General features: G+C 70.6%; 63 protein-coding genes and 2 pseudogenes (1 of these 65 running past the window's edge). 28 read left to right on the top strand and 37 right to left on the bottom strand.

Annotated features, from left to right (window positions below; all coding sequences use genetic code 11):
- The 8 genes and pseudogenes from BR85_RS13165 to BR85_RS15730 form a co-directional block, all read left to right on the top strand.
- Positions 1-8 carry the end of a cold-shock protein gene (locus BR85_RS13165; RefSeq protein WP_036273086.1) on the top strand. The gene continues 196 nt to the left of window position 1, outside the view, so only the last 8 of its 204 coding nucleotides appear in the window; the start codon falls outside the window, past its left edge; it ends in the stop codon at positions 6-8.
- Between the two features lie 209 nt (positions 9-217).
- Entirely contained in the window at positions 218-1,324 is a 1,107-nt protein-coding gene (locus tag BR85_RS13160; RefSeq protein WP_028497083.1) for a fatty acid desaturase family protein, read from the top strand.
- 61 nt (positions 1,325-1,385) lie between these two features.
- Positions 1,386-2,090 (top strand): GTP pyrophosphokinase, encoded by a 705-nt coding sequence (locus tag BR85_RS13155; protein ID WP_036273084.1) that lies wholly within the window; start codon positions 1,386-1,388, stop codon positions 2,088-2,090.
- A 165-nt stretch (positions 2,091-2,255) separates the two neighbouring features.
- The gene (locus BR85_RS13150; RefSeq protein WP_036273082.1) at positions 2,256-3,851 is read left to right on the top strand and encodes a radical SAM protein; all 1,596 of its coding nucleotides are present in this window, start codon (positions 2,256-2,258) and stop codon (positions 3,849-3,851) included.
- Positions 3,848-4,165, top strand: a complete 318-nt coding sequence (locus tag BR85_RS14985) for a hypothetical protein (RefSeq protein WP_028497080.1) — start codon at positions 3,848-3,850, stop codon at positions 4,163-4,165. The genes BR85_RS13150 and BR85_RS14985 overlap by 4 nt, the downstream gene beginning before the upstream one ends.
- A gap of 3 nt (positions 4,166-4,168) precedes the next feature.
- Entirely contained in the window at positions 4,169-4,990 is an 822-nt protein-coding gene (locus BR85_RS13140) for a prolipoprotein diacylglyceryl transferase (RefSeq protein ID WP_028497079.1), read from the top strand.
- Complete coding sequence (locus tag BR85_RS15475) at positions 4,971-5,549, top strand: hypothetical protein (protein WP_092897046.1); 579 nt, start codon at positions 4,971-4,973, stop codon at positions 5,547-5,549. Before BR85_RS13140 ends, BR85_RS15475 begins: the two co-directional genes overlap by 20 nt.
- A 96-nt stretch (positions 5,550-5,645) precedes the next feature.
- Positions 5,646-5,813, top strand: a pseudogene (locus tag BR85_RS15730) (GNAT family N-acetyltransferase); the annotation flags it as partial.
- A gap of 502 nt (positions 5,814-6,315) precedes the next feature.
- Here BR85_RS15730 and BR85_RS13125 read toward each other — a convergent pair.
- A complete protein-coding gene (locus BR85_RS13125) occupies positions 6,316-6,639 on the bottom strand; it encodes a DUF7882 family protein (protein WP_028497077.1) in 324 nt (107 codons plus the stop codon).
- A gap of 74 nt (positions 6,640-6,713) precedes the next feature.
- Here BR85_RS13125 and BR85_RS13120 point away from each other — a divergent pair, with 74 nt between their 5' ends.
- Positions 6,714-7,040 (top strand): DUF7882 family protein, encoded by a 327-nt coding sequence (locus BR85_RS13120; RefSeq protein ID WP_028497076.1) that lies wholly within the window; start codon positions 6,714-6,716, stop codon positions 7,038-7,040.
- Positions 7,041-7,042: 2 nt separating this feature from the next.
- Here the strand turns inward: BR85_RS13120 and BR85_RS13115 are convergent, their stop codons facing one another.
- From BR85_RS13115 to BR85_RS13105, 3 genes are read right to left on the bottom strand one after another with little or no spacing between them, the layout of a single operon-like run.
- Positions 7,043-7,306, bottom strand: coding sequence for a hypothetical protein (locus tag BR85_RS13115; protein ID WP_036273080.1), 264 nt, complete (start codon positions 7,304-7,306; stop codon positions 7,043-7,045).
- Positions 7,303-7,629, bottom strand: coding sequence for a DUF7882 family protein (locus BR85_RS13110; RefSeq protein WP_028497075.1), 327 nt, complete (start codon positions 7,627-7,629; stop codon positions 7,303-7,305). Before BR85_RS13110 ends, BR85_RS13115 begins: the two co-directional genes overlap by 4 nt.
- 2 nt (positions 7,630-7,631) lie before the next feature.
- Positions 7,632-8,216 (bottom strand): Dps family protein, encoded by a 585-nt coding sequence (locus BR85_RS13105; protein WP_028497074.1) that lies wholly within the window; start codon positions 8,214-8,216, stop codon positions 7,632-7,634.
- 184 nt (positions 8,217-8,400) lie between these two features.
- On the opposite strand from BR85_RS13105, the gene BR85_RS13100 reads away from it, so the two are divergent.
- The 4 genes from BR85_RS13100 (at position 8,401) to BR85_RS15555 (ending at position 11,713) form a co-directional block, all read left to right on the top strand.
- The gene (locus tag BR85_RS13100) at positions 8,401-9,447 is read left to right on the top strand and encodes an acyl-CoA dehydrogenase (protein ID WP_231478728.1); all 1,047 of its coding nucleotides are present in this window, start codon (positions 8,401-8,403) and stop codon (positions 9,445-9,447) included.
- Positions 9,444-10,751, top strand: coding sequence for a bifunctional PIG-L family deacetylase/class I SAM-dependent methyltransferase (locus tag BR85_RS13095; RefSeq protein WP_028497073.1), 1,308 nt, complete (start codon positions 9,444-9,446; stop codon positions 10,749-10,751). The genes BR85_RS13100 and BR85_RS13095 overlap by 4 nt, the downstream gene beginning before the upstream one ends.
- Positions 10,748-11,491: a glycosyltransferase family 2 protein gene (locus tag BR85_RS13090; protein WP_051526385.1), complete on the top strand. Its 744-nt coding sequence runs from the start codon at positions 10,748-10,750 to the stop codon at positions 11,489-11,491. Before BR85_RS13095 ends, BR85_RS13090 begins: the two co-directional genes overlap by 4 nt.
- Positions 11,492-11,554: 63 nt before the next feature.
- Positions 11,555-11,713 (top strand): hypothetical protein, encoded by a 159-nt coding sequence (locus tag BR85_RS15555; protein WP_166657818.1) that lies wholly within the window; start codon positions 11,555-11,557, stop codon positions 11,711-11,713.
- Positions 11,714-11,772: 59 nt separating this feature from the next.
- Here BR85_RS15555 and BR85_RS13085 read toward each other — a convergent pair whose 3' ends face one another.
- The 3 genes from BR85_RS13085 to BR85_RS15470 are packed head-to-tail and all read right to left on the bottom strand — an operon-like array spanning position 11,773 to position 12,702.
- On the bottom strand, positions 11,773-12,132 hold the full coding sequence (locus tag BR85_RS13085) for a hypothetical protein (RefSeq protein ID WP_036273078.1): 360 nt from the start codon (positions 12,130-12,132) through the stop codon (positions 11,773-11,775).
- 19 nt (positions 12,133-12,151) lie between these two features.
- Positions 12,152-12,529: a DUF7882 family protein gene (locus BR85_RS13080; RefSeq protein WP_331280855.1), complete on the bottom strand. Its 378-nt coding sequence runs from the start codon at positions 12,527-12,529 to the stop codon at positions 12,152-12,154.
- Positions 12,526-12,702, bottom strand: coding sequence for a hypothetical protein (locus BR85_RS15470; RefSeq protein WP_155947983.1), 177 nt, complete (start codon positions 12,700-12,702; stop codon positions 12,526-12,528). Before BR85_RS15470 ends, BR85_RS13080 begins: the two co-directional genes overlap by 4 nt.
- Positions 12,703-12,885: 183 nt before the next feature.
- Between BR85_RS15470 and BR85_RS13075 the strand changes: the two genes are divergently transcribed.
- Positions 12,886-13,404: a MarR family winged helix-turn-helix transcriptional regulator gene (locus tag BR85_RS13075; protein WP_028497071.1), complete on the top strand. Its 519-nt coding sequence runs from the start codon at positions 12,886-12,888 to the stop codon at positions 13,402-13,404.
- Positions 13,405-13,408: 4 nt separating this feature from the next.
- Here the strand turns inward: BR85_RS13075 and BR85_RS13070 are convergent, their stop codons facing one another.
- Together BR85_RS13070 and BR85_RS13065 are read right to left on the bottom strand one after the other, a co-directional pair.
- Entirely contained in the window at positions 13,409-14,143 is a 735-nt protein-coding gene (locus BR85_RS13070; RefSeq protein ID WP_028497070.1) for a VIT1/CCC1 transporter family protein, read from the bottom strand.
- Positions 14,144-14,250: 107 nt separating this feature from the next.
- Positions 14,251-15,345, bottom strand: coding sequence for a fatty acid desaturase family protein (locus tag BR85_RS13065; protein WP_028497069.1), 1,095 nt, complete (start codon positions 15,343-15,345; stop codon positions 14,251-14,253).
- A gap of 166 nt (positions 15,346-15,511) precedes the next feature.
- On the opposite strand from BR85_RS13065, the gene BR85_RS13060 reads away from it, so the two are divergent.
- Positions 15,512-16,303 (top strand): alpha/beta fold hydrolase, encoded by a 792-nt coding sequence (locus tag BR85_RS13060; protein WP_231478725.1) that lies wholly within the window; start codon positions 15,512-15,514, stop codon positions 16,301-16,303.
- A complete protein-coding gene (locus BR85_RS13055) occupies positions 16,300-16,965 on the top strand; it encodes an esterase/lipase family protein (protein WP_028497067.1) in 666 nt (221 codons plus the stop codon). The genes BR85_RS13060 and BR85_RS13055 overlap by 4 nt, the downstream gene beginning before the upstream one ends.
- Positions 16,966-16,975: 10 nt before the next feature.
- Here the strand turns inward: BR85_RS13055 and BR85_RS13050 are convergent, their stop codons facing one another.
- Positions 16,976-18,352 (bottom strand): MFS transporter, encoded by a 1,377-nt coding sequence (locus tag BR85_RS13050; RefSeq protein WP_028497066.1) that lies wholly within the window; start codon positions 18,350-18,352, stop codon positions 16,976-16,978.
- A gap of 62 nt (positions 18,353-18,414) precedes the next feature.
- Between BR85_RS13050 and BR85_RS13045 the strand changes: the two genes are divergently transcribed.
- Positions 18,415-19,077: a ThuA domain-containing protein gene (locus BR85_RS13045; protein ID WP_081782812.1), complete on the top strand. Its 663-nt coding sequence runs from the start codon at positions 18,415-18,417 to the stop codon at positions 19,075-19,077.
- A gap of 34 nt (positions 19,078-19,111) precedes the next feature.
- Here BR85_RS13045 and BR85_RS14980 read toward each other — a convergent pair whose 3' ends face one another.
- The 5 genes from BR85_RS14980 to BR85_RS13020 all read right to left on the bottom strand — a co-directional run bounded on the left by BR85_RS14980 (position 19,112) and on the right by BR85_RS13020 (position 24,260).
- Complete coding sequence (locus BR85_RS14980) at positions 19,112-19,450, bottom strand: hypothetical protein (RefSeq protein ID WP_051526384.1); 339 nt, start codon at positions 19,448-19,450, stop codon at positions 19,112-19,114.
- Between the two features lie 84 nt (positions 19,451-19,534).
- On the bottom strand, positions 19,535-20,452 hold the full coding sequence (locus BR85_RS13035; RefSeq protein ID WP_081782811.1) for a carbohydrate ABC transporter permease: 918 nt from the start codon (positions 20,450-20,452) through the stop codon (positions 19,535-19,537).
- Positions 20,449-21,399 carry a carbohydrate ABC transporter permease gene (locus BR85_RS13030; protein ID WP_028497063.1) on the bottom strand — a complete coding sequence of 317 codons (951 nt, stop codon included), beginning with the start codon at positions 21,397-21,399 and terminating at the stop codon, positions 20,449-20,451. Before BR85_RS13030 ends, BR85_RS13035 begins: the two co-directional genes overlap by 4 nt.
- A 2-nt stretch (positions 21,400-21,401) precedes the next feature.
- A complete protein-coding gene (locus tag BR85_RS13025) occupies positions 21,402-22,787 on the bottom strand; it encodes an ABC transporter substrate-binding protein (RefSeq protein ID WP_231478724.1) in 1,386 nt (461 codons plus the stop codon).
- A 123-nt stretch (positions 22,788-22,910) separates the two neighbouring features.
- Positions 22,911-24,260: an APC family permease gene (locus tag BR85_RS13020; protein WP_028497062.1), complete on the bottom strand. Its 1,350-nt coding sequence runs from the start codon at positions 24,258-24,260 to the stop codon at positions 22,911-22,913.
- 193 nt (positions 24,261-24,453) lie between these two features.
- Here BR85_RS13020 and BR85_RS13015 point away from each other — a divergent pair, with 193 nt between their 5' ends.
- The 4 genes from BR85_RS13015 to BR85_RS13000 are packed head-to-tail and all read left to right on the top strand — an operon-like array spanning position 24,454 to position 27,277.
- Positions 24,454-25,599 carry a zinc-dependent alcohol dehydrogenase gene (locus tag BR85_RS13015; protein ID WP_028497061.1) on the top strand — a complete coding sequence of 382 codons (1,146 nt, stop codon included), beginning with the start codon at positions 24,454-24,456 and terminating at the stop codon, positions 25,597-25,599.
- Between the two features lie 16 nt (positions 25,600-25,615).
- On the top strand, positions 25,616-26,191 hold the full coding sequence (locus BR85_RS13010; protein ID WP_028497060.1) for a hypothetical protein: 576 nt from the start codon (positions 25,616-25,618) through the stop codon (positions 26,189-26,191).
- Positions 26,191-26,538: a hypothetical protein gene (locus tag BR85_RS13005; protein WP_028497059.1), complete on the top strand. Its 348-nt coding sequence runs from the start codon at positions 26,191-26,193 to the stop codon at positions 26,536-26,538. Before BR85_RS13010 ends, BR85_RS13005 begins: the two co-directional genes overlap by 1 nt.
- 13 nt (positions 26,539-26,551) lie before the next feature.
- Positions 26,552-27,277, top strand: coding sequence for a DUF72 domain-containing protein (locus tag BR85_RS13000; RefSeq protein ID WP_028497058.1), 726 nt, complete (start codon positions 26,552-26,554; stop codon positions 27,275-27,277).
- A gap of 3 nt (positions 27,278-27,280) precedes the next feature.
- Here the strand turns inward: BR85_RS13000 and BR85_RS12995 are convergent, their stop codons facing one another.
- The 14 genes from BR85_RS12995 to BR85_RS12930 all read right to left on the bottom strand — a co-directional run bounded on the left by BR85_RS12995 (position 27,281) and on the right by BR85_RS12930 (position 43,057).
- Entirely contained in the window at positions 27,281-29,281 is a 2,001-nt protein-coding gene (locus tag BR85_RS12995) for an ABC transporter ATP-binding protein (protein ID WP_197018635.1), read from the bottom strand.
- A 14-nt stretch (positions 29,282-29,295) separates the two neighbouring features.
- Positions 29,296-31,023 carry an ABC transporter ATP-binding protein gene (locus BR85_RS12990; RefSeq protein WP_028497056.1) on the bottom strand — a complete coding sequence of 576 codons (1,728 nt, stop codon included), beginning with the start codon at positions 31,021-31,023 and terminating at the stop codon, positions 29,296-29,298.
- A gap of 110 nt (positions 31,024-31,133) precedes the next feature.
- Entirely contained in the window at positions 31,134-32,012 is an 879-nt protein-coding gene (locus tag BR85_RS12985) for an aldo/keto reductase (protein ID WP_036273072.1), read from the bottom strand.
- Positions 32,009-32,197, bottom strand: a complete 189-nt coding sequence (locus BR85_RS12980; RefSeq protein ID WP_028497055.1) for a hypothetical protein — start codon at positions 32,195-32,197, stop codon at positions 32,009-32,011. Before BR85_RS12980 ends, BR85_RS12985 begins: the two co-directional genes overlap by 4 nt.
- Before the next feature lie 99 nt (positions 32,198-32,296).
- On the bottom strand, positions 32,297-33,211 hold the full coding sequence (locus BR85_RS12975; RefSeq protein WP_051526383.1) for an alpha/beta hydrolase: 915 nt from the start codon (positions 33,209-33,211) through the stop codon (positions 32,297-32,299).
- Complete coding sequence (locus BR85_RS12970) at positions 33,204-34,154, bottom strand: DUF4862 family protein (protein WP_051526382.1); 951 nt, start codon at positions 34,152-34,154, stop codon at positions 33,204-33,206. Before BR85_RS12970 ends, BR85_RS12975 begins: the two co-directional genes overlap by 8 nt.
- On the bottom strand, positions 34,154-34,939 hold the full coding sequence (gene nagB, locus BR85_RS12965; protein ID WP_028497054.1) for a glucosamine-6-phosphate deaminase: 786 nt from the start codon (positions 34,937-34,939) through the stop codon (positions 34,154-34,156). Before nagB ends, BR85_RS12970 begins: the two co-directional genes overlap by 1 nt.
- Positions 34,939-35,628, bottom strand: coding sequence for an N-acetylmannosamine-6-phosphate 2-epimerase (locus BR85_RS12960; protein ID WP_028497053.1), 690 nt, complete (start codon positions 35,626-35,628; stop codon positions 34,939-34,941). Before BR85_RS12960 ends, nagB begins: the two co-directional genes overlap by 1 nt.
- Complete coding sequence (locus tag BR85_RS12955) at positions 35,625-36,575, bottom strand: ROK family protein (RefSeq protein WP_036273070.1); 951 nt, start codon at positions 36,573-36,575, stop codon at positions 35,625-35,627. Before BR85_RS12955 ends, BR85_RS12960 begins: the two co-directional genes overlap by 4 nt.
- Positions 36,575-37,519 (bottom strand): dihydrodipicolinate synthase family protein, encoded by a 945-nt coding sequence (locus tag BR85_RS12950; RefSeq protein ID WP_036273068.1) that lies wholly within the window; start codon positions 37,517-37,519, stop codon positions 36,575-36,577. Before BR85_RS12950 ends, BR85_RS12955 begins: the two co-directional genes overlap by 1 nt.
- A 27-nt stretch (positions 37,520-37,546) precedes the next feature.
- Positions 37,547-38,350: an ABC transporter ATP-binding protein gene (locus BR85_RS12945; RefSeq protein ID WP_028497051.1), complete on the bottom strand. Its 804-nt coding sequence runs from the start codon at positions 38,348-38,350 to the stop codon at positions 37,547-37,549.
- Positions 38,347-40,416 carry a dipeptide/oligopeptide/nickel ABC transporter permease/ATP-binding protein gene (locus BR85_RS12940; RefSeq protein ID WP_036273066.1) on the bottom strand — a complete coding sequence of 690 codons (2,070 nt, stop codon included), beginning with the start codon at positions 40,414-40,416 and terminating at the stop codon, positions 38,347-38,349. The genes BR85_RS12945 and BR85_RS12940 overlap by 4 nt, the downstream gene beginning before the upstream one ends.
- Before the next feature lie 4 nt (positions 40,417-40,420).
- Positions 40,421-41,377: an ABC transporter permease gene (locus BR85_RS12935; RefSeq protein WP_028497050.1), complete on the bottom strand. Its 957-nt coding sequence runs from the start codon at positions 41,375-41,377 to the stop codon at positions 40,421-40,423.
- An 81-nt stretch (positions 41,378-41,458) separates the two neighbouring features.
- A complete protein-coding gene (locus BR85_RS12930; protein ID WP_028497049.1) occupies positions 41,459-43,057 on the bottom strand; it encodes an ABC transporter substrate-binding protein in 1,599 nt (532 codons plus the stop codon).
- A gap of 133 nt (positions 43,058-43,190) precedes the next feature.
- On the opposite strand from BR85_RS12930, the gene BR85_RS12925 reads away from it, so the two are divergent.
- Positions 43,191-43,904, top strand: coding sequence for a FadR/GntR family transcriptional regulator (locus BR85_RS12925; RefSeq protein ID WP_231478723.1), 714 nt, complete (start codon positions 43,191-43,193; stop codon positions 43,902-43,904).
- Positions 43,905-44,082: 178 nt separating this feature from the next.
- The gene (locus tag BR85_RS12920; RefSeq protein WP_028497047.1) at positions 44,083-44,679 is read left to right on the top strand and encodes a fasciclin domain-containing protein; all 597 of its coding nucleotides are present in this window, start codon (positions 44,083-44,085) and stop codon (positions 44,677-44,679) included.
- Between the two features lie 104 nt (positions 44,680-44,783).
- On the opposite strand, the pseudogene BR85_RS15810 reads toward BR85_RS12920, so the two are convergent.
- Together BR85_RS15810 and BR85_RS12915 are read right to left on the bottom strand one after the other, a co-directional pair.
- Positions 44,784-44,921, bottom strand: a pseudogene (locus BR85_RS15810) (SDR family NAD(P)-dependent oxidoreductase); the annotation flags it as partial.
- 10 nt (positions 44,922-44,931) lie between these two features.
- Positions 44,932-45,288, bottom strand: coding sequence for a VOC family protein (locus BR85_RS12915; protein ID WP_028497046.1), 357 nt, complete (start codon positions 45,286-45,288; stop codon positions 44,932-44,934).
- A 97-nt stretch (positions 45,289-45,385) separates the two neighbouring features.
- Between BR85_RS12915 and BR85_RS12910 the strand changes: the two genes are divergently transcribed.
- A complete protein-coding gene (locus tag BR85_RS12910) occupies positions 45,386-45,667 on the top strand; it encodes an ArsR/SmtB family transcription factor (RefSeq protein ID WP_028497045.1) in 282 nt (93 codons plus the stop codon).
- Positions 45,664-46,065 carry a VOC family protein gene (locus tag BR85_RS12905; protein WP_028497044.1) on the top strand — a complete coding sequence of 134 codons (402 nt, stop codon included), beginning with the start codon at positions 45,664-45,666 and terminating at the stop codon, positions 46,063-46,065. Before BR85_RS12910 ends, BR85_RS12905 begins: the two co-directional genes overlap by 4 nt.
- Before the next feature lie 141 nt (positions 46,066-46,206).
- On the opposite strand, the gene BR85_RS12900 is transcribed toward BR85_RS12905, so the two are convergent.
- Positions 46,207-47,193 (bottom strand): aldo/keto reductase, encoded by a 987-nt coding sequence (locus BR85_RS12900; protein WP_028497043.1) that lies wholly within the window; start codon positions 47,191-47,193, stop codon positions 46,207-46,209.
- 156 nt (positions 47,194-47,349) lie between these two features.
- Here BR85_RS12900 and BR85_RS12895 point away from each other — a divergent pair, with 156 nt between their 5' ends.
- Complete coding sequence (locus BR85_RS12895) at positions 47,350-48,078, top strand: histidine phosphatase family protein (protein ID WP_028497042.1); 729 nt, start codon at positions 47,350-47,352, stop codon at positions 48,076-48,078.
- Positions 48,062-48,892 (top strand): ADP-dependent NAD(P)H-hydrate dehydratase, encoded by an 831-nt coding sequence (locus tag BR85_RS12890; RefSeq protein WP_028497041.1) that lies wholly within the window; start codon positions 48,062-48,064, stop codon positions 48,890-48,892. The genes BR85_RS12895 and BR85_RS12890 overlap by 17 nt, the downstream gene beginning before the upstream one ends.
- Before the next feature lie 10 nt (positions 48,893-48,902).
- Here the strand turns inward: BR85_RS12890 and BR85_RS12885 are convergent, their stop codons facing one another.
- The 5 genes from BR85_RS12885 to BR85_RS12865 form a co-directional block, all read right to left on the bottom strand.
- The gene (locus BR85_RS12885; protein WP_028497040.1) at positions 48,903-49,595 is read right to left on the bottom strand and encodes an ABC transporter ATP-binding protein; all 693 of its coding nucleotides are present in this window, start codon (positions 49,593-49,595) and stop codon (positions 48,903-48,905) included.
- Complete coding sequence (locus BR85_RS12880) at positions 49,592-50,734, bottom strand: ABC transporter permease (RefSeq protein ID WP_028497039.1); 1,143 nt, start codon at positions 50,732-50,734, stop codon at positions 49,592-49,594. Before BR85_RS12880 ends, BR85_RS12885 begins: the two co-directional genes overlap by 4 nt.
- Before the next feature lie 128 nt (positions 50,735-50,862).
- The gene (locus BR85_RS12875) at positions 50,863-51,438 is read right to left on the bottom strand and encodes a TetR/AcrR family transcriptional regulator (protein ID WP_028497038.1); all 576 of its coding nucleotides are present in this window, start codon (positions 51,436-51,438) and stop codon (positions 50,863-50,865) included.
- An 18-nt stretch (positions 51,439-51,456) separates the two neighbouring features.
- Positions 51,457-52,128: a Type 1 glutamine amidotransferase-like domain-containing protein gene (locus tag BR85_RS12870; protein ID WP_028497037.1), complete on the bottom strand. Its 672-nt coding sequence runs from the start codon at positions 52,126-52,128 to the stop codon at positions 51,457-51,459.
- A gap of 97 nt (positions 52,129-52,225) precedes the next feature.
- Entirely contained in the window at positions 52,226-52,990 is a 765-nt protein-coding gene (locus tag BR85_RS12865; protein ID WP_028497036.1) for an SDR family NAD(P)-dependent oxidoreductase, read from the bottom strand.
- Positions 52,991-53,090: 100 nt separating this feature from the next.
- Here BR85_RS12865 and BR85_RS12860 point away from each other — a divergent pair.
- The coding region (locus BR85_RS12860; RefSeq protein ID WP_028497035.1) for a helix-turn-helix domain-containing protein at positions 53,091-53,600 on the top strand (510 nt) is incomplete at its 3' end.

Below are 53,600 nucleotides of genomic sequence, written 5' to 3'. Positions count from 1 at the left end.
TCCTGTGATCGCGAGCGGCGGCGGGGCGGGCTTCACGCCTGTCCCGCCGTCTGCATGCGCGGGCAACCTGACAGTCAGGCACCACATGCCTGTGCAAGTCCCGCACATGCCGCTTCGGGAATCCATACGCGCGTAGAGTCACGCTGAAGGGCGGTCACACGACTTCCCCTCCGCACAGTCTGGCTCTCGGGTCTTTCTGCCGATCCGAGGAGCAGACTTGACCACTGCCACCGCCGCTGCCACGATGGGGCCCATTCGTCAGACGTATGCCGGTTCCGATGCGTTCCCGCCCATCGGCCGCGCGTACTCCGAAGTCTCCAACGTCGTCAAGGAGACGGGCCTGCTCCGCCGGGCGCCGTGGTTCTACTCCCTCGTCGGCACCGCGGTCGCACTCGGCATCGGCGGATGCATCACGGGTTTCATCCTGCTCGGCGACAGCTGGTTCCAGCTGCTCATCGCCGGCGCGCTGGGCCTCCTGCTCACGCAGGCCGCGTTCCTCGCACACGAGGCCGCGCACCGCCAGATCCTCTCGAGCGGCCCCGCCAACGACCGCCTCGCCCGCTTCATCGCCTCCGGCGTCGTCGGCATGAGCTACGCCTGGTGGGATGCCAAGCACTCCCGCCACCACGCGAACCCCAACCGCGTCGGCAAGGACCCGGACATCGAGATCGACACGATCTCCTTCCTCGACGAGGACGCCGCGAAGGCCCGCGGCATCCAGCGCTTCATCACGCAGCGTCAGGGCTGGCTCTTCTTCCCCCTTCTGACCCTCGAGGGCCTGAACCTCCACTACCTCGGCGTGAAGTACCTCGTGACGACACCGGGCGTGAAGGGCCGCTGGACCGAGCTGTCGCTCATCGCGCTGCGGCACGCCGCCCTGCTGATCCCCGTCTTCCTGTTCCTGCCGCTGGGCATGGCGTTCGCGTTCATGGGCGTGCAGCTCGCCGTCTTCGGCGTCTACATGGGCGCCTCGTTCGCCCCGAACCACAAGGGCATGCCGATCATCGCCCCCGACGCCCGCCTGGACTTCTTCTCCAAGCAGGTCCGGACCTCGCGCAACATCCGCGGCGGCTGGTGGGCCACCTGGCTCATGGGCGGCCTCAACTACCAGGTCGAGCACCACCTCTTCCCGAGCATGGCGCGCCCGCACCTGGCGAAGGCCCGCGAGATCGTCCGCGACCACTGCGCGACGCTCGGCGTCCCGTACACCGAGACGAGCCTCATCCGCTCGTACGCGATCGTCATCAACTACCTCAACGAGGTGGGCCTCGCCGCCCGCGATCCGTTCGACTGCCCCATGGTCGGCCAGTACCGCCGCGCCTGATCGGTCTCACCGCTCCTCGACTTCACAGCATCCGCCTAGCGCCGATCGATACGGTCGGAGCATGGATGCGAAGCCCGACTCCCTCGTCGTGACCACGGCCGACGGAGTGGCGACCTTCTCCCCGGAGCAGCTGCGCAGCATGCGCGACGAGTTCCAGCGGTTCCTCCTGGAATACCAGTTCGGGCTGCGGGAGGTCGAGACGAAGCTCGGGATCCTCCGCGACGAGTTCCAGCTCACGCACGACTACAACCCGATCGAGCACATCTCCAGCCGCGTGAAGTCGGCGGACAGCCTCGTCGAGAAGGTCGCGCGCAAGGGCGTCGACCCCGACTTCGACGCGATCCGCGCGCACATCACCGACATCGCCGGCATCCGCGTCACGTGCAGCTTCGTGGAGGACGCCTACCGGCTGTCCGACCTGCTGACGCAGCAGGACGACATCCGCGTGCGGCAGGTGAAGGACTACATTTCCGAGCCGAAGCCCAACGGCTACAAGAGCCTGCACGTCATCGTCGAGGTGCCGGTCTTCCTGTCGTCCGGCCGCCTGGATGTCGCCGTCGAAGTGCAGTTCCGCACCATCGCGATGGACTTCTGGGCGAGCCTCGAGCACAAGATCTACTACAAGTACGACGGCGTCGTGCCCGATTCGCTCCTCGCCGAACTGAAGGACGCCGCCGAGACGGCCGCGGAGCTCGACGCCCGGATGGAGCGCCTGCACCGCGAACTGCACGGCCCGCGGCCGCGCGGGCGGCTCTCCGCCGTCTGAGTCCTGCCCGCTTCCTGAGTCCTGCCCGCTTCGCGGCGAACTGCAGGAGCGGCCGTGACTGGTGGGGCGGATGAGGCGCATGCGCCCCATCCGTCACACCCGGTCCTGCAAATCACTGCGCCACGCGGCGCGGCGCGCTCGGCGCCCGGTCGCTAGGGTGGCCCCATGAGCGCCGTCGCCGGGACCGGGATGCCACTGCGGGACTACCGCATCCACCGGTACGTGAACGCCTTCTGTCCGCGGTGCCACGAAGAGGACCCCGACCGCGACCTGTCCGAGGTGCGGCGGCTGTCCGGCTGGCTCGCGGTGCGCGACGGCCGCGTCTGGCTCGAGCGAGGCTGCCCCGACCACGGCCTCATCCGCACGATGTACGACGAGTCCGCCGAGATCCTCAGCTACCTCGAGCAGTGGACGGCCCCCACGAAGGTGCATGAGCCCGACCTGGCCGGGAACTTCAAGCCCGTGCCCTCGGCGTACGAGGACGGCCTCCCGCAGATGCAGACCCAGCACACCTGCATCCTGCTGCAGGACCTCACCGACCACTGCAACCTGCGCTGCCCCACGTGCTTCGCCGAATCCAGTCCGGCCGCCTCGGCCGTCGCCCCGCTGGCCGAAGTGCTGGCCTCCGTCGACGCGCGCCTGGCCCGTGAGAACAACCGCATCGACGTGCTCATGCTCTCCGGCGGCGAGCCGACACTCTACCCGTGGCTCGAGCAGCTCCTGGAGCACCTCGTGGCCCGGCCCGTCGTCCGCATCCTGATCAACTCCAACGGTCTGCGCATCTCGCAGGACGACGCGTTCGTCGAGACCCTCAAGCGCCACCGCGAGCGCGTCGAGATCTACCTGCAGTACGACGGCGAGAGCGCGCAGGCTTCGACGCACCACCGCGGCGCCGACATCCGCCGCTTCAAGGAGAAGGCGCTCGCGCGCTTGTCCGACGCCGGGATCTTCACGACGCTCACGATGACCGCGGCGCTCGGCGTCAACGACGGCGAGATCGGGGACGTCATCCGCCGCGCGATGACGACCCCGTACGTCGGCGGGGTCACGATCCAGCCCGTGTTCGGGTCGGGCCGGTCGGCCGGCATCGACCCGGAGGACCGGCTCACCCACACCGGCGTCCTGGCGCGCCTCGGACCGCAGACCGACGGGGAGGTCAGCTGGAAGGATCTCACCGCCCTTCCCTGCAGCCATCCGCACTGCTGTTCGGTCGGCTACCTGCTGCAGGACGATTCCGGCGACTGGAAGTCGCTGACGGCGCTGATCGGTCACGACCGGCTCAAGGAGTTCCTCGAGCTCGAGCCCGACCTCATCGCGAACCGCATTGCGGATTCGCAGATCAACAAGGCCATCCGTCAGGTCGTGAAGAACTCGCTCCTCGACCTGCTGAGCGAGCAGTCCTCGCTGTCGCACCCGTCGATGGCGAACATCTGGAGCGACATCTGCCAGAACTGCGACCTCGGCATCGGCACGCTCGCGACCCTTGCGGCATCGGGGCTGCCCGGGCAGCACCAGCGGCTCCGCAAGATGCTCGGCGAGCGCGTCAAGCGCATCACGATCAAGCCCTTCATGGACATCAACACGATGATCGAGGAGCGCCTCACCCAGTGCTGCGTGCACGTCGCGACGGTCAACGAGACGACGGATGCGCATCAGTGCGCGCCGTTCTGCGCCGTGCAGGCGTGGGCCCCTCTCGGCCGCCGGCGCCTGTCCACCGCGACGGGCACGCGCAGCCAGATCCCGGTGAGCGTGGCGCGATGAGCGCGTACGAGTTCAGCGGCCTCAACCAGCGGGACGACTCCGTCGCCGACCCGGCCCCACCCTTCGACCCGCTGCGGCTGTGCGTGTACACGACCGTCGCCCTCATCGCCGCCGTCCTCGGACCGATCGCGGTGCTCGCCTTCGCCGCGGTCGCGATCACCGGCTACGCGAAGGCACGGCGTGCGGGCCTGCTGCGCTCCCGGTGCAAGCTCGGCGACACGCGACTCGTGCTCGCCTACCTCGCGGTGATCGCCGTGGCGGCCGCCGCCGCGGTCCCGATGTGGATCACGCTCTGGGTCTCGGCCTGGACCTGACCGGTGTTCCCGACGCTGCAGGACCTCCTCGGGTGGATGCCGCCGGCTGACACCCACGCGGTCTTCGTGGCGCTGGGGCTCGGCGCCGCCGGCGCCGTCTTCCTCATCGAGAAGCGCCGACGCGGCGTGACCGACCCCCGCATCCCGCACATCGTGCTCGGCGCGCTGCTCGGCGCCGCCCTCTTCTCCCGGCTCGGGACGTGGGCGCAGCACCTCGACCCCACCCGGAACCTCAGCCTCGTCGACCAGCTCGCCTACGGGAACGCGTCGATGCTCAGCGCGCTCGTCGGCGCGTGGCTCGGCGTGCACGTGGCGAAGCGGATCGTCCGCTACCCGGAGCGCACCGGCGACCTGTTCGCGCCGGCCGTCGCACTCGCGATGGGGATCGGACGGATCGGATGCCTGCTCACCGAGCAGCCCGGCACCCCGACCGGGGCGGGCTGGGGCATCGTGCTGGATGCGGATGCCGCGGCGCGCGTAGGGGCACCCGCGGGCGTGCCGCTGCATCCGAGCTTCGTGTACGAGATCGTCTTCCACGTCGTCGCGTTCGCGGCGCTCTGGTGGTGGCTGCGGCACCGCCCGATCGCGGCCGGCGAGACACTCACGCTGTACATCGCGGCGTACGGCGTGTTCCGCTTCGCCGTCGAGTTCGTCCGCGGCAACGACGTGGCCTGGATGGGGCTCACCCGACCGCAGCTGTTCCTGCTCGTGACGATCCCGCTGCTCCTCGCCCGCATCGCGTACAAGTCCTCGCGCGGCCAGTTCCGCGCGTCCGCCCCCGCCGAACCAGGAAGGACGCCGCAGCATGAGCAACAGCACGCCTGAACCGCCCGACGACGAGGATGCCGCCGGCCCGGACGCTCAGCCACCGGCCCCGGGCCCGACACTCCCACCCGACCCGGGTCCGCCGCTGCCACCTGACCCGGGGCCGCCCGTGCCGCCGCCCGGGTACGGCGCTCCCCCGCCAGGCAGCGTCGGCCTGCCGCCCGGGTACGGCGTGCCGCCGGGGTCCGGCCTGCCGCCGCAGGCGGGCCAGCCGACCGGTTACGGCCCACCGCCGCCCGGGTACGGCGTGCCGCCGACGCCGCCCGGACCGGGCATCGGGCTGGGAACCCTGGCCGGCGTCGGTCTGTTCATCCTCGGGGTCGTGCTCTTCTTCGCGACCGGCAGCATGATGCCGGCCACCGACGGCAGTGTGTTCGGCGGCGCCGCGTTCATCCTGCCGTTCTGGCCGTTTTTCGTGATCCCGCTGCTCACCGCGCTGCTGTACTTCCTGCCGGCGTGGCGACGCTTCGCGACCGGGGTGCTCATCATCTTCGCCGCGATGTGGATCGTGCTGGTGGGGCCGTGCATCGTGCTCATCGGCGGGATGAGCACCTACTGACGGGTTCCCTCCGTCCGACCTGATCGCTAGCGTCGAGGCGTGGGCCACATCGAACTGCGCGACCTCGACGACGACGACCTCGACGCCGTCTTCGAGATGATGCGCGACCCCGAGGCCGTGCGGATGGCGGCGTTCACGGCGGAGAGGCCGGATGACCGCGACGCCTTCGACGCCTGGATCGCCCGGGAACGCGCCGCGGAGGACGTGACACTGCTCGTGGTGACCGATCGAGGCGGGTTCGCCGGCACCGCCGCGGCGTTCACCGTCGACGGCGATCGCGAGGTCAGCGTCTGGATCAAGCGACAGTCCTGGGGACACGGCGTCCGGGGCGGCGGCGCTGCGTCTGCTGATCTCGCACGAGGCGGAGCGTCCGCTCTACGCCCGCGCCGCCGCGCACAATGCGGCCGCCCTCGCCGTCCTCGAGCGCAACGGGTTCACGGAGGTGTCCCGCAGTGTCGTCTACGCCCCCGGCCTGGGCCGCGAGGTCGAGGAGGTCGTGCTCACCCTCGTCCCCGCACTCGACGGGTACTGAGCTCAGCCATCCCGCCGGACGCCGCCCTTCGGCGGCGGACGGTGCGGCACGGGCACCGGTTTCGTATGCCGTCCGGTGCGCGTCGTGGACGTCGACGGATCGGGGGGCGTGCGGGGCGCCGACGACGGTTCATCACGCCCCGATGCGGGATGTCTCATGTCGGCAGACTGCCTGCGCGCCGCGAGGGTACGCAGGGGCTTGACACCGCCCAGCCCCCCGGCTACCGGCCGCGGGTCAGGCGGAGAGGTCGCCGTCGCCCGGGTCGGCGGGCTCGGGCACGATGTGCAGCCCGGTCGGCGAGTTCGCCGTGAACATGAGCGCCTCGGTCCACGCGCGGTTCAGTCGCAGGGGGCGGCTGCCGTAGTACTTGTAGACGAGCGAGGCCTGCGGGTGCAGCCAGATGGAGGTGCGACCTTCGCCGATGCTCTTGTCGTCGCGCCACGTGAAGTGGAACGACTCGCCGCGTCGAAGCTTGTTGCCGATGACGAGCTGAACGTGCGCCATCGTGCGGTCGTCGAAGTCCACCTTCACGGTGCCCTCGTAGATGAACTTTCCCACCGGGTCGAACCTCCCAGGATCCGGTCCGTCGCCGGATGCGACCATCGGAGCCCAGGCACCATTATGGTGGCCGTATGGGGATGATCTATTACGGCGGTTCAGCCACGCCGATCCACATCGAGGATCGCACCCTCGCGCACCTCAAAGTCGTCATCGCGACGAAGCTGCGCCGCTCTGAGAGTTTCACGGTGTCCTGGCAGCATCCCGACGACCATCCGCAGGGCCGGACGACGCTGTGGCTGCACCCCTCCATCCCTCTGCGCTTCGTCTTCGACGAGCCGGAGGCGCCGCCGCTCAGCCGCGAGTGGATCGAGGAGCTCGCGAACTCCGCGAACTCCTCGGGAGGGATCACCCTCGTTTCACACCACTTCGAAACCGAGGATGAGGAACCGGCTTCCTGACCTCAGCTCGGGATGAGCTTGTCGGAGATGTCCACGATCGGCCCGGTGTCCTCGCCACCCCCCTCGGGGATCGGGATGACGGCCAGCGGAACCCCCGGGGTGATCAGCAGGTACGCCGTACGCGGGGCGCCGTCGCCGTCGTTCACCTGGATCCAGGCGGGACCGCTCGCCGCCATGGCCGCCTCGATGTCGGCCTGCACATCCTCCAGCGTCCGCTGACCGACGCTGTACCGCTCGCCGCCGTAGTAGATGTCGATCCGCTTCACAGTTCGGTTCCCTCCTCGATCGCCTGCTCGGCCGGCTCCGGCACGAGGTACAGGCCCGACGGCGAATTCGCCGTGTAGGCCAGCGCCTCGACCCAGGCCATGTTGAGCTGGGGGCGGCGGCTGCCGTAGTACTTGTAGACCAGCGAGCAGTGCGGGTGCACCCAGATGGTCGTGCGGCCGTCGCCGATGCTCGTGTCGTCCTTCCAGGAGAAGTGGAACGATTCCCCGCGGCGCAGCTTGGTCCCGATGACCAGCTGGAGGTGTGCGAGCTGGCGGTCTTCGAAGTCGACCTTCACAACCCGGTCGTACGTGAGCTTTCCCATGATCAGGCCGTGGGCGTGCGGTTCTCCGCACTCACCATCCACGCGAACTGCTCGAGGCTCTCGAGGATCGCGTGCAGGATGTCGGCGCTCGTGGGGTCCTCTTCGTCGACGGCATCGTGCACATCGCGGCACGTTCCGATCGTGGCCTCGAGTCGCTCGGTGACGAGGTCGATGACATCGCCCGTCGCGATCTCTCCCTGGGGGAACTCCGGCAGCGTCGTGGTCTCGGCCACCGTGTCGCTGCGCCCGTCGGGGAGGGCGTGCAGCGCCCGCATCCGCTCGGCGACGGTGTCGCTGAACCCGCGCGCGGCCTCGATGATCTCGTCGAGCTGCCGATGCGTGTCGCGGAAGTTCTTTCCCACCACGTTCCAGTGCGCCTGCTTCCCCTGGGATGCCAGCTCGAGGAGGTCCACCAGCACGGCCTGCAGCTTCTCGCTGAGCTCCTGGGACGCCCGGAACCCGTTCTCCGCGTTCTGCTTGTCCGTGAGCTGCGCGCCCGCACTGGGACGCCGCTTGTTCTTCGGGGAGGTGTTCTTCGGGGAGGTGTTCTTCGGGGAGGTGTTCTTCGCCTTCTGCGTCGTGGCCATGTCGAGCCGCCTTCCTTTCCGGGTGGGTCTCGAACGATACGCACTCCCGGGGTCTGGAGCATCGGGGTTGCGCCCGCCTGATGCCGGTGGTAACGAGCCGCCTACCCAGCCCGGACCCCTCTCGTCAAGCCCTTGGCCGTCCTTCGCCGCGCGGGAGAGAGTGGCGGAGAGGAAGGCGGGGAGCATGGCACAGGACGTGATGACAGGGCGGACGCGGGCGTCGCTCGCGACCTCCGCGGAGGATGTCGACGGCCTCGGCGTCGACGTCCCGGCGACGCTGGCCTGGGTCACCGAGCTGGCTCCCTCCCTCCCCCTGCCGGGGCAGGGGGCCACCGCCGATCTGTGGGGCGCCTTCGCCGATGCCGCTGCGCTGGACGTCGGCGCCGCGCGCATCCTCGAACCGCACGCGGACGCGCTGGCGATCCTCGATCAGGCGGCGGCCTCGGGGATGGACACGTCGGACCTGCGCCGCACGCTGCGCGTCGACTCCCGCAGCACCTGGGGTGTGTTCGCCGCCGAGGGACCCGGCACGCGTCTGGTCGCAGAGCGTCGTGAGCACGGCGCGTGGGAGCTGTCCGGAACCAAGCCCTGGTGCTCGCTGGCCGCGCACCTCAGCCATGCACTCGTGACCGCGTGGGTCGGGCCCGAGCAGCGACGCCTGTTCGCCGTCGACCTCCGCGACGACGGCGTCTCGGCCCGCACCGGGCCGTGGGTGTCGCGGGGACTCCACCAGGTCGTGAGCGCGCCGGTCGACTTCGCGCATGCGTTCGCCGTGCCGGTGGGCGCGCCGGGCTGGTATCAGCGCCGTCCGGGCTTCGCGTGGGGCGGCATCGGCGTCGCGGCGATCTGGTGGGGCGGCGCACGCCCCCTGGCGGACGCCCTCGCCGCCGCGGCCGCATCCGAGCGCGCCGATCAGCTCGCCCAGGCCTACGCGGGGGCGGCGGATGCCGCGCTCTGGGGCGCCGGGACCGCCCTCGCCGAAGCAGCCGCGCTCGTCGACGCGGGCGAGCTCGATGACGCGGGTGCCCGACTGCTGGCCGCCCGGGTTCGTGCCGTCGTCAGCGACGCCGTCGAGCGGGTACTTGACCTGAGCGACCGCGCACTCGGCCCCGGGCCACTCACGGCAGACGAGGAGCACGCCCGCCGCGTCGCCGACCTGCGCGTCTACGTCCGTCAGCACCATGCCGAGCGCGACCTCGCCCGGCTCGGTTCGATGGTCAGGTCTTCGTGAGCGTCGTCTTCGACCACCGCGACGCGGGCACCCCCGAGTCGGCGTGGGCAGGTGCAGGAGCGACCGCGCGAACGCTGGAAGTGCCGGAAAGCCTCGTCGTCTTCGCGGCGCACCCGGATGACGAGACGCTGGGCGCCGGCGGGCTCATGGCCCTCGCGTCCGCAAGCGGCGCGGAGGTCTCGGTCGTCGTGGCGACGGACGGAGAGGCGGCGGACGCGGCGGACGGCGGGCTGCCGGGCCGACGCAGAGTCGAGCTCATCGCCGCCCTGCGACACGTCGCGCCGCGCGCCCGCATCCGATTCCTCGGCCTGCCGGACGGCGGCCTGCGCGAGCACGCCGCGGAACTGTCCGCCGCGATCGCGGACGAGGTGTCCAGGATCGACGTCACGACGACGCTGCTCGTGACGACGTGGTGGGGCGATGGGCACCGCGACCATCGCGTGCTCGGCGAAGCGGTGCGCGCGGCCGCGGGAGGCGCGACCGTCGTCGGCTACCCCATCTGGTACTGGCACTGGGGCGATCCGGAGGCTCCGGATCCCGGGCCGTGGCGCGCGGTCGCTCTCGACGATGAAGCGATCGCCGCGAAGGCGGCGGCGATCGCGGCGTTCGCCTCGCAGTCGGCGGGGGCGGAGCCGATCCTGCACGACGGCATGCTCGCGCACTTCCACCGCGGGGTGGAGCTGTTCGTCGCGGCGGAACCCGAGCGGTCGCGCGCCTCTGTGCCGCCCGCCGAGTTCGACGCGTTCATCTCCCGGCACGACGATCCGTGGGGCTTCGAGACCCGCTGGTACGAGGAGCGCAAGCGCGCGCTGCTCCTGGCGAGCCTCCCCCGTGCCCGCTTCGACAGCGCACTGGAGCTCGGCTGCGCGACGGGCGTGCTCACGGCGGAGCTCGCGGCACGCTCCGGCCGCCTCCTCGCGGTGGATGCCTCCGCGGAGGCCCTGCGCCGGGCCGCGTCCCGCGTCGCGGGAGTGGAGTTCGCCCGCCTCACGCTCCCCGAGCAGTGGCCGGAGGGGCGGTTCGACCTCATCGTCCTCTCCGAGGTCGCCTATTACTGGTCGGCGGACGACCTGCGCCTCGCCCTGGCCCGCATCCGGGCGTCGCTCTCCCCCGGCGGGGTGCTGGTGGCCTGCCACTGGCGCCACCCCATCGACGGCGCTCCCCTCGACGCCACCGGCGTGCACGCGGCGATCGCCCGCATGGGGCTGACCCGGTCCGTTCGGCATGCGGAGGACGATTTCCTCCTCGAGGTGTGGGCGTCACCGGGTGCACCATCCGCGGCCGAGGCGGAGGGCCTGCGATGACGCGGCGCATCGACGCGGTGGCGGTGGTGGTCCCCGCGCACGACGAGGAGGAGCTGCTCGGCGCCTGCCTCGACTCGATCGCCGTCGCGGTGCTCGCGGCCCGTGCCGTGGTCGACCGCGTGGACGTGCATGTCGTCCTCGACGCCTGCCGCGACGGGTCGGCGGCCATCGCGGCGGCGGCGGGGGTGCACGTCACCGCGATCGACGCGCGCGCTGTCGGCGCCGCCCGCGCGGCGGGGGTCGCGCAGGCGATGGCCCTCCTGCCGGAGTACGACCTGAGACGCGTCTGGACCGCCCACACGGATGCCGACTCCGTCGTCCCGCCGAACTGGATCACGCACCAGCTCCTGCACGCCCGCCGCGGCGCCGACCTCGTGATCGGGACCGTCCGGCCCGACTTCGACGACCTGACGCCGGAGCAGACCGCCGCGTGGTGGGCGACGCACACCCCGGGTGTCGCGAACGGCCACGTGCACGGCGCGAACCTCGGCATCCGCGCGTCCGCGCTGCTCGGGATCGGCGGGTTCCCCCCGGCGTCGGCGCACGAGGATGTGCGCGCCGTCGAGCTGATCCGACGCGCGGGCGGGCGCGGCGTCGCCACCGACGCCGCGTGGGTGCGCACCAGCGGCCGGCGTCAGGGCCGGGCGCCCGAGGGCTACGCGCGCTATCTGCAGGAGGGCCTCCTGCAGCGCGCCCGGCAGGTCGGCGCACCGGACACGCGGGAGATCTCGCTCCTCTAGCCGGGCGGCCGGCGCCCTGTCAACCCGTGGACGCGACCGTCCCGCGCGCGGGAGCATGGCGTCATGACCTCACTCGCTGTCATCCTGCTCATCGTCGGCGTCGTCCTGCTGCTGCTCGGCGTGTTCGTCGAGGCCGCGAAGTTCCTCCTCTGGATCGGCCTCATCATCGTGATCATCGCGGTGATCGCCTGGCTGCTGCGCTTCGTCCGCCGCCAGACCTGACGCCCAGCACGCGGAGAGGGCCGGAGCGCATCGCGCTCCGGCCCTCTTCCCGCCCGGGGTCACACCCCCAGGGGGCGTTCGCCGTACATCCGCATCCACTCCTCCTCGAGCGCATCCTCGAACTCGTCGACCTCGTCCAGGAGGGCGTCCTCCGGGACGGCGACGGCGGTTCGCGGTGCCTCTGGGGCATGCAGCGCCACGCGCATCTCGGCGTCGGCGAGCAGGTGCGCGAGCGTCGTGTAGACGTCGGTGCCGCCGGGATGGGCGACCCAGGTGGCCTCGTACGACTCGTCCGCGGCCTGCTCGACATAGGCGATCACGCTGGCCGCTTCACATGCCGCGACGTCGCGATCGCGCAGCCGCCAGGACCGTTCATCGAGCGGCTCGAGCACGAGCCGCGGCGCGATGGGGATTGCCATCACTCCTCCTTCACGAAGCTCACGCGGCGGCGGGCACCGCGTTCAGCGGTCGCGCCGTCTCGCGTGCGTCGAGCGTCATGCCGCCGGTGGTGTTGGCATCCTCGGCGAGCTGCTTGATGAGCTCCCGATCGAGCGCCTCCGGCTCAGCGGAGCTGAACACGAAGCGCAGGGGGATGGCCGGCTGGATCCAGAGGGTCGTGCGGCCGGCGTCCTCGCTGCTCGGGTGCAGGATGTTGAGCGCGAAGCTCTCCTGGCGGCGCAGCTTGGTGGTCGCGACGAACTTGAGGTGCGCCAGCAGTCGGTCCGAAACCTGGATGGGCTCACCGGCACTTCCGTAGTACAGCTTTCCCATGGCGATGGTCCTCTCGCTCTTGGTGTTCATGATGGTGGCGGTCACGCGGCCTGGGCGGTCAGCTGGAGGCGACGCTGCCGCCGCCGTACCGCCATGATGTCCGCGAGTCCGCCACGTCCGATGGGCCGCATGCGGGGGATCATCCCCGTTCCGAGGCCCACGTGGGGTGCCGTGACCGGCGCGGGGACTGATGCGACTGCGTGCGTCTCGGTGGTCATTCGTCGCTCCTTCTGTCGGTGCCGATCTCGGCGGATGTGAATCTAACTAAATATGTATCACACTTGCTGTGTTACTTTCCAGCTGTCACACAGCATTGCGTATATACTCGTCTCAACGCCATCGCGATAAGGTTCCGATAACGCCGACGTCGCCGCGGATTACGAGGATTTCCGGAGGTTGATATGCCGAAGCTGGTCATGCGGCACGAAATCGAGCACCTCTACGCCGATCCCCCGTCGTCGGCCGAGGGGCAGCGCCTGAGTGCCGCGATCCTCCGGCTTCGGGAGGCGGAGAGGGTCCAGGCTCAGCGCACGCTGACGCGTGCCGGGCTGTCGCACCTCGATCTGTCCGCTCTGCGCTATCTCGTGCAGGGCTACCGGGACGGGCGGGACCTCAGCCCGAAGGACCTCATCGTCATGCTGGACACGTCCAGCGCCACGGTGACGAACGTCGTCGACCGGCTCGTGCACCGCTCCCTTATCGAGCGGGTGCAGCATCCGCACGACCGTCGCGCCCACTACCTCGTGCCGACCGAAGAGGCGATCGCCCGGGTCGATGAGGCGTTCGCCGCGCACCACCGCGCCGTCGTCCAGGTGATCGAGTCCCTGTCCCCCGAGGAAGCGCAGATCGGCGCGGACATCATCACGAAGCTCGCCGACTCGCTCGACATGCTGGCCGAGGCCGACGCGAAGGCGCGCTGAGGCGTCAGGCGATGGTGGCGCCGAAGAGCGTCCCGACCGCGAATGTGGCGCCCAGCGCCAGCAGGCCGCCGATCACGGTGCGCACCACCGCGCGTCCCCGGCTGGAGCCGCCGATCCAGGCCGCGACGTAGCCCGTGAGAGCGAGCGCCGCCAGCACCGCGATGAAGGTCCAGACGATCCGTGCCGGATGCGGCAGCAGCAAGATGGTCGCGAGCGGCAGCAGCGCGCCGATCGTGAAGGCGACGCCCGACGCGAACGCCGCATGCCAGGGGCTGACGACGTCGTCCTGGTCGATGTTGAGCTCCATGGACAGGTGCGCCTTCAGCGCATCTTTCTCGGTCAGCTCCACGGCCACCAGACGGGCCGTCTCGGGCTTCAGACCCTGCGCCTCGTAGAGTCCGACGAGCTCTTCGAGCTCCTCTTCGGGCTCCTCGACGAGCTCCCGGCGCTCCTTCGCGATGAGCGCCCGTTCGCTGTCGCGCTGGCTCGACACCGAGACGTACTCGCCCAGCGCCATGGAGATCGCGCCACCCACGAGGGCAGCCGCTCCCGCGAGGAGGACCGGAAGCGACTCGGAGGTCGCACTCGCGACGCCGACGACGACGGCTGCCGTCGAGACGATGCCGTCGTTCGCGCCGAGCACGCCGGCGCGCAGCCAGTTCAGACGCTGGGAGACGCCGGCGGCATGCGGTTCACCGGCGTGTCCGACGGGAGTCGGGACGCTGGAGGGTGTGGTCATACCGCCAGGTTAGTCCTCCGCGGCGCGAACTGCAGGACCGAGTGTGACGGGTGGGACAGGAGTGCCGTCATCCGCCCCACCGGCACCAGCTGCTCCTGCACTTCGCCTCACGCATGCCCGCCGACGAAGCTCCGCTGCTCGACGAGGGGGCAGGTGAACACGTCGCGCTCGCCGAGCCCGACGCGGTTGATGTAGCGGACGACGATCGCATACGAGGCCAGGAGTCCGACGCTCGCGTACGGGACGCCGTGCTCACGGCAGTACTCGGCGATGATCGGCGCCGCCCGCCGCAGGTGCGGGCGAGGCATGGACGGGAACAGGTGGTGCTCGACCTGGTAGTTCAGTCCACCCATCGCGACGTCGAGCACCCGGCCGCCGCGCACATCCCGGCTCATCATGACCTGGCGGTGCAGGAAGTCGAGCTTCATGTCGCGCGGCACGATCGGCATCCCCTTGTGGTTGGGGGCGAAGGAGATGCCCATGTAGAACCCGAAGAGCCCGAGCTGCACGCCCAGGAACGCGAACGCGACACCGGGCGACAGCACGAGGAAGACGAGCACCGCGAAGCCGACGATCCGCACCAGCATGAAGGCGATCTCGACCCACCGACGATCCAGGTGCTCGCGCACCGCGACCCGGCGGATGCCCGACGCGTGCAGCGAGACGCCCTCGAACAGCAGGATGGGGAAGAAGAAGATGCCCTGGTGCGCCCGCAGCCACTGGATGACGCGACCGCGGGGACGCGCACGCTGCTCCGGCGCCACGACGATGACGGGGAGCTCGATGTCGGGGTCGGCGCCGATCTTGTTGGGGTTGGCGTGGTGTCGGGTGTGCTTGTGCTGCCACCAGCCGTAGCTCATCCCGACGAGCAGGTCCCCGAGGACCAGGCTCGTCCAGTCGTTCCACCGTCCGGACACGAAGATCTGGCGGTGCGCCGCGTCGTGGCCGAGGAAGGCGATCTGCGTGAAGACGACGGCGAGCACGGCGGCTGTGAACATCTGCCACCAGGTGTCGCCGATCACCGCGAACGCGACGAGGCAGGCGGCCAGCAGCACCGGCAGGCCGATGAGTTTGGACCAGTAGTAGCCGTATCGCCGGCGGAGGAGACCGCTGTCGCGGACCTTCTGCGCCAGTTCCGAGAACTCGCTGACCGTCCGACCGGCCGTGCGGTCGGTGCGGGGGATGGTGCGGATGACGTCCACGATGCCCTCCTCGTGTTCAGGGCTGCGACGCGTACTCCGAACGGTACGCCCGCAGTCTGTACGCCTCACAGGTTCGCGGGCACGCGCGCGCGAGTCGGCATAGCGCGGTGGGATGCCGATGGCAACCCGCTGCCCGGTCGCCCGGATCTCGCGCATACTCGCGTGTGTGACCATCGCCGCCGCGCAACCCGCCCCGCGTCCGCCCCGGCGGGTGGACGTGGACGACGTGGCGTTCCGGGTGATCTCGGCGGGTCCGTCGGCGGCATCGGCGGCACTCCCGCCGACCGTGCTGGTGCACGGGATCGGCGCCTCGCACCGCTATCTCTCCCGCCTCCATGCGACCCTGGCCGTGGACGGCGCGGTGCACTCCATCGACCTGCCGGGGTACGCGGGTCTTCCGAAGCCCGGACGGGACCTCCCGGTGGAGGCGATGGCACACGGTCTCACCGCCGTCATCGCCGGGCTCGGCCTCGGACCCGTCGTCCTGGTCGGTCATTCGATGGGTGCGCAATGGGTCGTCGAGGCGGCGGCGCAGCGTCCCGACCTCGTGACCGACGTCGTCATCATGGGACCCGTCGCGGATGCGGCGCACCGGACACTGCCCGCCCAGCTGAGCGCGCTGGCGCTCGACACGCTGGGCGAGTCCCCCACCGTCAACGGCATCGTCTTCACCGACTACCTCCGCTGCGGCGTGCCCTGGTACCTGGCGCAGGTGCGGCACATGCTGTCGTATCCGATCGAGGAGCGCGTCGCCGCGCTCGACGTGCCGCTCCTCGTCCTTCGCGGCGCCCGCGATCCGATCGCCGGCCGCGAGTGGTGCCGGGCGCTGCGGGATGCCGCCGCGTCCGCCACGCTCGTCGAGATCCCCCGCGGCTTCCACGTCGTCCAGCACACGGCGCCGCGCGCCGTGGCATCCGCGATCCGGGCTCTCACGGGGCGTGCACAGGTGACGGCGTGATCCGGCTGGTGCGGATCCTCGTGTGGTGGGCACGGGACTACGCCTACGCGGGCCTCTGGCAGCTGCGCGCTACCTTCAACCGCACCGACCCGGCGACGTTCCGCACCGGCGACCGGACGCCGATCGTCGTCCTGCCGGGCGTCTACGAGACGTGGAAGTTCATGCAGCCCCTCGTCGGGGCGCTGCATGGCCGGGGTCACCCGGTGCACGTCGTCGAGCTGCTGCGCCGCAACCGGCGCCCCGTCGCCGAGATGGCCGAGAAGGTGACCGCGTACCTCGTGCAGCACGATCTCCGGGATGTCGTCCTCGTGGCGCACAGCAAGGGCGGGCTGGTCGGGAAGCAGGTCATGGTGGGGCCCGCCGGCGGCCGCGTCCGGTCGATGGTGGCCGTCGCCACGCCGTTCGGCGGGTCGCGCTACGCCCGGCTGCTTCCGGCGCGGACCCTGCGGATGTTCTCCCCGCGGGATGCCACGATCGTGGCCCTGGGCGGTCAGGCGACGTTCAACCCCCGTATCGTCTCGATCTACGGCACGTTCGACCCGCACATCCCCGAGCGCAGCGAGCTGGCCGGGGCCCGGAACATCATGCTCACGACGGGCGGGCACTTCCGCATCCTCGCGCACCCGCGTGTGCTTGCGGAGGTGGAGACCGCCGCCGCCTGACCTGTCGGGATCAGGCGGCCTCGACGCGGGTGCTTCCGGTGTCGCGGATGCCGAGCCAGGAGACCACGCCCCCACCGGCCATCAGGACCGCGCAGACGACCGCGGCCCGGTGCAGGCCCGCCAGATCGAGGTCCCCCGCGACGATCAGCGCGAGCGAGGCGATCGTGAGGAGTCCCGCGATGCGGGCCACCGCGTTGTTCACGGCGGAGGCGACCCCCGCGTGGGCGGCCTCGATGGAACCGAGGATCGCCGCCGTCAGAGGAGCGACGGTGAGGGCGAGACCCAGCCCGAAGACCAGCATGCTGGGCAGCACCTGCCACCAGTAGGAGAACGAATCCGCGACCGTCAGCAGCAGGAGGCAGCCCGCTGCCATGACGAGCGGACCGACCGTCATGAAGATGCGGGCACCCCAGCGGCCCGCGAGGGCTCCGGCCCGGGAACTCAGGAGGACGAGGAGAACCGTCGACGGCAGGCTTGCCAGGCCGGCGGCCGTCGCGGAGAGTCCGGCGCTCTCCTGCAGATACACCGCGACCACCACGCCGTTCAGCGACAGTGCGCCGTAGATGAGCAGGGTGGCCAGGTTGCCCGCGGAGAAGTTCCGCACCCGGAACAGCTCGAGCGGCAGCATGGGCGAGGTGACCCGCCGCTGCCGGAGCACGAATGCGACCAGGAGGTCGACACCCGCGACGCCGGTGCCCCACACGAGGGGGTCCTGCCACCCGAGACGGGCCTGCTCGATGAGCGCGAAGACCGTCGCGCCGAGACCGACGGCGCAGAGCGCCGCGCCCAGCCAGTCGACCCGCGCACCGGGCTGCCGCACGTCGTGGACGCCCATCCGTGGCACGAGGAGGAGGGTCACCGCGATCGGGACGACGTTGATGAAGAACGCCCACCGCCAGGAGGCGAGGTCGATGAGCAGGCCGCCCAGGAGCGGCCCCACGAGCATGGCGGCGGTCGTGAGCGCCGTCCAGATCCCGATGGCGCGCGCCTGGACGGCATCCTGGAACGTCGAGGTGATGAGCGCGAGCGAGCTCGGCACGAGGAAGGCCCCCGCGGCACCCTGCAGCGCCCGCGCTGCGATGAGCACCGTCGGATCGGGGGCGAGCCCGACGGCGACGGAGGCGATGCCGAACCCGATCAAACCCAGGCGGATCACGACGACGCGGCCGAAGGCGTCGCTGACGGAGCCCGCGAGCAGGATGAGGGCGCCCAGCGTGATGAGGTAGGCGTCCACGGCCCATTGCTGCGTCACGAGCCCGCCTCCGAGCTCACGGCTGATGGCGGGCAGCGCGACGTTGACGATCGTGCCGTCCAGGAACGCGACGAAGGATGCCAGCACGGCGACCGTCAGGACGATCCGGGACGGGCCGGTGATCGGTGCGCTCATGCGGTCAACCTACGCCGCTGACGGGGGTGCCGGGGCGGATACCGGTGTCTACAGTGGGATGGATGACGGGAGCCGGAGGTCGGATGCGGGCACTCATCGCGAGCGGCGCGGGGCGGTACGCCGACCCGTGGCATCCGTTCCCGCGCACGACGCCGCTCGTGTCGGCCACGCTCGCGGATGCGGGGTTCGACGTGAGCGTCGACGACGACGTCGACCGCGCACTGACCCGCCTCGGCGGCGTCGATCTCCTGGTGCTGCACGCGGGGGCGCCGTCGGATGACGCCCCGCCGCCGGACGATGCCGCCGCCGGACTCGCCGCCGCGGTGGCGCGGGGCATCGGCATCCTGGCCGTGCACATCGGGATCCGCTGCCTGCAGGCGCATCCGGGCGGGCCGGGGCTGCTGGGTGGTCTCTGGGTGGACGACGTCTCCTGGCATCCGCCGCTCGGCGTCACGCCCATCCGCGGCGGCGTGCTGCCGGGCGGTGGGCCCATCGCCGACTTCGAGGTCGAGGATGAGCGCTACCTCGGCCTGCAGCTCCTCGGCGAGCGCGTCGAGGTCGCCCACCACGTCCACGAGGGGACGTCGGCGCCGACCGCGTGGGTGCGTGAGGTCGGCGCTGCCCGCGTCGCGGTGGACCTGCTCGGCCACGACGAGCGCTCCTACGACTCCGCGGGCCGCCGGGCGATGCTCGCAGCGCTGGCAGGCTGGGCCGCTCGCGGCTGACGATGCCGCACACGGATGGCGTTGCGGCGGGCCGTCAGACGAGGTCGTCGTCTCCCTGGACGAACGTGGAGAGCTCGGTCTCCTCTGTGATGGGGCGGGAGGGCCGCACCTTCGCGGCGCGCAGCTGCAGTTCCGCGATCACGTCGGCGTCGGGCGGCACTTCGTCCAGGCCGGCCACCGGCATCGTGTAGAGCTGACTGGCCGGGCCGATGAGGAGCTCGGCCTTCGTCGACCGGCCCTCCTCGTCGACGGCGGGCACAGCGACGACATCCGATGCATTCGCCTCCGCGAGCGCGGACGCATAGTCCAGGAGCGCCGCGGCCGTCTCATCCGCCATGAGGATCGAGTCACCGGTGTAGTGGAGTCGCTGCATGACGCCATCCTCTCCGACGCTCGCCCCGCACGCTTGGGGGTTGCATCTGCCCGGCACGTGTGCCTACCCGCCGTCCGGCGGTGCTCATCCCTTCAGCCCTCCCGCGCTGATGCCCTGGATGATCTGTCGCTGACCGAGGAAGAAGATGATGATCATCGGGATCGTGGCGATGACGCTCGCGGTGACGATGATCTCCCAATGCCACTCGCCGCCGAACCCGAACGCATCGACGAGGGACTTCAGCCCGCGGGGGATCGTGAACGTCGACGCGTCGCGCAGGTAGATCAGCGCCCGCATGAGGTCGGTCCAGACGGCCTGCACTTCGAAGACGAGCGTCACGGCGAGGGCGGGTCTGCTCAGCGGCAGGGCGATCCGCCAGAAGACCCCCCATTGCGTGGCACCGTCGACGCGGGCTGCGTCGAACAGGTCCCGCGGCAGGCCGAGCATGAACTGCCGCAGCAGGAAGACGTAGAAGGCGCTCGCGAAGAGGTTCTGCGCCCACATCGGCACGAGCGTGCCGACGAGGCCGAGGGAGTTCCAGATGAGGAATGTCGGGATCATGGTGACGGCGCCGGGGAGCATCATCGTCGCCAGGACCAGACCGAACAGCGCGTTGCGCCCGCGGAAGCGGAAGTACGCGAAGCCCCACGCGACCATCGCACTGGAGATCGTGACGGCCACCGCTGCGAGCACCGTCACGATGAGGGTGTTGAGCAGCCACAACGCGAGAGGCGCCTCCTGCCACACGCGGAGATAGTTCTCCCAGGTGAAGGTCTCCGGGATGAGCCGGTTGTCGAAGACCTGTCCACGCGGCTTGAAGGAGGCGCTGATGAGCCACACGAACGGGTACGCGAAGATCACGGCGAAGACGGCCAGCGCGAGGCCGATGAGCACGCGGCTCACCCGGCGCGGCGTGCGGCGTGCCTTCCTTCGGTCGGGGATGCCGTGGGGCTCGTCGCCGTCCGGGGCGACGGCGGGAGGCCTGGTGGCGGAGAGGGTCATCGCGCGTCCTCCCCCTCGTAGTAGACGAGCCGCCGCGAGATCACGATCTGCACCGTCGTGACGACCATGATGAGCGCGAACAGCAACCAGGCGAGCGCGGACGCGTAGCCCATGTGCAGGAACTCGAACGCCTGCTGGAAGAGGTAGATGACGTAGAACAGCGCGGCGTCGTTGCTGTAGGTCGTGTTCCCGGCCCCGAAGAACGCGGTGTAGGCCTCGTCGAAGGTCTGCAGCCCGGCGATCGTGTTGACGATGACGATGAAGAACAGGGCCGGACTGATCATCGGCAGCGTGATGCTCAGCGACTGCCGCCAGAATCCCGCCCCGTCCAGCCGTGCGGACTCGTACAGCTCCTCCGGGACGCTCTGCAGGGCAGCCAGGAGGATGATGACCGACGCGCCGACGGTCCACAGGCTCATGACGACGAGACCGGGCTTCACCCATGCCGGGTCGGTGGTCCAGGAGGGCCCGTCGATGCCCACGACCTCGAGGGCTTGGTTGACGAGACCGTTCTGTCCGTTGAACAGCAGCAGGAAGAGCACGCCGACGGCGACGGGCGGCGTCATCTTCGGGAGGAAGAAGATCGTCCGGTAGAACCCCGACGCGCGGCCCGCACGGTGCAGCAGGAGGGCGAGCAGCAGGGACACGATGACGCAGAGCGGAACCTGCAGAGCAGTGAACAGGAACGTGTTGCCGAGCGCGAGACCCACCTTCGGGTCGCGGAACATCTCCGCATAGTTGTCCAGTCCGACGAAGCTGGGGTCGTTGATCACGTCGTAGTCGGTCAGCGACAGGTAGGCGCTGTAGATCAGCGGCCAGGCGGTGAAGACGACGAAACCGACGAGCCAGGGGCTGAGGAACAGGAACGCCGCACCGACGTTCCGCCGGCGGGCGCGGGCGCGCGAAGCATCACGCGCCCGCTGCGTCGCCGCGACGGCCGTGCTCATCCTCAGTCACTCGATTCCAGCTTGTCCCAGCCCTCGTCCAGCGCGGCCTGGGCCTTCTCCTGGGCCGCCGCGAGCGCGTCGGCGGGCTCCTTCTGACCGTTCAGCACGGCGTTGACGGCATCGAACATCGCCGACTTGAACTCGGCGTCGGCGGGGTTCGCGGGGAGGCTGAAGGTGTCGTCGTTCGCCTCGTACATCTTCTCCACCGCGGACGCCCACGGCTCGTCTTCCGCGGTCGTCATGTCGCGGATCATCGCGTCGGCCTTCGTGTTGCCGGTGAGGATGCCGGTGAACGCCTTGCCCTCCGTGTTCCGCGCCTCGAGGCGGGCGTTCGCGGCGGCCTCCCACGCGTCCAGCGACGTCATGACGCGGGCGAAGCGACAGGCGGCCGCCGGGTTCTCCGCCCCGGTGGGGATCACCCACGCCGACCCTGAGGCGTACGCGAGCGGCTCCCCCTTGCGGTCGCGCACCGTGTCGAAGGCGACCGGAGCGTCCGGCGACACATCGTTGAGGACGTTGACATACCACTGCTCCATGGGCATCGCGCCGAGGACGTTCGTCGCGAACTGGTTCCCCTCGCCGAAGAAGTCCGCGGAGTCACGGTAGGCCTTCACGGCGCTGAATCCGCCCTGCGCGTCGTAGATGCCGACCGCCCATTCGAGCGCCTCGACGACGGCAGGATCGTCCAGCTGCGCCGTCCTGCCGTCCTCCGAGATGAGCTCGGCACCGTTGGCCTTCGCCCAGAGCGGCAGGAACTCCGGGAGCTTGCTGTCGACGCCGATCACGGAGAGCTTGCCGGACTGCGCGACCATCATCCTGTCGGCCGCATCGGCCATGCGGTCCCAGTCCGACCCGTTCACGTCATCCAGCGAAAGCCCTGCCGCGTCGAGCAGGTCCGCGTTGGCCATCGTCAGCTGCACGGTGTTGAACTCCGGGATGCCGTAGACGTCGTCGTCGAGGGTGACCTGGGCGAGGCCGGACTCCACGAAATCGTCCGTTGGGATCCCCTCCCCCTCGATGCAGTCCTCGAGGGGGACGATCGCGCCGCGGGCGGCGAGGGATCCCACCTGATCCCGGTTGGCGTACACGAGGTCCGGCGGCTGCCCGGTCGCGATCGCGGACAGCAGCTGCTGCATGTCGAGATCGCCCTCCGCGAGCTCTACGTCGACGTCGCCGACCGCCTCCTTCGCCAGGTCGAGCCGTGAGGTCGCGACCTCGTCCACGCCGGAGAAGCCCATGATGGACAGCGATCCGGTCAGGTCGGCGTCCGGGCTGTATTCGGTGTCGTCGTCCTCCGTCCCGCCCGTGCCCTGCGCGCAGCCGGTGAGACCGCCGAAGAGCGTGAGCGCCGCGGCCGCGGCGAGGAATCGTCTGGATGTCGTACGCACGATGGCCCCCTGCGATGTGTTCCCTGCGCGCCCGGCAGTGGGCGGTGGCGAGAAGATAGGGCGGGGGCGGAACGCGCCGGAGGGGCTTGACAGTCGACGAGAGCGCGAGTAGTCCGCGGTGCGTCAGGACCGGACGAGGGGACCCCGCTCCGGGTCCGCGGAGCGCGCGCCGCGGCGCCTCGCCCACCGGGTCGCGAAGTACAGGATGACGCCGACGACGAGAAGCGCCGCGGCGAACAGCCAGACGATCGGCCGCTGCTGTGTGAGCAGGAGGACGCAGGACCCGATGCCGAGATACGGGATGACCGTCCACACCCGGAAGTGCTCGTGCTCCACGGCATCCCGCCGCAGAACGAGGACCGACACGTTCGCGCTCAGGAAGACGAACAGCAGCAGGAGCACCACGGTCTCGGCGAGGGTGGCGAGGTCGCCGACGAGGGTGAGGAGCATCGCGATCGCGGTCGTCCCGAGGATCGCGACCCACGGGGTCCGGCGTTTCGGGAGCACCCGGGACAGCGCCGACGGCAGCAGCCCCTGCTCGGACATGCCGTAGGCCAGACGGCTCGCCATGATCATCGTCAGGAGGGCTCCGTTGGCCACGGCGATGAGCGCGATGAGGCTGAACAGCCAGGACGGGACGGCGACGCCGCTGGCCTCCACGACGGCCAGCAGCGGGCCGGTGGACTCGGAGAGCTCGGCGGCGGGGAGCGCGATCGCGCTCGCGAGCCCGACGAGGACGTAGACGACACCCGCCGTCAGGAGGGCACCGAAGAGCGCCCAGGGGTAGGAGCGGGACGGATTCTTCACCTCCTCGATCACGTTCGCGGACGTCTCGAACCCGACGAAGGAGTAGTAGGCGATGATGGCGCCGGCGAGCACGGAGGTCGCCGCGCCGGCGCCGTCCGGCAGGGCGGTGACGCGGGCGACGTCGCCGCCGCCCCCGGCGAGCATGAGGCCCACGACGGCGATGACGATGACGAGCCCGCTCACCTCGATCACCGTCATGACGACGTTCGCCGCCATCGATTCGCGGATGCCGCGGGCGTTGAGCGCCGCGACGACGGCGAGGAAGACGAGCGCGACGGGGATCACGGGCAGCTGGAGGAACGTCTGGAAGTACTCCCCGGCGAACGCGAGGCTCAGACCGGCGGCGCTGACGACCCCGGCGGCCAGCATGCTGAACCCGACGAGGAAGGACACGAGCGGCATCCGGAACGCCCGCTCCGCGAAGACGGCGGCGCCGCCGGCGCGCGGATACTTCGTGACGAGCTCCGCGTACGACCCCGCCGTGAGCATCGCGAGGGCGAGCGCGAGCAGCAACGGCGCCCACAGCATCCCGCCCACCCGCTCGGCGAGCACCCCCATGAGCGCGTAGATGCCGGCGCCGAGCACATCGCCGAGGATGAAGAAGAACAGCAGCGGTCCGGTGATGCCGCGGTGCAGCTTCGTCGTCGGTTCCGTGTCGACGGTCATGCCATGTCCCTTCCTGCTCCGCCGTGCACAGCCGGAGAGCGAGTCTGTCGAACAGCCTGAGGCACCGAGCGGAAAACCGCGAAGGGCTTGACGTCGTGGGCATCCCTGTGTCCGTGGGCCGGTCCGTTTCCACACCGCGGCGCGAGATGCAACCCCCCTGCGCCCACGACGGGTCGCGTTTAGAACCGGAGGCATGAAAGCGATGACGTATCGGGGGCCGTACAAGATCCGCGTGGACGACAAGCCGGAGCCCCGTCTCCAGCATCCCAACGATGCGATCGTGCGGGTGGAGCTCGCCGCGATCTGCGGCTCGGACCTGCACCTGTACCACGGCATGATGCCCGACACCCGGGTGGGGCACACCTTCGGTCATGAGTTCATCGGGACGGTCGAGTCCGTGGGTGCGTCCGTGCAGAATCTGCGGGTCGGCGACCGCGTGATGGTGCCCTTCAACATCTTCTGCGGCTCGTGCTTCTTCTGCGCACGGGGCCTGTACTCCAACTGCCACAACGTCAACGCGAACGCGACCGCCATCGGCGGCATCTACGGCTACTCGCACACGACCGGGGGCTACGACGGCGGTCAGGCCGAGCTGGTCCGCGTCCCGTTCGCCGATGTGGGACCGACCGTGATCCCGGACGACATCCACCCGGAGGATGCGCTGCTGCTGACGGATGCGTTCTCGACCGGGTACTTCGGGGCCCAGCTCGCCGACATCGTCGAGGGCGACACCGTCGTCGTGTTCGGGGCCGGACCGGTCGGGCTCGCAGCGGCGCGCTCCTGCTGGCTGATGGGCGCGGGGCGGGTGATCGTCGTCGACCACATCGACTACCGGCTGCGCAAGGCCGAGCAGTTCGCGTATGCGGAGACCCTGCACTTCGGGGAGGTCGACGACGTCGTCCGGACTCTCAAGAAGATGACGGACGGCCTCGGAGCAGACCGGGTGATCGATGCCGTCGGCGCGGAAGCGGACGGTCACGTCATCCAGCACGTCACCTCCGCGAAGCTCAAGCTGCAGGGCGGGTCGCCCGTCGCGCTCAACTGGGCCATCGACTCCGTCCGCAAGGGCGGCACCGTCTCGGTCATGGGCGCCTACGGGCCCCTCTACAGCTCCGTGAAGTTCGGCGATGCCATGAACAAGGGCCTCACACTGCGCATGAATCAGGCGCCGGTGAAACGGCAGTGGCCGCGACTGTTCGAGCACATCCGCGCCGGCCGCATCGCGCCACGCGAGTTGATCACGCACCGGTTCGCGCTGGATGACATCGCGGAGGGTTACCACGTCTTCTCGTCGAAGCTCGACGGGATCATCAAGCCGATCATCACCCCGGTCGCCTAGGACGAAGGAGGACGACATGCCGTACACCGCCGACAAGCCCGGCCGCCCGCACGACCCCGAGGCCCTGCGGGCCCGCATCCCGGGGTGGGGCGCCGACCTGGACCCGGCCGACCGCCCCGCCTTCCCTCGCGAGCAGCCCGGGATCGCCACCGGCGCCCACTGGGACCTGCCCGAGCAGCAGCACGGATTCGGTCCGCGGGAGAAGTCCGTCGAGCACACCCGGCTGACACCGGTCTTCGGCACCGCGCAGCCGCTGCACGGCGTGGCCGGCGGGATCCGCCGCCTCGCGTACGCGCGCTACAGCGAAGGGCAGACGGCGCACTGGCTGCTGCTGGTCGCGGCGGACCGGGTGGACTCCGCGGGCGCGCACCTGGCATCCCTCGCCTCACGCCGCCCGGACGACCCGATCACCCAGTCCGGGGTCCTCGGCGAGCGCGGACGACACCCGATCGCCTCGAGATTCGGGCGCGGGCGGGTCGATCTGAAGCACGCGTGGATGGATCCCGTGCTGGTCGTGGGCCCGTGGGTCCTCGCCGCTGTCGGCCTGTTCCGATTCGGGCGCGCGCTCGTGGTGTCGCGAGGAGGTCGCTGATGGCCATCGAGGTGAACCGGCCCGCCGTCGAGAACGCCCGCAGGCTCATCCGTGCCGGCGAGGTCGTCCGGGACGACCGCGACGCCTGGTCGGAAGCCGCCCCCACCGCCGACGAGGAGAACAGCTTCATCGAGGAGCACGGGTGGACGGAGTTCTCGCACTGGCATCTCGGGATCGACAAGGAGCAGAACCGGGAGACCAAGGGCGCGTACTCGTTCCCGTTCGGCGACTTCCGCAAGGTGCACCGCTCCGGCGTGATCGCGGGCGAGAGCCGGGCGGGGCAGCACGACCACACCGAGATCCGCGACGAGCTGCGCGCGCTCCTCGAGCTCATCGACGCGGAGTGAACGGCGGGTCGGCGTGATCCGGGTCGGCACCTCGGGCTGGAGTTACGACCACTGGACGGACGTCCTCTACCCGCCGGGGATGCCGGCCGGGCAGCGTCTCGCGCGGTATGTCGAGGCCTTCGAGACCGTCGAGCTGAACGCGAGCTTCTACCGCTGGCCGCCCGATGCACGGTTCGCGGCGTGGCGTGAGCGGCTCCCGCCCGGCTTCGCGATGACTGTGAAGGCTCCCCGCGGCCTGACACACGGAAAGCGCCTCTACGATCCGGAGGTGTGGCTCGAGCGCATGACGCGGGGGTGGCGGGCGCTCGGCGACCGGGCGGGCTGCATGATCGTGCAGCTCCCGCCCGACATGCAGCGCGACGATGACCGACTGGACTACTTCCTCGCCCGCATCCCCCAGGGGATGACGACGGCCGTCGAGCTGCGCCACCCCACCTGGAACGACGATGACGTCTTCGCCCTGCTGGAGCGGCACGGCACGGCGTACTGCGTCGTCAGCGGCGCGCACATCGAGTGCATCCTGCGCGCGACGTCTCCGACCGTGTACATCCGCTTCCACGGTCCGAGCCACGACCGGCTGTACGAGGGCTCGTACTCCGACGACGATCTCGGGTGGTGGGCCGACCGCATCCGGGAGTGGTCGGCGACCGGGCACGACATCTGGGCGTACTTCAACAACGACGGGCACGGTCACGCCGTCCGCAACGCCCTGACCCTTCGCCGGTTCCTCGGCGTCTGAGGATCAGGCCTCGGTCTGCGCCGGCTCCTCCACCAGGTCGGTCGCGGCGTGCTCGAACTGGGAGCGGTACAGCCGCCAGTACGCGCCCTCGGCGGCGATGAGCTCTTCGTGCGTGCCCTTCTCGACGATGTCGCCGTGCTCCATCACGAGGATGAGGTCGGCGTCGCGGATCGTGGAGAGCCGGTGCGCGATCACGAACGAGGTGCGCCCCTCACGCAGGGCGGCCATCGCGTGCTGGAGGAGCAGCTCGGTGCGGGTGTCGACGGAGGACGTGGCCTCGTCGAGGATCAGCACGGACGGCTGGGCGACGAAGGCGCGCGCGATCGTGATGAGCTGCTTCTCGCCGGCCGAGACGTTGGACGCCTCCTCATCGAGCACCGTGTCGTAGCCGTCCGGCAGCGAGTGCACGAACCGGTCGACGCGCGTCGCGGTCGCGGCATCCACGATCTCCTGATCGGTCGCCGACTCGCGGCCGTACCGGATGTTCTCGCGGATGGTGCCGGCGAACAGCCACGGGTCCTGCAGGACCATCCCGGTGCGGGATCGGACGTCGTCGCGGGTGAGCTCGGCGATGTCCTGCCCGTCGAGCAGGATGCGGCCGCCGTCCAGCTCGTAGAACCGCATGATGAGGTTCACGAGCGTCGTCTTGCCGGCACCGGTGGGGCCGACGATCGCGACCGTCTGGCCGGGTTCGACGCGGAACGACAGGTCGGTGATGAGCGGGTGCTCGGGGTTGTAGGAGAACGAGACGTTCTCGAACTCGATGACACCCTCGCCGTCGACCGGCGCGGGCGCGTCGGATGCGTCCGGCTCCTGCTCGTCCGCGTCGAGCAGCTCGAAGACGCGCTCGGCCGACGCGGTGCCGGACTGGATGACCGCGGCCATGCCGCCCAGCTGCGACAGCGGCTGGGTGAACTGCTGCGAGTACTGGATGAAGGCCTGCACGGAGCCGAGGGTCAGCTGCCCGGTCGCGACCATGAGCCCGCCGAGCACGGCGATTCCGACGTAGGTCAGGTTCCCGATGAACATCATGCCGGGCATGATGATCCCGGAGAGGAACTGCGCCTTGAACGCGGCCTCGTAGAGCTCCTCGTTCTCGACCTGGAACTTCTCGCGCGAGTCGACCTCCCGGCCGTACACCTTGACCAGCGCGTGGCCGGAGAACGACTCCTCGACGCGGGCGTTGAGGCGTCCGACCTTCTGCCACTGCGTGCCGAACGCCTTCTGCGAGCGCGGCCCGATGATGCCGAAGATGACCGCCATGAACGGCAGCGACACGAGGGCCACGAGCGCCAGCTGCCACGAGATGGAGAACATCATGATGAGCACACCGACGACGGTGAGCACCGATGTCACGACGCCGGACAGCGACTGCTGCATCGTCTGCGTGATGTTGTCGATGTCGTTGGTGACGCGCGAAATGAGCTCGCCGCGCTGCACCTTGTCGAAGTACGACAGCGGCAGGCGGTTGATCTTCGTCTCGACCGACTCGCGCAGGCGCCACATCGTGCGAACCATGATCACGTTGATGACGTAGCCCTGGATCCAGCTGAGGACCGACGAGACGACGTAGATGGCGAGGACCGCCACGATCACCATGCGGAGCGCTTCGAAGTCGACTCCCGCGCCGACCGTGAAGTCGTTCATGGCCGCGATCATGTTGGCCATGTCGGTCTGGCCGGCTCCGCGGAGCGCGTCGACCACGACCTCCTGCGATGTGCCGGCGGGGAACTGCGCGGCCAGCGCGTTCGACGCGACGCCCGTGAAGATCAGGTTCGTCGCCTCGCCGAGGATCTTCGGCGCGATGACGGCGAGGACGACACCGAGCGCGCCGAGGATCGACACGAACACGAACGCGACGGCGTGGGGCTTCAGCAGGCCGATCAAACGGCTGAAGCTCTGACCGAAGTTCGCGGCCTTGCCGGGCTTGACGCTGTCCCAGTCGCCGGAATCCTGGCGGGCGGCTTCGGCCAGCTCGAGGTCGCGGCGCTCCTCGTCGGTCATGTTCTCGGTGGCGCTCACGCTTCCACCCCCAGCTGCGATTCGACGATCTCACGGTAGGTGTCGCTGGTGGCGAGAAGCTCGTCGTGGGTCCCGACGCCGACCATCCGGCCGTCTTCGAGCACGACGATGCGGTCAGCATCCGTGATGGTCGAGACGCGCTGCGCGACGACGATCTTCGTCACCTCCGGCAGCTCCCGCCACAGCGCCTGCCTGAGGCGCGCATCGGTGGAGAGGTCGAGGGCGGAGAACGAGTCGTCGAAGATCAGGATGTCGGGCTGGTGCACGATGGCGCGCGCGATGGCGAGGCGCTGACGCTGGCCGCCGGAGACGTTCGTGCCGCCCTGCGCGATGCGGGCGTCGAGACGCCCTTCCATCTCCTCGACGAAGTCGCGGCCCTGCGCGATCTCCAGCGCGTGCCAGAGTTCGTCGTCGGTGGCCTCCTCGCGGCCGAAGCGCAGGTTGGAGGCGACGGTGCCGGAGAAGAGGAAGGGCCGCTGCGGGACCAGCCCGATGCCCTTCCACAGCCGGTCGAGGTCGGCCTCGCGCACATCGACGCCGCCGACCTGCACGGCGCCGCCGGTCACGTCGAACAGGCGCGGGATGAGGGAGATGAGCGTCGTCTTGCCGGAACCCGTCGATCCGACGACCGCGACGGTCTCGCCGCGCCGGGCCTCGAACGTGATGCCGTGCAGCACGGGGGCGTCCGCGCCGGGATAGGTGAACTCGGCGTCCACGAAGGCGACCGCACCCCGCTCGGGGAACTCGGTCACCGGGTTCTCCGCTCGGGTCAGGGTGGATTCGCTCGCAAGCACCTCGCCGATGCGCTCGGCGGACACCGCGGCGCGCGGGATCATGATCGTCATGAAGCTCGCCATCAGGACCCCCATGAGGATCTGGGCGACGTACTGCATGAACGCGAAGAGCGTCCCGATCTCGACGTTTCCGGCATCCACCTGGATCGCACCGAACCAGATGACCCCGATGACGGTCACGTTCAGGACGAGCATCGCGACGGGGAACAGCAGGACGAAGAGAGAGCCGACCTTGCGGCCGACGACCATGATGTCGGTGTTCGCGACGGCGAAGCGCTCCTCCTCGATGCGCTCGCGGACGAACGCGCGCACGACGCGCACGCCGGTCAGCTGCTCGCGCATGACGCGGTTCACGGCGTCGAGCTTCTCCTGGAAGGTGCGGAACAGCGGCACCATGCGGCTGATGATGATGAGCACGAAGGCGAGCAGGAGCGGCACCGAGACGGCGATGAGCCAGCTGAGCCCGACGTCCTGCTGGAGCGCCATGATGACGCCGCCGATCGCGAGGAGCGGTGCCGTGACGAGCATCGTGGCGCCCATCATGGCGAGCATCTGCACCTGCTGCACGTCGTTCGTGTTGCGCGTGATGAGCGAGCCCGGCCCGAAGCGCGACACCTCGCGCTCGGAGAATCCGCTGACCTTCTCGTACACGTCACGGCGGATGTCGCGGCCGGCCGCCATGGCGGCGCGCGCGGCGAAGTAGGTCGCGATGATGGATGCCGTGATCTGGCCGAGCGAGATCACGAGCATGAGCAGGCCCGTGGACCAGATGTAGCCGGTGTCGCCCTGGGCGACGCCCTGGTCGATGATGTCGGCGTTGAGGCGGGGCAGGTACAGCGAGGCGACCGCCGCCGCGAACTGGAAGGCCAGGACGCCGAGCAGCAGCCAGCGGTACTGCGCGAGGTATTTGAGGAGGAGTTTGCCGAGCAACGAGATCTCCGAGCGTGTGGATCCGACCCGATAGCTTCGCAGAGCGATCGGCGCCTGTCTACGGGGAGCGTCGCACGGAGCCCCGACACCGGCGCGTCGGGGCTCCCGGCTCAGTCGTTGCCGCTGGGCGGCGGTGGTCCGAGCTGCTCGATCGCCGCGAAGAAGCCGTCCGGAACGGGGGCACCGATCAGCCCCGGCAGGGCGTTCAGCCGTTCGAGTGAGCTGACGCCCACGACGGTGGTGTCGACGAGCGGATGCCGCAGCGAGAACTGCAGCGCCGCAGCGGCCAGGTCGACCGACCACTCCCGCGCGAGGCTGCGCACGCGGTCGACGTGCGCCGCGAAATCGGCCGGCATCGGATGGTAGCCGTACGTGCCGGATCCGTTCGCGAGCGTCCCTCCGCCGAACGGGGCCGCATTGAAGACCGTCATCCCGAGTTCACGGGCACGCGTGAACGTGGGCTCGGCCGAGCGGTCGACGAGGGTGAAGCGGTTGTGCGAGAGGACGACGTCGAAGAGGCCGGTCTCGACGTACTCGTGCACCTGCGCCATCGTCCCGGACGCGATGCCGATGGCCCCGATGACCCCCTGGTCCCGGAGGGCGAGCAGCGCGGGCACGGCACCGCCGGGCGCCATGGCCTCGTCGAACCCGATCGTGTACGGGTCGTGCAGCTGGTACAGCGGCAGGGCGTCGAGCCCGAGGCGCCCGAGCGACTCCTCGAGCGAGCGCCGGACGCGGTCGCCGTCGAAGACGCCGGTGTCGCCGTCGCTGTCCGCCTTCGAAAAGACGAGCTTCCCGGCCGGCAGGCCGCCCGCGCGGCGGATGGCCTCGCCGAGGGCGGTCTCGCTGCGGCCGCCGGCGTAGTTGTTGCTCGTGTCGACGTTGCCCAGCGGCGAGGCGAGCAGCGCGTCGGCCAGTTCGGACGCGCCCGGACGGGTCCCGAGCGACGAGGCGCCGAGCGTGACCGGTGTGGTGGCGACCGCGTTCACGCGTCGTCGTCCGCGCGCCTCGGCGGCTCGTCGAGGTCGACGTCCGGCTCGGCCAGCGCGCCGCCGTCCATCTCGTCGCGCACCGCGTCATCGACAGTCGGGGCGCCGTGCTCGTCGGCGGTCGGCGTGCCGTGCTCGTCCAGCCCGCCCGCCGCCTTCTCGTCATCGTTCGCGTGCTCGCTCATCGCGGCATCCTCTCTCGTTTCCGGTTCCAGGACCATAACGCGGATGCCGCCGGCACGCGGGGGGCTTGAGGCGCTCGCGCCGCGGTGATACCGCGCGCCTCAGACCTCGCCGTCGAGCCAGCGGCGGATCCAGTCGCCGCGCACCCGGTGCGACTCGGCGGAGACGACCGCCTCCTCGGCGGCGCAGTCGAAGGCGTGGAACCCGCCCGACCAGACGTGCAGCTCGGCGCGGTTGCCACCGCGCCACAGGGCGGTCGCGTACGCCGTGATCGCGTCGCGGAAGAGCTCCGCCGAACCCGCGTCCAGGTACGCGGGCGGCAGGGCCGGGGGGTCCCGCCGCTCCCCCGCTGGAAGGGCGGCGTCGCCGTCGAGCGCCGCCTGCCACGCGGACGTGCTGTTCTGCGCACTCCACGACGGGTCGTCGCGGAACGCGGCGGTGGCGGCTGGGTCGGCCCGGGCGAGCATGGGGCAGACGAGCAGCTGCCCGTCGATGCGGACGCCGTGGGATGCGGCATCCCACGCGGCGGCCGCCGCGATGCCCCCACCCGCGCTCTGCCCTGCCAGGAGCACCCGGGTGCCGTCGGCGCCGGCGGCGGCAGCGACGGTCAGCGCCGCGTCGACCATGGCGGTGAACGTGTGCTCGGGCGCGAGGGGATATTCGACGCTCCAGATCTCGAGGTCCAGCGCTCCGGCGTGCCGGCCGACGACATCGGCCCCGTCGAACCGGTCGCCGGCGATGAGCCCGCCGCCGTGGAGGAACACCACCCGCGCCGCGGGCTGCGCGGCGCGGCCGCGGAAGACTGTGACAGGGATGCCGTGGACGTCTCGCTCCTCCGCGGAGAGACCGCACCGGGCCGCGACGGCGGCGGCGGTCGTGCCGCGCGCGGTCGCCGCGGCCCGGTAGGCGGTGGTCATCGCGGTCGGCAGTGCCGCGGCCAGTGCGTCGAGGGCTGCCCGGAGCGCACGCGCGACGGGCGGACGGGCACCCCGCCGCGGGCCGACCGGGTCAGGCACCGCGTGCGCCGGGATGCTGCGCGAACGCCGCTTCGACGACGGCGAGGTTCGCCGCGACCGTCCGGAGGACATCGCCCGCCGTGCGGTCGGACGGGCGCCTGCTGACCTTGAGTCCCGCCCAGGCGAGGGGGCCCGCCGCGGCGACGGCATCCGCGACGTGCCGGTCGTCCAGGAGCGACGCCGACGCCTCGTCGGCGGAGGCCAGCGGAAGGTGCGCGTCGACCCACGCCGCGCCGTACGGACCGTCGACGGCGGCGGCGCCGGAGAACGCGAGCCCCCGGAGCAGGCCGGTGTCCGCGCAGGCGCGCACCTGCGCGGTGACGGCGTCGGGGTCGCGCAGCTCGATGGCCGAGCGACCCCAGTTCAGCCACAGCCCGACGGGCGCGCCGCTGCGCGTGACGGCATCCGTCTCGTCCGCGAGGGGGAGGAATCCCTTCTCGTGCTGCTGCCCCGGCACGGCCGTGTCGCAGTGCTCGACGACGAGTTCGGCGCCGTCCCAGTCCCAGCCGGCGATCTCGGCGAGGGAGTCGGCGAGGGCGTCGCCGCTGCCGGTCAGCTGCGGCGCGGTGTGCAGGGCGACGACCGCGACGCGCGCGCGACCGTCGTCGTTGAGCCGGCGCGCGTCGTCGGCCTGGGCACGCAGGTCCGCGATCGCGGCGCGGCGTCCGTCCGGGTCGGCGGAGGCGATGCCGTACGCGGCATCGGCCTCGCACCGCCGCATGACCCACGGCAGCCCGGTGAGCGCGAGCGTCGCACCGGCGGGCACGTTCGCCCGCAGCCAGGCGGAGTCATGCGGGTGCAGCTCCCCCAGCCAGGGGAGCTCGAGGCCGACGACGCCGGGCAGGGCGCACAGCCCTTCCAGGAGCGCGCCCTCCAGCTGCGGGTCCCAGTGGGTGTGGGCGGGCGACGCGGCGTACGCGCTGACCAGGACCGGGGGGATCATCAGCGGGACGCGGCGACGAGATGCCGGCCGGCGTACGCGTCGCGGTAGTAGTCCGCGAGCTGCAGCCGGGAGGCGGCGGCCTCGTCGAGGAGCACCGTGACGCGGGGGTGATGCTGCAGGGCGGTGGCCGGCCACATGGCCGACACGGGGCCCTCCGCCATCTGCGCGACAGCCTCGGCCTTGGCCTCTCCCGTTGCGACGAGGACGATCTGCCGCGCCGAGAGGATCGTGCCGATGCCCTGCGTGAGGCAGTGCCGCGGCACGGCATCCGCGTCGTCGTCGAAGAAGCGCGCGTTGTCGCGGCGCGTCTGCGCCGTGAGGGTCTTCACCCGCGTGCGCGACCCGAGCGACGAGCCGGGCTCGTTGAAGCCGATGTGCCCGTCGGTGCCGATCCCGAGGATCTGCAGGTCGATGCCGCCGGCGGCGGCCATCGCCGCCTCGTACGCGGCGCACGCGGCGTCGAGGTCGGCGGCGGTGCCGTCGGGACCCTGCACGGCGCCGGGCGCGAAGTCGACGTGCGACGTGAAGTCCTCCTCGATGACCCGGCGGTAGCTGCACGGGTGGCCGGCCGGGAGCCCGACGTACTCGTCGAGCGTGAAGGCGCGCGCCTGCGCGAAGCTGATCTCGCCGGCGCGGACCCGGGCGGCCAACGCGTCGTAGATGCGCAGCGGGCTCGAGCCCGTCGCAAGGCCCAGCACGGCGTCCGGGCGGGCGGTCAGGAGCGCGGCGAAGACGTCGGCACCCCGTTCGCCGATGGCTTCCTCGCTGCCGATGATGATCTCCATCAGATGTCCTCTCCGAGTGCGGCGACGAACCATGAGGTGATCGTCGCGGGGTGGGTGATCGCGGTTCCGACGCACACGGCGTCGGCGCCGGCCTCGCGCGCGGCGCGGGCGTCGGCGGGCGAGTGGATGCGGCCTTCGGCCATGATCGGCGCGGTGCACGCGGCCCGTACCCGGGCGATGAGCTCGAGGTCGGGTCCTGCGGTCTTGGGGCGTTCGCCGGTGTATCCGGAGAGCGTCGTGCCGAGGATGTCCGCACCGGCCGCTTCGGCGGCGAGGGCATCGTCGAGGGATCCGCAGTCGGCCATCACGAGCACGTCGTGCGTGTCGCGGAGCCCCGCGATCGTCTCGGCGAGCGTGAGCCCGTCGGGTCGGGGGCGGCGGGTGCCGTCGATCGCGACGATGTCGGCGCCGGCGTCGGCGACAGCGCGGGCGTGCGCGAGGGTCGGCGTGATGAAGACGCCGTCCTTCCCGTCCTTCCACAGCCCGATGACGGGGACGTCCAGGTCGGCGGCCTCCCGGATGTCGTCGAGTCCCTGCAGGCGGATGCCGGCGGCCCCGCCGATCACGGCGGCGCGGGCGATCTGCGCCATCGTGCGCGGGTCGCGCATCGGCTCACCGGGATAGGCCTGGCACGACACGATGAGTCCGCCGGTCAGCCGGTCGATGATCGTCGCTGGCGACGTGGTCATGGGTTTCCTTTCAGGGCGGCCCACGCGGAGGCGGCCGCGCCGCGCAGCGGAGCGTGGGAACCGAGGGTGCCGGGGACGAGCGGGACGGCCTGGAGCGCGTCGATGACTTCGGCGCGGAACGCGTCGTCCATGGGCTGCCACCAGGCGGGGCCGATGTCGGGCACGCCGCCGGTGATGACGACGCGCTCAGGGTCGAGCACCGTGACGGCGGCCGCGATGGCGCGGCCGACGGCGGCGGCGGACTCGCGGAGGGCGCGCGCGGCGAGCGCCTCGCCGCGCGCGGCGCGGGCCGCGACGCCGCGGGCGTCGACCTCGTCGGGGTCGCCGCCGAGCGACAGGTAGTGGCGGTACAGCCCGATGCCGGAGCCGATGGCCTCGAGGTGGCCGGGGCGTCCGCACGGGCAGCGCAGGTGCTCGGCGCCGGGGGTGGGGACGTGCGCGATCTCACCGGCGACGTGGCGCGCTCCGCGGAGGGCATGGCCACTGAGGATGACGCCCGCCCCGACCCCGGTGCCGACCGCGACGACGAGCACGCTGTCGGCGCCGGCGGCGGCGCCGTGCCGGTGCTCGCCGGCGGCGTGCGCGTCGACGTCGTTCTGCACGTGGACGACCGCACCCGGCGCGAGCCGGTCCGCGAGACCGGCGCGGACGTCGTCGGCCACACGGGTCCCGGCCCAGCCGGCAAGCGTCTCAGTCGCGGAGACGATCGACCCGGAGCCGACGTCGACGACTCCCGCCGTGCCGATGCCCACCCCGCGCAGGGCGGCCCCCGGCATCCGGTCGAGGAGGGTCGTCGCGAGCTGCAGGACCGTGGCGATGATCGCCGCCGGTCCGGCCGCGCCCGGTGTCGGCCCGGCGATCTCGTCGAGGATCACGTCATCCGCGTCGGCGAGACCGACCGCGATCTTCGTGCCCCCGATGTCGACGGCCAGGACGACGTCGGCCATCACGCAGGCAGCAGGTCGTGCGCGTCGAGGATGGCGCGGATCTTCTCGACGGCCGCGTCGTCCAGCGACTCGACCCCCGGCGCCATGACCGCGTGGTCGATGATGCCGCGGGCGACCATGGCGGCCTTGAACGCGCCGACGCCGGTCGCGTCGCCGGACAGGCCGGTGGGCTGGAAGACGACCTCGAACAGCGCGTTGATACGCTCCTGCTCGGTGCGCGCCGCGTCCCAATCACCCCGGGTGGCGGCATCCCAGAGACGCACGTAGCCCTCGGCCTCGACGTTCGCGAAGCCGGGCACGACGCCGTCGGCGCCGGCGAGCAGCATCGCGTCGACGACCATCTCGTGGCCCGTCAGCAGCTGCAGGGGGTGGCCGGCGGCCTCGTTCGCGGCGAGGAGGCGGCGGAAGCCCACGTCGTCGCCGGAGGAGTCCTTGACGCCGGCGATGACGCCCTCGGCGGCGAGCTGCATGAGCAGCGCGAGGCTCAGCTTGGTGTGCACGCGCACCGGCACATCGTAGGCCCACAGCGGCACCTCGATTGCGGCCGCGATGGTGCGGAAGTGCGCGGCGACCTCGGTGGCCGAGTTCAGCGTGTACAGCGGAGCCGTCGTGACGATCGCGTCGACGCCCACCGCCACCAGCGCACGGGCGGTCTCGATGACGCGGCCCGCGGTCAGCTCGATGGCGCCGGCGATGATCGGGACGCGGCCCGCCGTCGTGTCGACGATCGTGCGGGCGATCTCCACACGCTGGGTGTCGGTGAAGTAGGCGGTCTCGCCGGTCGAGCCGAGCGCGAAGAGGCCGGTGCAGCCCGCGTCGATGAGGTGGTCGACGAGGCGGGCGAGCGAGCCGTGGTCGACGGTGCCGTCCAGGTTCAGAGGCGTCGCGACGGGCGGGACCACGCCGGAGAATCGCGCGGCGGAGGGGGTGGCGGGGAGGGTCATAGAAGTGTCCAAGTCAGAGGGCGGCGGTCAGGGGGTCTGCGGGTGCAGCAGCGAGGGCGCGGCGCCCAGGAGGCTGCGGGTGTAGGGGTCCTCGGGGTTCTCGAAGATGCGGGCGGCGTCGCCGAACTCGACGACCCGGCCCTTGTTCATCACCGCGATCTCATCCGACAGGTAGCGCACCGTCTGGATGTCGTGCGAGATGAAGACCATGCCGAGGCCGAGCTCGTTCTTCAAGTCGGTGAGGAGGTTGAGGATCTGGGCGCGCACCGAGACATCCAGCGCCGACGTCGGCTCGTCGGCGACGATGACCTGCGGGTCCAGGGCGAGTGCGCGGGCGATGGCGACGCGCTGACGCTGCCCGCCCGAGAGCTGCCCCGGGAGGGCGTCCAGCGCGGACTGCGGGAGGCCGACGAGCCCGATGAGCTCCTTGACGCGCCGGTCGCGCTGGGCCGGTGAGCCGATGCGGTGCACCTGCATGGGATCGAGCAGGGCGTCGCGGATCGTCATCCGGGCGTTGAGCGCTGTCGCGGGGTCTTGGAAGACGACCGACAGGATGCTGCCGAGCCGCTTGCGCACGCGGGTCGTGAAGGTGCGCACCGGCTCACCGGCGAACACCACCTGTCCGGATGTCGGCTGCTCCAGGCCCACCAGCACCTTGGCCGCGGTCGACTTGCCCGAGCCGGACTCCCCCACGATGCCGAGCGTCTGGCCGCGCTTGACGGTCAGGGAGACCCCGGCGAGGGCGTCGACGTAGTTCTTGGTGAACAGCCCGGAGGTGCGCGTCTTGTAGCGGACGTGGACATCCTCCAGCTGGATGATCGTCTCGTTCATCGTGCGGCTCCGATCGGCATGACGGGCGCATCGTCCGGGTGGGCGGCGTAGTAGTGATCCGTCCCCTCGATGCGGCGGCGGACGGGGGTCACACCGGCGCCGCGGGCCGGGTTCGACGAGCGGGGCGCGAAGCGGTCGCCGGCCGGGAAGTCGCGCGGCGACGGCACCGTGCCGGGCACCTGGTGGAGACGGTCGGAACCGGACTCGATCGAGAGGACCGCGCCGAGGAGGCCCCGGGTGTACTCGTGCACGGGCTGGGTGAGCAGCTCGCGCGTCGTGCCCTGCTCGACGACCTGACCCGCGTACATCACGGTGATCCGGTGGGCGAGCTCGGCGACCAGAGCGAGGTCGTGCGAGACGAACAGCATCGCGAAGCCGAGCTCGTCGCGCAGCTTGTTGAGCAGGTCGATGACCTGGGCCTGCACGGTCACGTCGAGGGCCGTCGTCGGCTCGTCGGCGATCACGAGACGCGGGTTGCGCGTCAGTGCCATCGCGATGAGGACGCGCTGGCGCTGACCGCCGGACAGCTCGTGCGGGTACGACGAGAGCGTGCGCTGCGGGTCGAGGCCCACGAGCTCGAGCAGGTCCTCGGCGGTGCGCGTGCCGCCTCGCGAGGTGAGCTGCTTCATCTGCGAACGGATGAGCATCGCCGGGTTGAGCGAGCTCAGCGCATCCTGGTAGATCATCGCGATGTCGTGGCCGCGGAGGGCGTTGCGATCCTTGGCGGACATCTTCAGCAGGTCCTTGCCGTCGAAGAGGATCTCGCCGCTGATCTGCGCGCGCGGGTCGAGCAGACCCATGATCGCGAGCGAGGTGATCGACTTGCCGCAGCCCGACTCGCCGACCAGCGCCATCGTCTCCGCCGGCCGGACCGTGAAGTTGACGTTGTCGACGACGTTGACCACGCCGTGGCGCGGGAACGCGATGGAGAGGTTCTTGACCTCCAGGAGCGGTGCGGCGTCGCCCGTGTACTGCAGGCGATCGGCGCGGGCGAGCTCGACGTCGCGGAGTGCGGCGAGGCGCTCGGCGAGCGGGATGACCCTGGTCGTCGCGCTGAGGATCGGGCTGCTCACCGTGACGACCGGCACCTCGACGCCGTCCAGGGCGCTGCCGTCGGCCTTGGCCGCGAACGAATCGTCGTCGCTGATCGGTGCCTGCGCCGCCTCGAGCGCCGTCGTGGACTGCTCGGTGGAGGCCGCGTCGAGCGTGAGCTTGCGCGTCTTCGGCGTGAGCATGGCATCCGTCATCCCCTCGGAGAGGATGTTCAGGCACAGCACGGTGATCATGATGAGAAGACCCGGGAAGAAGGTCGCCCACCAGGCGCCGCTCATCAGGAGGTTGCGACCGGCCGCGATCACGTTGCCCCACGACGGCTCCGGGTCGGGCACGCCGGCCTGGAGGAACGACAGCGACGCCTCGAAGACGATCGCGTCGGCGACGAGGACCGTCGCGAAGACGAGGACGGGGGCCATCGTGTTGCGGGCCACGTGCTTGATGACGATCCGGGGGGTCGATGTGCCCATGACGCGCACGGCCGACACGTAGTCCTCGCCGTACTGGTCGAGGATGTTCGCCCGCACGATGCGGGTCAGCTGCGGCACGTAGAGGAAGGCGATCGTGAGCACGAGCACCGGCAGCGACTTGCCGAACACCGCGACGAACACGGCGGCCAGCGCGATGCCGGGGAAGGACATGATGACGTCCATGACGCGCATCAGCGTCTCGGCGATCCACTTCGGGGCTGTCGCCGCGATGGAACCGAGCACGACCGCGACGGTGAGAGCCACGGCCGTCGCGCCGAGGCCGATCGTCAGGGAGTAGCGCCCGCCGTAGACGAGGCGGGAGAAGATGTCGCGCCCCTGCCGGTCGGTGCCGAACCAGTGCTCGGCGCTGGGCGCCTGCACGGGTGCTCCGGAGGCCAGCGGGTCGTAAGGCGCGATCCACGGGGCGAAGATCGCCGCCAGGGCCACGATCGCGATGATCGTCAGGCAGATCTTGGAGCCGAGGGACAGACTCCCGAGCCGGAGACCGGGAAGGGAGAGTCGTTGGGTCAGATTGCGTCGCATGGTGTCACACCGCCCGGATTCGGGGATTGATGAGGACATACAGGAGGTCGACGATGATGTTGATCACGACGAAGGCCAGGGCCACCGCGAGGGTGACTCCCTGTACGAGGTTGGGTTCGTTGTTGGTCACACCGTTGAGGATCAGCGTGCCCATGCCGGGGATCGCGAAGATGACCTCGATCACCACCGCGCCGCCCAGCAGGTAGCCCACGCGCAGGCCGAGGACCGTCACGGGGGTGATGAGGGCGTTGCGCAGCACGTTGCGTGCGACGACGACGGGGCGGGGGATGCCGGCGCCGAGCGCCGTGCGGACGTAGTCGCGGTCGAGCTCCTCCACCATCGAGGTCCGGACGACCCGGGACAGCTGGCCGATCACGGGGACCGCGAGCGCGAGCGCGGGAAGCGTCATCCGCGCGAGCCATCCGCCCGGGTCGGCGAAGAAGTCGGGGAGCCGCCCGGAGGCGGGCAGGATGCCGAGCTGCAGCGTGAACAGCTGGATGAGGAGGATGGCGAGCCAGAACGACGGCGTCGACAGCGACGCGACGCCGAGGATGCGGATGACCTGGTCGGGCCAGCGGTCGCGGTACACCGCGGCGACGACGCCGAGGATGAAGGCGACCGCGACGGCGATCAGGAGGCCGAGGAAGGTGAGCGAGAGCGTCACCGGGAACGCGCGGGCCACTTCGTCGCCGACGGGAAGGCTGCGTGCGGAGTAGGTGCCGAAGTCGCCGCGCAGGAGCCCGAACAGGAACGCCACGTAGCGGACGAACAGCGGGTCGTTGAGGCCGTGCGACTGGCGGTACGCCTCGAGCGCGTCCGGCGAAGCGGTCTCGCCGAGCGCGGTGCGCGCCGGGTCGACCGGCGAGAAGGACATCACGAAGAAGACCAGGAAGGTGATGCCCAGGATCATCAGCGGCAACTGCAGCAGCCGGCGTCCGATGAGGCGGAGCGTGTTGGACACGGACCGCTCCTTTCCTGAGGGGTGGGGTGGCGGGGGGTGCGCTGGGGGACGCACCCCCCGCCGTAGGGGGGGTGGGTGGGATCAGCCTGCGGCGACGCCCACGTCGAGGAACGACAGCCCCGTGGTGGGAACCGGCTGGAAGCCGACCAGCTCCTGGCTGCTCCACGCGGTGGGGAGCTTCCGGTGGAACAGCGGGTACAGCGTGGCCTCCTCGGCGAGCAGGTCGAACGCCTCGTTCCACGTCTTCTGCTGCGCGTCGCCGTCCTGCTGGACGGCCTGGTCGAGCAGGGTGCGCAGCTGGGCGTACCCGTCGCTGTCCGCCCAGCTCGTGCGCGTCGAGGTCCAGACATTCTGGCCGAACCACCAGTTCATCAGCAGGTCGGGGTCGCTGCCGAACACCGAGGGGTCACCGGGGGCGACCATGACGGTGTAGTCGCCGGAGTCGACCTTCGCGTACTGCGCGGCGGACTGGCTGACATCGAGCGTGACGTCGACGCCGATGGCGTCCAGGGACTCCTTGATGAGCGGCGCGACTTCCTTCACCCAGCCGGTGTCGGTGGTCAGGAGCGTGATCGCCAGGTCGGACACGCCGGCCTCTTCGAGGAGCGACTTCGCCTTGTCGGCGTCGTAGGTGTACACCGTGGACGCCTCGTGGTGGTTCGGGTACGTCTCGGGCAGGAACGAGGTCGCGGCCGTGGCGTTGCCGAGCATGCCCGTCTCGATGATCTTGTCCATGTCGAGCGCGTAGAAGAACGCCTGACGCACGCGGGCATCGTCGAACGGCGCCGCCTTCGTGTTGAACATCATGAAGAGGAGACCGAACGACTGGACGCTCTCGACGTCGGCGGCCGATGCGAGCTGATCGACGTCGATGTAGGGGACGTCCTCCATGGCCTGGATGGTGCCCGACGACATCGCCGTCACGCGCGCCGCCGAGTCGGCCAGCAGGTTCCAGTTCATGCCGGCGGCGAGAGCCGGGCGGGGACCGTTGTAGTCCTCGTAGCGCTCGAAGACCAGCTTGTCCTCGGGCACAGCCGAGACGAGCGAGTACGGGCCGGAGCCGACCGGTACGGAACCGAACGCCTCAGCATCCGCTTCCGCCAGTGCCTTCGGGACGATCTTCACGATGCCCAGGCGGCTGTTGATCAGCGAGAACGGGTAGTCCGTCGTGATCTGCACCGTGTCCTCGTCGACGGCCGTGACGGTGTCGATGAAGTCGATGTAGGTGGTGAACAGCGAACCGCTCGCCGGGTCCATCACGCGCTCGTAGCTGAAGACGACGTCATCCGCGGTGACCGGGTCGCCGTTGTGGAACGTCGCACCCTCACGGATGTCGACCTCGTACGTCGTGTCGTCGATCGCCGTGGGGAGCTCGGCGGCGAGCGCGGCGTACGGCTCCTTGGTGACGGGGTCGAGGTCGACGAGACCCTCGAAGATGTGCCAGTTCGCGGCGACCGTGACGGCGCCGGAGGCGATCATCGGGTCGAAGCTGCCGCTCAGGGCGTACGAGATGCCGGCCTCGATGATGGCATCGGGGTCGACCTCGGCCGCACTGGGCGCGTTGTCGGTCGGCGTCGACGCGGCGCCGCCGCAGCCTGCCAGCACGACCGCGGCGGCAACGGTGCCCGCCAGGACGGCTGTGATGCGACCCGCGGTGCGGCGGGTGGGGAATCGATTCATGTGTTCTCCAGATGGGATGTGGGACGCACTTGTCGGACATCTGACGTCCGATGTACTATAAACACAATCTCCCGCGTAACACAACGCAGGAAATCAACTTGTAATCTTCGACAGACGAGGGGACGGAGTCTGGATGCCAGTGTCTGAGAAGAGCGGCTCGCGCATGCGGCGCTCGACGACCGCCGATGAGATCAAGAAGCTCATCCTCACCCGCGATCTGAAGCCCGGCGACCCGCTGCCGACGGAGGCCGAGCTGTGCGAGACGCTGAACGTCTCGCGCTCATCCGTGCGCGAGGCGATCAGGACGCTGTCGACGCTCGACATCGTCGATGTGCGGCACGGCCACGGCACATATGTCGGTGCCATGTCCCTCGACCCTATGGTGCAGGCGCTCGTGTTCCGGGGCGTCCTCTCCCCGGATGGGACGCTGAACGCCCTCCGCGAAGTGGTCGAGGTGCGCCTGGCACTCGACCTTGCGCTCGCCGAGACGATCGTGAACGGCGCGGTGGGCGAGGATGCGGCGGAGCTGTCCGCCCTCGTGGATGAGATGGTCGACAAGGCCTCCCGGGGCGAGGTGTTCCTCGAGGCGGACCGCGCCTTCCACACGAAGCTCTTCTCCGTGACGGGCAACCGGCTGGCGGTGCAGCTCGTCGGTGCGTTCTGGGACGTGCACACGGCGGTCATCCCGCAGCTGGGGATCGCGATGCCGGAGGACATCCAGCACACCGCGGAGGCCCACGGCGACATGCTCGCCTCGGCGCTGCGCGGCGATGTGGAGGGGTACCGCCAGGCCGTGATCGAGCACTACCGGCCGCTGCAGCGGTCGATCTCGGCCGCCACCGCCTGATCCGGCGCGCTTCGGGAGCGCGTCGTCGATCCGCGCCGAATGGCGGGTGCGGGGCGGGCACACCCACGCTTCGGCGCGGATGAATTCCGCGCGGGGTGCATCCAGGGGACCGGTTCGTCCGGAATACCTTCATGACGCCCGGCACAGGAGCTCGGACGCATCTCACCGAAGGAGCTGAATGATGAAGAACCGAGTCCGCTTCGCCGTCGCCGCCGTCGCGGCCGCCGCGTTGACGCTCACCGCCCTGCCCGCCCAGGCATGGGGCGGCTCCCCCGCTCGCGGGACGATCGTCGACGTCGCAGTGGCCGCCTCCGGCGGGGGCACGCCCGACCAGAACCCCTACGACTACGACCTGCTCGTGCAGGCCGTCGTCGCGACGGGCCTCAACACCGCGCTGTCCGACACGAGCACGTCCTACACCGTGTTCGCGCCGAACGACCGCGCCTTCCTCCGCCTCGTCACCGACCTCACCGGTACGACCCCGGCGAGTGAAGCCGAAGCGCTCACGACGATCACGAGCGCCTTCACGACCGAGCAGATCGCGAACATCCTGCTGTACCACGTGGTGTCGGGGCAGAAGCTGAGTCCCGTGAAGGTCCTGACGTCGAAGTCCCTCACGATGGCGAACGACGGCATCGTCGAGCCGCGCGGGATCACGCTCCGCGACGCGACTCCGTCGCTGCGCGACCCCCGGCTCGTCCTCTGGGCGATCAACATCCAGGCGTCCAACGGCGTCATCCACACGATCGACCGGGTGCTCGTTCCGGCGGGCTGATCGGGTCTTGCACTCCCGCCGCGGCGAACAGAGTCCGGGTCGCCGCGGCGGGTCCTTCCATGCGCAGGCGGCGGCCTCCCGCGCGCGGGCCCCTGCGCGATCTCCCGAGCCTGACCGAAACGGCCGAGCGTCGAGAGCTGCTTGGCGTACTCGTCCGCATCGAACCCGAACCGGTCGAGGGCGTCGCGCAGCATGGGCGTGTCGATGGCGCCCGGCGCGACGGAGTTGATGCGGATCCCCTCTTCGCCGTTCTCAGCCCGCCGGTGGCTGCCACAGCTCGATGGGGAGCCCTTCCGGGTCGTGGATGCGCGCGAAGGTCCCGTAGTCCTCGGTGTCCCACTCCGTGCGGCGCTCGACGGGGATGCCGGCGGCTTCGAGCCGTGCGGCGAGCGCGGCCAGGTCGGTCACCCGCAGGTTCAGCATGAACGTCTGGTCCTCCGCGAAGTAGTCGCTGGTCTCGGGGAACGGCGCGAACACCGTCATGCCGGCATCCTGCTGCCAGATGCCGTCGTGTCCCGCCTCGATGCCGAGGTGCTCGCGGTACCACGCGGCGCGCACCTCCGGGTCGCGGCTGCGGAAGAAGAGCCCGCCGATCCCCGTCACCGCCATGGCGCCTCCTGCCCTCAGACGTCATGATGCCCGCGGCACGGGCCGCCGGTCAACGCGATCCTTGACAGGCAAGCATTTACTTGCCTATTCTTCGGGTGTGGCCGATGTCTACAAGGCGCTCGCCGATCCGACGCGGCGCGCACTGCTGGATCAGCTTCTGACGCGAGACGAGCAGACGCTGTTCGAGCTGTGCACGAGCCTGGCGATGCACAACGGACTGACGCCGTCCCGCCAGGCCGTCTCCCAGCACCTCGACCTGCTCGAGGCGGCCGGACTCGTCCGCACCGAGAAGCGGGGGCGTTTCAAGCTCCACACGATCGACACCGCCCCACTCGCGCAGATCGCGCAGCGATGGCCTACCCGGAAGGATCTCCCATGAAACTCCAGACGGTCAGCATCTTCGTCGACGACCAGCAGCGGGCGCTCGAGTTCTACACCGAGAAGCTCGGATTCACCGTCGCGGCGGATGTCCCGCTCGGCGAGCACCGGTGGCTCACCGTGGTCGACCCCGATCGGCCGGACGCCACCGAGATCTCCCTCGAGCCGAAGTCGCATCCCGCCGCCGTCGCGTTCGCCGACGCGCTCGCGGCCGACGGCATCCCCATGTGCGTCTTGGGGGTCGACGACATCCATGCGACGCACGAGCGGCTCTCCGCTCTCGGCGTCGCCTTCACCCAGCCGCCCACGCCGCTCGGTCCGGTGACGGTCGCGGTGCTGGACGACACCTGCGGAAACCTCCTGCAGATCGCGCAGTTCCACCCCGATCACCAGGCGTAGGCGCTCGGACGCACGGCCGCGGTCAGGCGACCGGTGCGGAGGAGATGGCGCCTCGGGAGGTGCGGTTCGGCGCATCGAACCTCCCGACGCGTCATCTCCTCCCGTGCCGTACGCGCGGCGCGCGCCGGCGCGAAGCGCGACTTACCAGGCGTAGGCCTCCGGCGCCTGGCCGCCCGGGCCGGGGAACAACTCGTCGAGCGTGGCCAGGTCCTCCGCGCTCAGCTGGATCTCGAGCGCGGCGACGGCGGACTCGAGCTGCGCCATCGTGCGCGGCCCGATGATGGGCGCCGTCACGCCCGGCTGGTGCAGCAGCCATGCGACGCCGAGGGATGCCGGCGCCCACCCGCGCTCGCGCGCGAAGGTCTCGTAGCCGTCGATCTGCTCCTGGCGCTCTGCGCGGGCCTTCGTCGTCCAGCTGCCCGCGGACCGGCCGTGGGCATCCGTCGACGGGCCGCTGAGCAGTCCGCCGCCGAGCGGCGACCACGGCAGGATGCCGAGTCCGTAGTTCTGCGCGGCGGGGATGACTTCGAGCTCGATGGAGCGCTGCGTGAGGTTGTAGAGGGACTGCTCGCTCACGAGACCCAGGAAGTTGCGGCGGCTCGCGATCTCGTTGGCCTGGGCGATGTTCCACGCGGCGAAGTTGGAGCTGCCGGTGTAGACCACCTCGCCGCGCGCGACGAGCACCTCCATCGCCTGCCACATCTCCGCCCAGGAGATGTGGCGATCGATGTGGTGGAACTGGTACAGGTCGATGCGGTCGGTCTGCAGCCGCCGCAGCGACCCGATCGCCTCGCGGCGCACCTGCCACGCCGAGGCGCCGCGCGCATTGACGACATCCTCGCCGTCGACCGGGTCGACCATGGGCGAGTGCACCTTCGTGGCGAGCACGATGTCGTCGCGGACGCCCGGCCGCGCGGTGAACCACCGGCCGATGATCTCCTCCGTCGCGCCGCGGCCGCCGCGGCCCCCGTAGCCGTTCGCGGTGTCGAAGAAGTTGATGCCGAGCTCGAGGGCGCGGTCCATGATCGCGAACGCGTCCTCCTCCGACGTGCGGTCGCCGAAGTTCATCGTGCCGAGCGCGAGGCGCGAGACGGCGGTCCCGGTGCGGCCGAGCGAGGTGTACTGCATGGTCATCGGGACTCCTGGGTCGAAGGGAAGATTCCCCCATCGTTGCATCCTGCCGGCAGCACGGGGCCGGTCGGTGCGCCCCCGCCCGATTACCGCGGCGGGGGCGCACCGTCAACCCCGTGTGACGGGATCCCCCGCGCGTGCGAGCCTCGACGCATGGCGCCTGTGGAAGAGCTCTGGCTGGTCCGACACGGAGAGAGTGCGGGAAACGTCGCCGCGACGCGCGCCGAGATCGAGGGCCGGGAAGCCATCTCGCTCGAGTGGCGGGATGCCGACGTGCCGCTGTCGGACACCGGTGTCGAACAGGCGGGGGCCCTCGGCATGCGGCTGCGCGCCATGGACCCCGCGCCGCAGATCGCGTGGGTGTCCCCATACGTGCGCGCGCAGCAGACCTTCACGCTCGCCGTCGCGGATGGGCCCGCCATCGGGGCGGTCTTCGCCGACGACCGGCTTCGCGACCGGGAGCTCGGCATCCTCGATCTGCTGACCCGGAAGGGCGTCGCCGCCCGGCATCCGGAAGAGGCGGAACGCCGCGCGCATCTGGGCAAGTACTACCATCGCCCGCCCGGCGGGGAATCGTGGGCCGACGTCGCGCTCCGGCTGCGGTCGTTCCTGAGGGATGCCGGAGACTCCCCCGCCACGGTCGGACTCATCGTGGCGCACGACGCCGTCGTGATGCTGCTCATCGCGATCCTGACGCGGATGGACGAGGCCGAGCTGCTCGCGTTCGCCGCGAGCAACACGGTGCTCAACGCCTCCGTGACCCACCTGCACCGGGACGGCGACGAGTGGATGCTGGCGGAATTCTCGAACGTCGACCACCTCGAGCGCGCCGGCGCCGACGTCACCGTGCACCCCGGGAGCCCCGATGTCGCACCGGAGTGAGCCGGTCACCCCCGAGCTGCTGCGGGGCTGGGGGCTGCCCGAGGCGGGCGACTCGAAGAACAGCAGGGGACGGCTCGTCGTGGTGGGCGGCTCGTCGCTGTCCCCCGGAGCCGTGCGGCTCGCAGGTGAGGCGGCGTTGCGCGTCGGCGCCGGCAAGGTCGGCGCCGCGGTGCTCCCGGAGATCTCCGACGTGATCCGGATGAGCTTCCCGGAGGCCGGTGTGTTCGAGCTGGGGCCGCGGGGACGGAAGGCCCACTCCACGCTCGCCGCGGAACTGGCGGCGGCCGACGCCGTGCTCATCGGCCCGGGGTTCGACGACCCCCGGGAGACGCTTGCGCGGCTCCGGATGATCGCCGCGTGCGACGTGGTCTGTCTCGTCGTCGACGCCTTCGCGGTCGCCGCGCTGCTGAAGGTCCGGCGCTCCAGCCTCCCCGATGCGCTCATCGTGAACGCGAACCTCGACGAAGCCACGATCCTGCTCGGGCGGGAGCCGGAGGACATCCCGGCAGGCGTCGCCGAGATCGCGCAGACCCACCGCGCGATCGTCAACTGCTACGGCGTCGTCGCGACGCCCGACGGCGAGCTCTGGGAGGTCGAGGGCGGCGGGCCGGGTCTCGGCACCGCCGGGTCGGGCGATGTGCTCGCCGGCGCGATCACCGGATTCGCGGCGCGCGGGATGCCACCGGTGCGCGCGGCCGCGTGGGGGGCGTGGGCGCACGCCCGCGCCGGCGATCGGCTGACGCAGCGGCGCGGAATCGGATTTCTGGCGCGCGAGCTCGCCGAAGAACTCGCTCCGGCCGTCCGCGAGGTCTGAGGCCGCCGGGTCAGTGCGCGAGCACCGGCGCGCCCAGACGCCCGTCGATCATCTCGAGGACCCGGTCGCAGTGCTCGAGGACGTCGCGGTCGTGCGTGACCATGACGACCGCAACGCCGGAACCGTGCGCGCGGTCGGCGAGAACCCGAACGACCTCGTGGCTGCGTCGGCGGTCGAGCGCCGCGGTGGGCTCGTCGACGAGCAGCAGACTCGGGTCGTTCACGAGAGCCCGGGCGATGCCGACGCGCTGACGCTCGCCGCCGGAGAGCTCCCCCGGCCGGTGTCCCGCGCGGTGTGCCATGCCGACCGAGTCCAGCAGCGAGGCCGTATCGACGCGGCGGTTGCCCGCCAGGCGCCCGGCGAGGCGGAGCTGGTCGGTGGCCGTCAGCGAGGGCAGCAGGTTGCCGGACTGGAACACGAAGCCGATGTTGCGGAGGCGGAACCGCGTCGCGGCGCCCTTCGACAGACCGCCGAGGTCGGTGCCGTGCACACGGACGGCACCACTGTCGGGGCGGGAGAGTGCGCCGGCGATGGCGAGGAGTGACGACTTGCCGGACCCGGAGGGGCCGACGATCGCGAGGAACTCACCAGGCTGCACGCTGAGCGAGACCTCGTCGAGGGCACGGACGCGCGAGTCGCCGTCGCCGAGCTCCAGGATCGCGTCGGTGATCTCGAGGGCGGGGATGGTCGGTTCGGTGTTCATCGCTGTCCTCCCAGGGCGCGGAGCGGGTCGATTCGGGCGATGCGGAGCACCGCGACGGCGGCGCCGAGGAGCCCGAGGATGATGGTGAGGGCGGATGCCAGGGCGATCGGGGCGAGCTCGAGGTCGAACGGCATCGCTTCCGGCATCGCGGCGCCCATGCCCACACCGGCGGCCACGCCGATCGCGGTGAAGCCGACGAGCAGGATCGTCGCCTGCGCGAGACTGTCGCGCAGCAGGTAGCGACTGGATGCGCCGACGGCGCGCAGCACGGCGATGTCGTGCGAGCGCTGGATGGTCCAGACCGTGAAGAACGCGCCGACGACGAGGGCGCAGATCGCGTAGAGGAAGACCTGGATCATGCTGAGCGTGAGCGTCTCCGCCTCATACCCGGGCGACGCGTTGAAGGCCTCGGTGAGGGTCATGGTGGTGGTCCCGGCGGCGGCGTCGACCGCAGCGGAATCGAGGGCAGCCCCGTCCTCGGCGAGGAGGGCGACGACACTCGCGTAGCCGAAGTCCATCGCCTCGATCTGCTCCTGCGTGGGAGCGCCGGGCTGGGCCGTCCCGGAAGCCAGGAGCTGCCACGTGCTCAGCGGCAGATAGGCGACATCGACATGCCCGAAGGTCGCCTGCCCCTCCGTGAAGCCGACGACCGTGAGCTCCACATCGAGGCGGTCGAGCGTCACGACGGACCCCAGCTGGACGCCCTGCTCGCGCAGCGGCTCGGAGACGATGATCCCGCCCACGGCATCCAGCTGCTCACCGCTGGAGACCTTCGGCGAGAGGAACCCGTCCGGCACGACGCCGAAGAGGGTGAGGTCCACCTGGGTGTCGTCGTCGGTCACACCGTTGACGATGTTGACGCCCATCGGCTCCGCCGCGGCGATGCCGTCGGCATCCTGCCACTGCTCGACCTGCACGCCGTCGACGACGGAGCGGCTGAAGGCGTTGTCGGTCATCGTGCCCTCGTCGAACGCGAAGCCGGTGGCGGGCATGGCCTTCAGGCCTGAGACACCGTCGTTGACGAGGCCCGAGGACAGCCCGGACAGGAGGACGACGAGCACGGAGATGAGGGCGATCACGATGCCCATCAGAGCGAAGCGGCCGCGGGCGAACCGCAGCTCACGGAGAGCAAGGAACATGGAGACTTTCGCATCAGGATTATTACCGACAGTGTGTCGGTAACTTGCTGACATTGTGTCACCAAAACCAGGCTCGACGAAATCGGCCGCCCCGCGGCGGGCACCGACGGGGCCTGAGACGGCTCTGCTCAGTCGGCGAGGCCGCGGGTGACGAGTCCGAAGACGTCCTCGGCGACGGTACGGTGGTCCATCCCATGCGAGACGAGTTGGATGCCGGCACCGAGGACGCCTTGGATGAGGAACGCCATCGACCGCGACTCCCCCAGGCCGAGGTCGGCGAGCACCCGCAGGAGGGGTCGCATCAGCGCGTCGTGGAGCACCATCAGATCCTCCAGCCGGCTCGGGCTGAGGTCGGCTTCCCGGAGCGCCCCGGCGATCGCGTGCCTGCCCTGGGCCGTCATCTCCATCGTCGCGTCGACGAACCGCCGCAGTTCCGGCAGGCCCGGATCCGCACCGGCGAGGGCGTGCTCGATCTCGGCATCCCAGCGTTCGATGGCGTCGATGGCGATCGCGACGAGCAGGTCGTCCTTCGTCGCGAAGTAGTCGTAGAAGCTCGACCGGGTGAGCCCCGCCCGCTCACAGACGCTTCGCGGATTCACGCCCGGGATGCCCGACTCGAGCAGCACCGCCTCACCGGCGCGCAAGAGCGCCGCGCGCTGCGAGGCGCGATGCTCCGCGACGGTGGGAGCGGTGATCTTGGGCACCGTGCAATTATGCCGCCGTCAGGTGTTCAGAGCCGTCCAGCGCCCTTCAGAGACGACCTCGACGGCGCCGTCGACGACGGAGATGGCCGTCTGGTCGTCGATCGCATACGCGGGTCCGGCGATCTTCGCCGCCCAGCGCCGTGCGGCGTCCGAGGTGTTCTCGTCCCAGCCCGGATAGTCCAGGTGCGGGAAGATCGAGAAGTCGACGACGCCCAGCGTCTCATCGCTTCCGCCGGGTCTCCAGTCGACGAACTCCGGCCCGATGCGCGGGGTCATGACCATGCTCCCGGCGCTCACGCCCACCCAGACGGTGTCCGCCAGCGAGGGCAGGACGTCGGCAAGGCCGGACTCGCGCATCCAGTGCGCGAGGTATACCGCCTCCCCACCGTCGACGAGGAGGACGTCGGCGGCCTGCACCCACGGCATCCATCGGTCGCCGCCGATGCTCGGGAGGGCGGTCAGCTCGAGGAGGCCGACGGATTTCCATCCGAGGTCGACGAGGCCGGTCTCGCCCGGCCATCGGCCGGCCGTCGACATCCAGACCGTCTGCGGCGAGCACGCCGGCTGACCCCACTGCGCCGTGGGGATGAGGAGGGCGTCGCACTCGTCGATCGACTTGCCGAGCATGGCGAGCAAAGCGGAGCGGATGGCGTCGTTCGTCACGCCACCCGAGGTGAGGAGCAGTTTCATGGATGCCTCCCGGGCTTCGGATCCGTGCGCGGCGTTCGAACCCGCGTCGCCACGATACGGCGCCCGGTGCCGCGACGCAGGGGGGTCGGCGCCGTGGTCAGAGGCGCTGTCCGCCCGAGGCTTCGATGCGCTGCCCGGTGACCCAGCCCATGCGCGGGTCGACGATCGCGGCGACGGCCGCGCCGATGTCGTGCGGCTCGCCGATGCGCCCCAGGGCGACGGTGGGCAGGATCCTGTCCCGGTACGCAGCGTCGTCGCGGATGCCACCACCGGCGAAGTCGGTCGCGGTCGCACCCGGGGCGACGACGTTCACCGTGATGCCGCGCGGTCCAAGTTGCTGCGCGAGATAGAGAGTCCAGGTCTCCACCGCGGCCTTCATCGCCGCGTACACGGAGTACACGGCGTTGACCGGCATCCGCGTGAGACCGGTCGACGTGTTCAGGATGGCGCCACCGCGTTCGAGCATCGGCTCGAGCTGCTGCGTGAGCAGCACCACGCCGGTGAAGTGGACCGCGACCTGCGCGTCGATCTCGGCGCGCTCGATCCCGCCGAACGGTGTGTTCCCGGCGAAACCGGCGTTGTTGATGAGCACGTCGATCGTCTCGCGGCCCCAGCCTGCCTGCAGCGCCGTGCGGAGCGCCGCGGCGAACCCCGGGAACGTGTCCGGCGCGGTGGTATCGAGCGGGAGCGCGAGAGCACGGCGCCCTTTCGCCTCGATGTCGGCGACGACGCCGGCGGCGGCCGCGGCGTTCGAGTGGTACGTCAGGACGATGTCGGCGCCGCTGTCGGCCAGCGCGAGCGCGGAGGCGCGGCCGAGGCCACGGGACCCGCCGGTGATGAGGACGATGCGTGAAGTGGTCATGCCCCCACGTTCGCCGTGGGACGCATCGGCATCCAGGCAATGCCGATCGTGGGATTCGCGCTCCCTTGCTGGGCGCGGGGTGGTCGACCAGCATGGTGCGGTGGACAGAGATCAGCTCGCGGAGTTCCTCCGCCGCCGCCGCGACGCACTGCAGCCGGAGGATGTCGGGCTCGCCCGCGGTCCGCGGCGCCGGGCGCCGGGTCTGCGGCGCGAGGAGGTCGCGCAGCTCGCGACGATGTCGACCGACTACCTCAACCGGCTCGAGCAGGGGCGTGGACCGCAGCCGTCCACCCAGATGCTCTCGGCGCTGGCTCGGGCGCTCCGCCTCGACACCGCGGAGCGAGACCACCTGTTCCGACTGGCCGGTCACGCGGCACCGGATCGCGTGGGCTCCACGTCGCACGTCTCCCCGGGCATGCTCCGCATCCTCGACCGCCTCTCCGACACCCCGGCCCAGGTCATCGACGAGCTCGGCGAGACGCTACTGCAGACCGGCCCCGCCAAGGCCCTCCTCGGCGATCTGTCCGGCCTCACCGGCCTCTCGCGGATGGTGGTGTACCGATGGTTCACCGAGCCCGGGTCCCGCGACGTGTACGCACGCGCCGACCAC

The organism is Microbacterium sp. UNCCL10, assembly GCF_000746195.1.
Lineage (GTDB): Bacteria > Actinomycetota > Actinomycetes > Actinomycetales > Microbacteriaceae > Microbacterium > Microbacterium saccharophilum.
This window is presented reverse-complemented; position numbering and strand designations above follow the sequence as displayed.

Excerpts from the sequence above, each read along its gene's own strand:
- BR85_RS13155 (WP_036273084.1), top strand. The coding sequence starts at position 1,386 with ATGGATGCGAAGCCCGACTCCCTCGTCGTGACCACGGCCGACGGAGTG.
- BR85_RS13150 (WP_036273082.1), top strand. The coding sequence starts at position 2,256 with ATGAGCGCCGTCGCCGGGACCGGGATGCCACTGCGGGACTACCGCATC.
- BR85_RS14985 (WP_028497080.1), top strand. The coding sequence starts at position 3,848 with ATGAGCGCGTACGAGTTCAGCGGCCTCAACCAGCGGGACGACTCCGTC.
- BR85_RS15475 (WP_092897046.1), top strand. The coding sequence starts at position 4,971 with ATGAGCAACAGCACGCCTGAACCGCCCGACGACGAGGATGCCGCCGGC.
- BR85_RS13120 (WP_028497076.1), top strand. The coding sequence starts at position 6,714 with ATGGGGATGATCTATTACGGCGGTTCAGCCACGCCGATCCACATCGAG.
- BR85_RS13110 (WP_028497075.1), bottom strand. The coding sequence starts at position 7,629 with ATGGGAAAGCTCACGTACGACCGGGTTGTGAAGGTCGACTTCGAAGAC.
- BR85_RS13105 (WP_028497074.1), bottom strand. The coding sequence starts at position 8,216 with ATGGCCACGACGCAGAAGGCGAAGAACACCTCCCCGAAGAACACCTCC.
- BR85_RS13100 (WP_231478728.1), top strand. The coding sequence starts at position 8,401 with ATGGCACAGGACGTGATGACAGGGCGGACGCGGGCGTCGCTCGCGACC.
- BR85_RS13090 (WP_051526385.1), top strand. The coding sequence starts at position 10,748 with ATGACGCGGCGCATCGACGCGGTGGCGGTGGTGGTCCCCGCGCACGAC.
- BR85_RS15555 (WP_166657818.1), top strand. The coding sequence starts at position 11,555 with ATGACCTCACTCGCTGTCATCCTGCTCATCGTCGGCGTCGTCCTGCTG.
- BR85_RS13085 (WP_036273078.1), bottom strand. The coding sequence starts at position 12,132 with ATGGCAATCCCCATCGCGCCGCGGCTCGTGCTCGAGCCGCTCGATGAA.
- BR85_RS15470 (WP_155947983.1), bottom strand. The coding sequence starts at position 12,702 with ATGACCACCGAGACGCACGCAGTCGCATCAGTCCCCGCGCCGGTCACG.
- BR85_RS13075 (WP_028497071.1), top strand. The coding sequence starts at position 12,886 with ATGCCGAAGCTGGTCATGCGGCACGAAATCGAGCACCTCTACGCCGAT.
- BR85_RS13070 (WP_028497070.1), bottom strand. The coding sequence starts at position 14,143 with ATGACCACACCCTCCAGCGTCCCGACTCCCGTCGGACACGCCGGTGAA.
- BR85_RS13050 (WP_028497066.1), bottom strand. The coding sequence starts at position 18,352 with ATGAGCGCACCGATCACCGGCCCGTCCCGGATCGTCCTGACGGTCGCC.
- BR85_RS13045 (WP_081782812.1), top strand. The coding sequence starts at position 18,415 with ATGACGGGAGCCGGAGGTCGGATGCGGGCACTCATCGCGAGCGGCGCG.
- BR85_RS14980 (WP_051526384.1), bottom strand. The coding sequence starts at position 19,450 with ATGCAGCGACTCCACTACACCGGTGACTCGATCCTCATGGCGGATGAG.
- BR85_RS13035 (WP_081782811.1), bottom strand. The coding sequence starts at position 20,452 with ATGACCCTCTCCGCCACCAGGCCTCCCGCCGTCGCCCCGGACGGCGAC.
- BR85_RS13030 (WP_028497063.1), bottom strand. The coding sequence starts at position 21,399 with ATGAGCACGGCCGTCGCGGCGACGCAGCGGGCGCGTGATGCTTCGCGC.
- BR85_RS13020 (WP_028497062.1), bottom strand. The coding sequence starts at position 24,260 with ATGACCGTCGACACGGAACCGACGACGAAGCTGCACCGCGGCATCACC.
- BR85_RS13015 (WP_028497061.1), top strand. The coding sequence starts at position 24,454 with ATGAAAGCGATGACGTATCGGGGGCCGTACAAGATCCGCGTGGACGAC.
- BR85_RS13010 (WP_028497060.1), top strand. The coding sequence starts at position 25,616 with ATGCCGTACACCGCCGACAAGCCCGGCCGCCCGCACGACCCCGAGGCC.
- BR85_RS13005 (WP_028497059.1), top strand. The coding sequence starts at position 26,191 with ATGGCCATCGAGGTGAACCGGCCCGCCGTCGAGAACGCCCGCAGGCTC.
- BR85_RS12995 (WP_197018635.1), bottom strand. The coding sequence starts at position 29,281 with ATGACCGACGAGGAGCGCCGCGACCTCGAGCTGGCCGAAGCCGCCCGC.
- BR85_RS12980 (WP_028497055.1), bottom strand. The coding sequence starts at position 32,197 with ATGAGCGAGCACGCGAACGATGACGAGAAGGCGGCGGGCGGGCTGGAC.
- BR85_RS12970 (WP_051526382.1), bottom strand. The coding sequence starts at position 34,154 with ATGATCCCCCCGGTCCTGGTCAGCGCGTACGCCGCGTCGCCCGCCCAC.
- nagB (WP_028497054.1), bottom strand. The coding sequence starts at position 34,939 with ATGGAGATCATCATCGGCAGCGAGGAAGCCATCGGCGAACGGGGTGCC.
- BR85_RS12960 (WP_028497053.1), bottom strand. The coding sequence starts at position 35,628 with ATGACCACGTCGCCAGCGACGATCATCGACCGGCTGACCGGCGGACTC.
- BR85_RS12955 (WP_036273070.1), bottom strand. The coding sequence starts at position 36,575 with ATGGCCGACGTCGTCCTGGCCGTCGACATCGGGGGCACGAAGATCGCG.
- BR85_RS12950 (WP_036273068.1), bottom strand. The coding sequence starts at position 37,519 with ATGACCCTCCCCGCCACCCCCTCCGCCGCGCGATTCTCCGGCGTGGTC.
- BR85_RS12945 (WP_028497051.1), bottom strand. The coding sequence starts at position 38,350 with ATGAACGAGACGATCATCCAGCTGGAGGATGTCCACGTCCGCTACAAG.
- BR85_RS12940 (WP_036273066.1), bottom strand. The coding sequence starts at position 40,416 with ATGCGACGCAATCTGACCCAACGACTCTCCCTTCCCGGTCTCCGGCTC.
- BR85_RS12930 (WP_028497049.1), bottom strand. The coding sequence starts at position 43,057 with ATGAATCGATTCCCCACCCGCCGCACCGCGGGTCGCATCACAGCCGTC.
- BR85_RS12925 (WP_231478723.1), top strand. The coding sequence starts at position 43,191 with ATGCCAGTGTCTGAGAAGAGCGGCTCGCGCATGCGGCGCTCGACGACC.
- BR85_RS12920 (WP_028497047.1), top strand. The coding sequence starts at position 44,083 with ATGATGAAGAACCGAGTCCGCTTCGCCGTCGCCGCCGTCGCGGCCGCC.
- BR85_RS12915 (WP_028497046.1), bottom strand. The coding sequence starts at position 45,288 with ATGGCGGTGACGGGGATCGGCGGGCTCTTCTTCCGCAGCCGCGACCCG.
- BR85_RS12905 (WP_028497044.1), top strand. The coding sequence starts at position 45,664 with ATGAAACTCCAGACGGTCAGCATCTTCGTCGACGACCAGCAGCGGGCG.
- BR85_RS12900 (WP_028497043.1), bottom strand. The coding sequence starts at position 47,193 with ATGCAGTACACCTCGCTCGGCCGCACCGGGACCGCCGTCTCGCGCCTC.
- BR85_RS12895 (WP_028497042.1), top strand. The coding sequence starts at position 47,350 with ATGGCGCCTGTGGAAGAGCTCTGGCTGGTCCGACACGGAGAGAGTGCG.
- BR85_RS12890 (WP_028497041.1), top strand. The coding sequence starts at position 48,062 with ATGTCGCACCGGAGTGAGCCGGTCACCCCCGAGCTGCTGCGGGGCTGG.
- BR85_RS12885 (WP_028497040.1), bottom strand. The coding sequence starts at position 49,595 with ATGAACACCGAACCGACCATCCCCGCCCTCGAGATCACCGACGCGATC.
- BR85_RS12880 (WP_028497039.1), bottom strand. The coding sequence starts at position 50,734 with ATGTTCCTTGCTCTCCGTGAGCTGCGGTTCGCCCGCGGCCGCTTCGCT.
- BR85_RS12870 (WP_028497037.1), bottom strand. The coding sequence starts at position 52,128 with ATGAAACTGCTCCTCACCTCGGGTGGCGTGACGAACGACGCCATCCGC.
- BR85_RS12865 (WP_028497036.1), bottom strand. The coding sequence starts at position 52,990 with ATGACCACTTCACGCATCGTCCTCATCACCGGCGGGTCCCGTGGCCTC.